The organism is Longimicrobium sp., assembly GCF_036399255.1.
In the GTDB taxonomy this organism is placed as follows: domain Bacteria; phylum Gemmatimonadota; class Gemmatimonadetes; order Longimicrobiales; family Longimicrobiaceae; genus Longimicrobium.
Genome location: NZ_DASWNM010000128.1, coordinates 1 through 52,964 on the forward strand (window position 1 = coordinate 1; position 52,964 = coordinate 52,964).

General features: G+C 71.4%; 18 protein-coding genes. All 18 read left to right on the plus strand.

Annotation, left to right across the window (positions count from 1 at the left end; genetic code table 11):
* Positions 1 to 10: 10 nt before the first annotated feature.
* The 18 genes from VGC13_RS23410 (at position 11) to VGC13_RS23495 (ending at position 52,420) form a co-directional block, all read left to right on the plus strand.
* Entirely contained in the window at positions 11 to 13,291 is a 13,281-nt protein-coding gene (locus VGC13_RS23410) for an amino acid adenylation domain-containing protein (RefSeq protein ID WP_331127725.1), read from the plus strand.
* Between the two features lie 55 nt (positions 13,292 to 13,346).
* Positions 13,347 to 23,054: an amino acid adenylation domain-containing protein gene (locus tag VGC13_RS23415; RefSeq protein WP_331127726.1), complete on the plus strand. Its 9,708-nt coding sequence runs from the start codon at positions 13,347 to 13,349 to the stop codon at positions 23,052 to 23,054.
* Positions 23,055 to 23,919: 865 nt separating this feature from the next.
* Positions 23,920 to 26,931 carry a SusC/RagA family TonB-linked outer membrane protein gene (locus tag VGC13_RS23420; RefSeq protein ID WP_331127727.1) on the plus strand — a complete coding sequence of 1,004 codons (3,012 nt, stop codon included), beginning with the start codon at positions 23,920 to 23,922 and terminating at the stop codon, positions 26,929 to 26,931.
* Positions 26,932 to 27,009: 78 nt separating this feature from the next.
* The gene (locus VGC13_RS23425; RefSeq protein WP_331127728.1) at positions 27,010 to 28,605 is read left to right on the plus strand and encodes a RagB/SusD family nutrient uptake outer membrane protein; all 1,596 of its coding nucleotides are present in this window, start codon (positions 27,010 to 27,012) and stop codon (positions 28,603 to 28,605) included.
* A 1,462-nt stretch (positions 28,606 to 30,067) separates the two neighbouring features.
* The gene (locus tag VGC13_RS23430; RefSeq protein ID WP_331127742.1) at positions 30,068 to 31,636 is read left to right on the plus strand and encodes an alpha-amylase family protein; all 1,569 of its coding nucleotides are present in this window, start codon (positions 30,068 to 30,070) and stop codon (positions 31,634 to 31,636) included.
* 619 nt (positions 31,637 to 32,255) lie between these two features.
* Positions 32,256 to 34,880, plus strand: coding sequence for a hypothetical protein (locus VGC13_RS23435; protein WP_331127729.1), 2,625 nt, complete (start codon positions 32,256 to 32,258; stop codon positions 34,878 to 34,880).
* Positions 34,881 to 35,307: 427 nt separating this feature from the next.
* The gene (locus VGC13_RS23440) at positions 35,308 to 37,350 is read left to right on the plus strand and encodes a glycoside hydrolase family 97 protein (RefSeq protein ID WP_331127730.1); all 2,043 of its coding nucleotides are present in this window, start codon (positions 35,308 to 35,310) and stop codon (positions 37,348 to 37,350) included.
* Between the two features lie 340 nt (positions 37,351 to 37,690).
* The gene (locus VGC13_RS23445) at positions 37,691 to 38,374 is read left to right on the plus strand and encodes a hypothetical protein (protein WP_331127731.1); all 684 of its coding nucleotides are present in this window, start codon (positions 37,691 to 37,693) and stop codon (positions 38,372 to 38,374) included.
* 417 nt (positions 38,375 to 38,791) lie between these two features.
* A complete protein-coding gene (locus VGC13_RS23450; RefSeq protein ID WP_331127732.1) occupies positions 38,792 to 39,922 on the plus strand; it encodes a BF3164 family lipoprotein in 1,131 nt (376 codons plus the stop codon).
* A gap of 482 nt (positions 39,923 to 40,404) precedes the next feature.
* Positions 40,405 to 40,635: a hypothetical protein gene (locus tag VGC13_RS23455; protein ID WP_331127733.1), complete on the plus strand. Its 231-nt coding sequence runs from the start codon at positions 40,405 to 40,407 to the stop codon at positions 40,633 to 40,635.
* A 201-nt stretch (positions 40,636 to 40,836) separates the two neighbouring features.
* Entirely contained in the window at positions 40,837 to 43,299 is a 2,463-nt protein-coding gene (locus VGC13_RS23460; RefSeq protein WP_331127734.1) for an alpha-1,4-glucan--maltose-1-phosphate maltosyltransferase, read from the plus strand.
* Between the two features lie 301 nt (positions 43,300 to 43,600).
* The gene (locus VGC13_RS23465) at positions 43,601 to 43,828 is read left to right on the plus strand and encodes a hypothetical protein (protein ID WP_331127735.1); all 228 of its coding nucleotides are present in this window, start codon (positions 43,601 to 43,603) and stop codon (positions 43,826 to 43,828) included.
* 346 nt (positions 43,829 to 44,174) lie between these two features.
* Positions 44,175 to 44,402, plus strand: a complete 228-nt coding sequence (locus VGC13_RS23470) for a hypothetical protein (protein WP_331127736.1) — start codon at positions 44,175 to 44,177, stop codon at positions 44,400 to 44,402.
* Between the two features lie 552 nt (positions 44,403 to 44,954).
* On the plus strand, positions 44,955 to 46,193 hold the full coding sequence (locus VGC13_RS23475) for an alpha/beta hydrolase-fold protein (protein WP_331127737.1): 1,239 nt from the start codon (positions 44,955 to 44,957) through the stop codon (positions 46,191 to 46,193).
* Between the two features lie 31 nt (positions 46,194 to 46,224).
* Positions 46,225 to 47,862, plus strand: a complete 1,638-nt coding sequence (locus VGC13_RS23480) for an alpha-amylase family glycosyl hydrolase (RefSeq protein WP_331127738.1) — start codon at positions 46,225 to 46,227, stop codon at positions 47,860 to 47,862.
* Positions 47,863 to 48,211: 349 nt separating this feature from the next.
* On the plus strand, positions 48,212 to 49,618 hold the full coding sequence (locus VGC13_RS23485) for an MFS transporter (RefSeq protein ID WP_331127739.1): 1,407 nt from the start codon (positions 48,212 to 48,214) through the stop codon (positions 49,616 to 49,618).
* Between the two features lie 290 nt (positions 49,619 to 49,908).
* Entirely contained in the window at positions 49,909 to 51,573 is a 1,665-nt protein-coding gene (locus VGC13_RS23490; RefSeq protein ID WP_331127740.1) for a tetratricopeptide repeat protein, read from the plus strand.
* Positions 51,574 to 52,102: 529 nt separating this feature from the next.
* Positions 52,103 to 52,420, plus strand: coding sequence for a GIY-YIG nuclease family protein (locus VGC13_RS23495; protein WP_331127741.1), 318 nt, complete (start codon positions 52,103 to 52,105; stop codon positions 52,418 to 52,420).
* Positions 52,421 to 52,964: the final 544 nt, after the last annotated feature.

Genomic DNA, 52,964 nt, shown 5'->3' on the forward strand with positions numbered 1-52,964 from the left:
CCGCGCGGGCGTGGCGGACTGCGTGGTCGTGGCGCGCGAGGACGCGGGCGAAAAGCGGCTGGTGGCCTACGTCGTCGGCGGCGCGGACGCGGACGCGCTGCGCACGGCGCTGCGCCGCAGCCTGCCGGACTACATGGTCCCGTCGGCGTTCGTGGCGATGGAGGCGCTGCCGCTGACCCCCAACGGCAAGCTGGACCGCAGGGCGCTCCCCGCGCCGGCGTTCGGGGCGGCGGAGGACGCGTACGTGGCGCCCCGCACGCCCACCGAAGAGGTGCTGGCGGGGATCGTGGCCGAGCTGCTGCGCGTGGACCGCGTGGGCGTGCGCGACAGCTTTTTCGAGCTGGGCGGCCACTCGCTGCTGGCCACGCGCGTGGTCTCGCGCATCCGTGAGACCTTGGGCGCCGAGGTGCCGCTGCGGGCGATGTTCGAGGGCCCCTCCATCGCCGAGCTGGCGGAGCGGGTGGACGGGGTTCGCCGCGCGGGCCATCCCCAGCTGCCGCCGGTGGTCCCCGTCGAGCGTGACGGGCCGCTGCCGCTGTCGTTCGCGCAGGAGCGGCTCTGGTTCCTGGACCAGCTGGAGGCGGAGAGCGCGTTCTACAACATCCCCGCCGCGCTGCGCATCTCCGGGCCGTTGGACGCCCTAGCGCTGGAGCGCGCCGTCGGCGAGGTCATCCGCCGCCACGAGTCGCTGCGCACCGCCTTCCGCGCGGTGGACGGCGCGCCGGTGCAGTCGGTCGTCCCCTTCGCCGGCTTTGCGCTGGCCGTGGACGACCTGTCCGCGCTGGACGATGCCGTGCGCGAGGCCGAGGTGCGCCGCCGCGCGCGCGAAGACGGCGAGCGGCGCTTCGACCTGGCCGCCGGCGCGCCCTTCCGCGCGTCGCTGCTGCGGCTGGGGGACGGCGAGCACGTGCTGCTGCTGTGCATGCACCACATCGTCAGCGACGGGTGGAGCCTGGACGTGCTCTTCGGCGAGCTGGCGGCGCTCTACGGCGCGTTCGTGGACGGTGGCGAGTCGCCGCTGCCGGCGCTGGCGGTGCAGTACGCGGACTTCGCGGCGTGGCAGCGCACGCACCTGCGCGGCGAGGCGCTGGACCGGCAGATCGCCTACTGGAAGCAGCAGCTGGCCGGCGCGCCCGCCCTGCTGGAGCTGCCGGCGGACCATCCCCGTCCCGCCGTGCAGGCGTACCGCGGCGCGCGGGAGCCGGTGGCGCTTTCCGCCCGGCTGACGGAGCGGCTGGAGGCGCTGGGCCGGCGCGAGGGCGCCACGCTGTACATGGTTCTCCTCGGCGCCTTCCAGGTGCTGCTGGGCAGGTACGCGGGGAGCGAGGACGTGGTCGTCGGCAGCCCCATCGCGGGCCGCACGCGGGCCGAGGTGGAGGCGCTGATCGGCTTTTTCGTCAACACGCTGGTGCTGCGGACGGACCTGGGCGGCGATCCGGACTTCCGCGGCGTGCTGCGGCGGGTGCGGGCCGCCACGCTGGCCGCGTACGAGCACCAGGAGGTGCCGTTCGAGCGGCTGGTGGCGGAGCTGCAGCCGGAGCGCAGCATGAGCCACGCGCCGCTCTTCCAGGTGCTCTTCACCCTGCGCAACGGCGGGGGGGACGATGCGGAGTCCCTGCTTCCCGGCCTGCGCACGCGCGGGGTGGACCCGGAGCTGGAGACCACCAAGTTCGACCTGTCGCTGGTGCTGAGCCGCGAAGGGGACGGCCTGCACGGCGTGCTGGAGTACGGCACCAGCCTCTTCGAGCGCGCCACCATCGCGCGGATGCTGGGGCACCTGGAGCGCGTGCTGGAGCAGGTGGCGGACGATGCGGACGTGCGCATCTCCGCCCTGGACCTGCTGGGCGAGGCCGAGCGAGCGCAGGTGGTGGACGAGTGGAACCGCACGGAGGCCGCGTATCCCGCGGAGCGCTGCATCCACCCCCTGTTCGAGGCGCAGGTGGAGCGCACGCCCGACGCCGTGGCGCTGGTGTTCGAGGACGACTCCCTCACCTACCGCGCGCTGAACGAGCGCGCCAACCGGCTTGCGCACCACCTGCGCGGGCTGGGCGTGGGGCCGGAGACCCGCGTGGGCATCTGCCTGGAGCGCGGGGTGGAGATGGTGGTCTCCATCCTGGCCGTGCTCAAGGCCGGCGGCACGTACGTGGGGCTCGATCCCGCCTATCCCGCGGATCGCCTGGCGTTCATGCTGGCGGATTCGGACGTCGCCGTGCTGCTGACGCAGGACCGCCTTCGCGGCGTGCTGCCGGAGCGCGACGGCGTGCAGGTGATCCGCCTGGATGCCGCGCGGGACGCGATCTCCATCGAGCCCGCGGAGAATCCCGCCAGCAAGGCCGCGCCGCGCAATCTTGCCTATCTGATCTACACCTCCGGCAGCACGGGCGTCCCCAAGGGCGTCGCCATCGAGCACCGCAACGCCGCCGCGCTCCTGGGCTGGGCGTGGAGCGTGTACTCGGCGGATGAACTGGATGGCGTGCTCGCGTCCACCTCCATCGCATTCGACCTCTCGATCTACGAGCTGTTCGTCCCACTCAGCCGTGGCGGAAGAGTGGTCATTGTGGACAACGCGCTGGCGCTCCCCGCGTCCGCCGCGCGGGATGAAGTGCGGCTGATCAACACCGTTCCCTCCGCCATCGCCGCGCTGCTGAAGAGCGGCGGGATTCCGGCGGGTGTGCGGACGGTCAATCTCGCAGGCGAGCCGCTGAAGCAGGAAGTGGTGGATGCCCTGTACGCGCTGGGCACCCTCGAACACGTGTACGATCTGTACGGCCCGTCGGAAGACACCACGTACAGCACGTGGACGCTGCGCAGGCCGGGTGGCCGGGCGAACATCGGCCGCGCGATCCACAACTCGCAGGCGTACGTGCTGGACGGGGCGCTGCGGCCGGTGCCGATCGGCGTGCCGGGCGAGCTGTACCTGGGCGGCGCGGGCGTGGCGCGCGGCTACCTGGGCCGCCCGTCGCTCACCGCCGGCCGCTTCGTTCCCGATCCGTTCGGGGCGGAGGCGGGCGCGCGGATGTACCGCACGGGCGACAAGGTGCGCTGGCTGCCGGACGGAACGCTGGAGTACCTGGGGCGCCTGGACGAGCAGGTAAAGGTCCGCGGCTTCCGCATCGAGCTGGGCGAGGTCGAGGCGGCGCTGCGGCAGGCGGGCGCGGTGGACTGCGTGGTGGTGGCGCGCGAGGACGGGGGCGAGAAGCGGCTGGTGGCGTACGTGGCCGGCGCGGCGGACGCGGAGGCGCTGCGGGCGTCGCTGCGCCGCGGGCTGCCGGACTACATGGTGCCGGGCGCGTTCGTGTTCATGGACACGCTCCCGCTGACGCCCAACGGCAAGCTGGACCGCAAGGCGCTCCCCGCGCCGGACCTGGCCGCGGCGGCGGACGCGTACGTCGCGCCCCGCACGCCCACCGAAGAGGTGCTGGCGGGGATCTGGGCCGAGACGCTGCGCCTGGATCGCGTCGGCGCGCGCGACGGGTTCTTCGACGTGGGCGGGCACTCGCTGCTGGCCACCCGCGTGGTTTCGCGCGTGCGGCGCGACCTGGGGGTGGAGCTTCCCCTGCGCGCCCTGTTCGAGCACCCGGTGCTGGCGCAGCTGGCGGCGGAGATCGACCGGCTGCGGGGCGCGGGCGGCGCGGCGGACGCCGGGCCCATCGTTCCCGTGCCGCGCGGGGGCGACCTGCCGGTGTCGTTCGCGCAGGAGCGGCTGTGGTTCGTGGACGCGCTGGACCCGGGGAGCCCGGTCTACGCCATCCCCTTTGCCTCGCGCCTGACGGGCGCGCTGGACCCGGACGCGCTGCGCCGCACGCTGGCGGAGCTGGTGCGCCGGCACGAGCCGCTGCGCACCGCCGTCCCCGCGGTGGGCGGCGTGCCGGTGCAGCGCGTCGGCCCCGCGCCGGCGGAGTTCGACCTGCCGGTGACGGACCTGCGCGGGCTGGCGGACGACGCGCGCGCGGCCGAGGCGGCGCGGCTGGTGTCCGCCGGCGCGGCGCACCGCTTCGACCTGGCGCGGGGGCCGCTGTTCCGCGCCGGGCTGGTGCGGCTGGCGGACGACGAGCACCTGCTGCTGCTGAACCTGCACCACGTGGTGGGCGACGGCTGGTCCATCGGCGTGCTGGCGGACGAGCTGTCGGCGCTGTACGGGGCCTTTTCGCGCGGCGAGCCGTCGCCGCTGCCGGCGCCGGCGCTGCAGTACGCGGACTACGCGGCGTGGCAGCGCGAGCGGCTGTCGGGCGCGGCGCTGGAGCGGCAGGTGGAGTTCTGGCGGCGCACGCTGGACGGCGCGCCCGCCCTGCTGGAGCTGCCCACCGACCGCCCCCGCCCCCCGCTGGAAACCCACCGCGGCGGCGTGGAGCGGCGGGTGGTGCCGGCCGCCGTGGCGGCGGGCGCGCAGGCGCTGGCCCGGCGCGAGGGCGGCACGCTGTTCATGGTGCTGCTGGCCGCGCTGGACGTGGTGCTGGGGCGCCTGGCCGGCCAGGAGGACGTGGTCGTCGGCACCCCCATCGCCGGGCGCACGCGGGCCGAGACGGACCGCATGATCGGCCTGTTCCTGAACTCGCTGGCCCTGCGCACCGACCTGTCGGGAAATCCCACCTTCCGCGAGCTGCTGGGCCGCGTGCGCGAGGCCACGCTGGCCGCCTACGCGCACCAGGACCTCCCCTTCGAGCGGCTGCTGGAAGAGATTCGCCCCGAGCGCAGCCTGGCGCACGCGCCCGTGTTCCAGGTGATGCTGAACCTGCTGAACTTCGGGGGCGGCGAGCTGTCCATCCCCGGGCTGCGGGTGGACGTGGCCGACCAGGCCACGGAGATCACCAGCAAGTTCGACCTCACGCTGTACGTTCACGAGACGGACGAGGGGATCGACGTTCGCCTGGTGTACGCGGCGGACCTGTTCGACGCGCCGCGGATGCGCGAGCTGCTGGCGCAGCTGGAAGGGGTGCTGCGGCAGGCGGCGGAGGCGCCGGAAACCCGCATCGGCGCGCTGGCGCTGGCGACGGACGAGGCGCGCGCGGTGCTGCCGGACCCCTCCGCGCCGCTGGACGCCGCCTGGCGCGGCGCGGTGCACGAGGTGTTCGCCGCGCAGGCGCGCCGCACGCCGGACGCGCTGGCCGTGGAGGACCCGCGCGAGCGCTGGACGTACGCCGAGCTGGACGCCGCCACGGACCGCGTCGCCCGCGCGCTGGCGGACGCCGGGGTGGGGGTGGGCGGGGTGGTGGCCATCACCGGCCACCGGAGCGCGGCGCTGGTCCGCGCGCTGGTGGGGACGATGAAGAGCGGCGCGGCGTTCCTGGTGCTGGACCCCGCGTATCCCGCCGCGCGCCTGGGCGACTACGTCCGCATCGCGCGCCCCGCCGCGCACCTGCACCTTGCCGCCGCGGCCGATCTCCCCGGCGAGGTGGCGGCGCTGCTGGCGGAGACGGTCCGGACGACCCTCGTCCTCCATCCCCGCGACGGCCGGGCGGCGGAAGAGGTGGACGGCATCGCGTCGTCCGCATCCCCCGTGTCGGTGGAGGTGGGGCCGGACACGCTGGCGTACCTGTCGTTCACCTCGGGGACCACGGGGACGCCCAAGGCGGTGATGGGGCGCCACTCGTCGCTCACGCACTTCACCCCGTGGCTGGCGCAGCGCTTCGGGCTGGGGGCGGCGGACCGCTACAGCCTGCTGAGCGGGCTGGCGCACGACCCGCTGCACCGCGACGTCTTTACGCCGCTGCAGACCGGCGCGGCGGTGGTGGCGCCGCTGCCGGACGAGGTGGGCACCCCCGGCTACCTTGCCCGGTGGATGCGCGAGGCGGCGATCACCGTGGCCCACCTGACGCCGGCCATGGGCCAGCTGCTGGCCGACGCGGCCGAGGGCGAGCGCATCCCCACGCTGCACCGCGCCTTTTTCGTGGGCGACGTGCTGCGCCGCGCCGACGTGGCGCGGCTCACGGCGCTGGCGCCCGCGCTGAACGTGGTGAACTACTACGGGTCGACCGAGACGCAGCGCGCCGTGTCGTACCACGAGGTGGACGCGGCCGCCGAGCCCAAGGAAGTGATCCCGCTGGGCCGCGGCCTTCCCGGCGTGCAGCTGCTGGTGCGCAGCGCGTCGGGAGCGGTCGCGGGGATCGGCGAGGTGGGCGAGATCTGGATGCGCTCGCCGCACCTGGCCGCCGGCTACCTGAACGACCCCGCGCTGGCGGCGGAGCGCTTCCTCGTCAACCCGTGGACCGGCGACCCGCGCGACCGCCTGTACCGCACCGGCGACCTGGGCCGCTACCGCCCCGACGGCGAGGTGGAGCCGCTGGGCCGGGCGGACCAGCAGGTGAAGGTGCGCGGGTTCCGCGTGGAGCTGGGCGAGGTGGAAAGCGCCCTGGCCGCGCACCCCGCCGTCCGCGAGGCGGCGGTGCTGGCGCGCGACGCGGCCGGCGGCGACCGGCGGCTGGTGGCGTGGTGGGTCTCCGCGTCCGAGACGGCGGAGGTGGACGGGCCGGCGCTGCGCGCGCACCTCAGGGCGCTGCTCCCGGAGTTCATGATCCCCGCCGCGTACGTGCGGCTGGAACGGCTTCCGCTGACGCAGAACGGCAAGCTGGACCGCCGCGCCCTTCCCGAGCCGGAGCCGGCCGCGGCGGACGGCGCCGTGCCGACCGCGCCGCGCACCCCCGCCGAGGAGCTGGTCGCGGGGCTGTGGGCCGAGGTGCTGCGCACGGAGCGCGTGGGCATCCACGACGACTTCTTTGCCCTGGGCGGGCACTCGCTGCTGGCCACGCGTCTGCTGGCGCGCGTGCAGGACGCGTTTGGCGTGGCGCTGCCGCTGCGCGCGCTGTTCGAGGGGCCCACGGTGGCCCAGCTGGCACAGCGGGTGGACGCGCTGCGCCGCGACGGCGCCCCCGCGCTGCCGCCGGTGGTGCGCGTGCCGCGCGACGGCGAGCTGCCGCTCTCGTTTTCGCAGGAGCGGCTCTGGTTCCTGGACCGGCTGGAGGGCGGCGGCGCCTTTTACAACCTGCCGCTTTCCCTGCGGATGACGGGCACGCTGGACGTGGCCGCGCTGGAGCGGGCGCTGGGCGAGATCGTCCGCCGCCACGAGTCGCTCCGCACCACCTTCCGCGAGCCGGGCCGGGAGTCCGGCGGGGGCCCCGTGCAGGTGATCGCCCCCTTCGCCGGCTTTGCGCTGGCGGCGGACGACCTGGGCGGGCTGGTGGATGACGAGCGCGAGGCGGAGGTCGCCCGGCGGGCGGCGGGCTTCGCCGCGCGGCCGTTCGACCTGGCGGCCGGGCCCCTGTTCCGCGCGCGGCTGCTGCGGCTGGCGGACGACCAGCACGTGCTGCTGACCTGCATGCACCACGCGGTCAGCGACGGGTGGAGCCTGGGCGTGATCCTGCGCGAGCTTTCCGCGCTGTACGCGGCGTACCTGCGGGGCGGGGAATCGCCCCTGCCGGAGCTGCCGGTGCAGTACGCCGACTTCGCGGCGTGGCAGCGCGCGCAGCTGCGGGGCGAGGCGCTGGACCGGCAGCTGGCGTGGTGGAAGGCGCAGCTGGCGGGCGCGCCCACGCTGCTGGAGCTGCCCACGGACCATCCCCGTCCCGCCGTGCAGACGCACCGCGGCGCGCGCGAGACGGTCCACCTTTCCCCGACGCTGCTGGCGCGGCTGCAGGCGCTGGGCGGCGGGGCGGGCGCCACGCTGTACATGGTGCTGCTGGGGAGGTCCGCGGGGAGCGAAGACGTGGTGGTGGGCAGCCCCATCGCGGGGCGCACGCGGCGCGAGGTGGAGGAGCTGGTGGGCTTTTTCGCCAACACGCTGGCGCTGCGGACGGACCTGGGCGGCGACCCCACCTTCCGCGAGGTGCTGCGGCGGGTGCGCGAGATGACGCTGGGCGCGTACGAGCACCAGGAGGTGCCGTTCGAAAAGCTGGTCGCCGAGCTGGCGCCCGAGCGCAGCATGAGCCACGCGCCGCTCTTCCAGGTGTCGTTCGCCCTGCTGAACGCCGACCGCAGCGGCGGCGAGCTTCCCGGCCTGCGGGTGGAGGGGCTGGGCGCGGACATGGGATCGGCCAAGTTCGACCTGGCCCTCTCTCTCGCGGCGGACGAGCGCGGCATCTACGGCGCCATGGAGTACGCCACGGACCTGTTCGAGGCGCGCACCATCCAGCGCATGCTGGGCCACCTGGAGCGCGTGCTGGACCAGGTGGCGGACGATGCGGACGTGCGCATCTCCGCCCTGGACCTGCTGGGCGATGCCGAGCGCGCGCAGGTGGTGGAGGAGTGGAACCGGGTCGATGCGGAGTACCCCGCGGACCGCTGCATCCACCAGGTCTTCGAGGCGCAGGCCGCCAGGACGCCGGACGCGGTCGCCGTCACGTTCGAGGACCAGTCGCTCACGTACGCGGAGCTGAACGCGCGGGCGAACCGCCTTGCCCACCACCTGGTGGCGCGCGGCGTGGGGCCCGAGGTGCGCGTGGGCCTGTTCCTGGAGCGTGGGCTGGAGATGGTGGTCGCCATCCTCGGCACGCTCAAGGCGGGTGGCGCGTACGTGCCGCTGGATCCCGCCTATCCCACGGAGCGCGTGGCCTTTGCGCTCTCCGACGCCGGCGTGCCCGTGCTGCTGACGCAGGACAGCCTGCGCGACACGCTCGCCGTGCACGACGGGGTCGAGGTCATCAGCCTGGATCGCGCTTCCGCCGGGATCGCCGCGGAGAGCGCCGAAAATCCGTCCAGCAGCGCCACGCCGGAGAGCCTGGCGTACGTCATCTACACCTCAGGCTCCACGGGAACGCCCAAGGGCGCGCTGATCGAGCACCGCAACGTGGCGCGGCTGTTCACGGCGACGGACGCGTGGTTCGGGTTCGACGCGACGGACGTGTGGACGCTCTTCCACTCCTCCGCGTTCGACTTTTCGGTGTGGGAGATCTGGGGCGCGCTGCTGTACGGCGGGCGCCTGGTGGTGGTGCCGTATCTCACCAGCCGCGACCCGGACGCCTTCCACGCGCTGGTCCAGCGCGAAGGCGTGACGGTGCTGAACCAGACGCCCAGCGCCTTCCGCCAGTTCATCCGCGCGGACGCGGAGCGGGGTGGGGAGCTGGCGCTGCGCAACGTCATCTTTGGCGGCGAGGCGCTGGAGCCGGCGTCCTTGCGCGAATGGGTGGATCGGCGCGGGGCCGACCAGCCGCGGCTGGTGAACATGTACGGCATCACCGAGACGACGGTCCACGTGACGTATCGTCCCCTGCGCCGGGAGGACGTGTTCGAGGGGGCGGGGAGCCCGATCGGCGTGCGGATTCCGGACCTGCAGCTGTACGTGTGCGATGCGGGGCTGCGGCCGCTGCCGGTGGGCGTGCCGGGCGAGCTGTACGTGGGTGGCGCGGGCGTGGCGCGCGGCTACCTGAACCGGCCGGAGCTGACGGCGCAGCGCTTCGTGGAGAACCCGTTCGGGGCGGGGCGGCTGTATCGGACCGGGGACCGGGTGCGGTGGCTGGCGGACGGGAGGCTGGACTACCTGGGCCGGCTGGACGAGCAGGTGAAGATCCGCGGCTTCCGCATCGAGCTGGGCGAGATCGAAAGCGCGCTGCTGGACCACGACGCCGTGCGCGAAGCCGCCGTCATCGTACGCGAGGACGTCCCGGGGGAAAAGCGGATCGTCGCCTACGTCGTGGGGAGTGCGGAGGCGGAGCCGCTGCGGGTGCACCTGCGGACGCGGCTGCCGGAGTACATGGTGCCCAGCGCCTTCGTGGCGGTGGACGCGCTGCCGCTGACGCCCAACGGCAAGCTGGACCGCAAGGCGCTGCCGGCGCCGGAGTACGCGGCGGCGGAGGACGCGTACGTCGCGCCGCGCACGCCGGTGGAGGAGGTGCTGGCCGCGGTGTGGGCCGCGGTGCTGCGCGTGGAGCGCGTGGGCATCCACGACGGCTTCTTCGAGCTGGGCGGCCACTCGCTGCTGGCCACGCGCGTGGTCTCGCGCCTTCGCGAGGTGCTGGGCGTGGAGCTGCCGCTGCGCGCGGTGTTCGAAGGCCCCACGGTGGCCGAGCTGGCGGAGCGCGTCGCCGAGCTTCGGCGCGACGGGCGGCCCGCGGCGCCGGCCGTGGTGCCGGTGGACCGCTCGCGGCCGCTGCCGCTTTCGTTTGGCCAGGAGCGGCTGTGGTTCGTGGACCGGCTGGAGGGGGGGAGCGGATTCTACCACATCCACGCCGCCCACCGCCTGGCCGGGCCGCTGCACGACCAGGCGCTGCGGGAGGCCCTGGGCGAGATCGTCCGGCGGCACGAGGCGCTGCGCACACACTTCGCCGAGACGGAGGACGGCGCGGTGCAGGTGGTCGCGCCCTTCGGCGGCTTCCCGGTCCCGCTGGAGGACCTGTCCGCGCTGCCGCCGGCGGAGCGCGAGGCTGCGGCACGGCGCGCCATCCGCGCCGAGGCGGAGCGGCCGTTCGACCTGGCGGCGGGGCCGCTGTTCCGGGCGCGGCTGCTGCGGCTGGCGGCGGACGAGCACGTGCTCGTCCTGTGCATGCACCACATCGTCAGCGACGGGTGGAGCACGGAGGTGCTGTTCCGCGAGATGGCGGTGCTGTACGCCGCCTTCGCGGACGGCGCGCCGTCGCCGCTCCCGGAGCTGCCGGTGCAGTACGCCGACTACGCCGCCTGGCAGCGCCGCCACCTGCGGGGCGAGGTGCTGGACCGGCACGTGGGCTGGTGGAAGGCGCAGCTGGCCGGCGCCCCCGCGCTGCTGGAGCTGCCCACCGACCGCCCGCGCCCCGCGGTGCAGCGCTACGGCGGCGCGCGCGAGGCCGTGCACCTGGGCGCCGAACGGGTGGAGCGGCTGAACGCGCTGGCCCGCGCGGAGGGGGCCACGCTGTTCATGGTGCTGCTGGGCGCCTTCCAGGTGCTGCTGGCGCGCTACAGCGGCAGCGACGACGTGGTGGTGGGCAGCCCCGTGGCCGGCCGCCGGCGCGGCGAGGTGGAGGGGCTCATCGGCTTCTTCGTCAACACGCTGGTGCTGCGGACGGACGCCTCGGGCGATCCCGGCTTCCGCGAGCTGCTGCGCCGGGTGCGGCAGTCCACCCTGGGCGCGTACGAGCACGACGAGGTGCCGTTCGAAAAGCTGGTGGCCGAGCTCTCGCCCGAGCGCTCCATGAGCTACTCGCCGCTGGCGCAGGTGATGTTCACCCTGCAGACGCTGGAGGGCGCGCGCGAGGGCCTGCGCGGGCTGGAGGCCAGCCCCATGCACGCCGAGGCGGCCACCACCCGCTTCGACCTGACCCTGTCCCTGGCCGCGCACGGCGGCGAGGTGTCGGGGAACCTGGAGTACAGCACGGCCCTGTTCGACCGCGCCACCATCCAGCGCATGCTGGGGCACCTGGACCGCGTGCTGGAGCAGGTCTCGGACGATCCGGACGTGCGCATCTCCCACCTGGACCTGCTGTCGGAGGCCGAGCGGGCGCGGGTGGTGGACGCGTGGAACCGCACGGACGCGGAGTATCCCGCGGATCGCTGCATCCACGAGATCTTCGCGGAGCAGGCCGCGCGCACGCCGGACGCGGTCGCCGTCACCTTCGAGGGCCGCTCGCTCACCTATCGCGCGCTCAACGAGCGGGCGAACCGGCTGGCGCACCACCTGGTGCGGCGCGGCGTGGGGCCCGAGGTGCGCGTCGGGCTCTTCCTGGAGCGCGGGCTGGAGATGGTGGCCGCCATCCTGGGCGTGCTCAAGGCCGGCGGCGCGTACGTCCCGCTGGACCCCGCCTATCCCGCCGAGCGCGTGGCGTTTGCCTTGGCCGATGCGGGCGTGCCGGTGCTGCTGACGCAGGACAGCCTGGGCGGCACCCTTCCGGCGCAGGAGGGGATCGAGGTCATCAGCCTGGACCGCGCGTCTTCCGCCATCGCGGCGGAGAGCGCGGAGAACCCGCACAGCGGCGCCACGCCGGAGAGCCTGGCGTACGTCATCTACACCTCCGGCTCCACGGGAACGCCCAAGGGCGCGCTGATCGAGCACCGCAACGTGGCGCGCCTGTTCAGCGCCACAGACCACTGGTTCGGGTTCGATGCGACGGACGTGTGGACGCTCTTCCACTCGTCCGCGTTCGACTTCTCGGTGTGGGAGATCTGGGGCGCGCTGCTGTACGGCGGGCGCCTGGTGGTGGTGCCCACGGACGTCAGCCGCGACCCGGAGGCGTTCCACGCGCTGGTGCAGCGCGAGGGCGTCACCGTGCTCAACCAGACGCCATCCGCCTTCAAGCAGTTCATCCGCACGGACGCGGAGCGGGGCGGGGAACTGGCGCTGCGCAACGTGGTCTTCGGCGGCGAGGCGCTGGAGCCGGCGTCGCTGCGCGAATGGGTGGAGCGGCGCGGGGTCGACCAGCCGCGGCTGGTGAACATGTACGGCATCACCGAGACGACGGTGCACGTCACCTATCGTCCCCTGGGCCGGGAGGACGTGTTCGAGGGCGCGGGAAGCCCGATCGGCGTTCGCATCCCGGACCTGCGGCTGTACGTGTGCGACACGCACCTGCGCCCGCTGCCCGTGGGCGTGCCGGGCGAGCTGTACGTGGGCGGCGCGGGGGTGGCGCGCGGCTACCTGAACCGGCCGGAGCTGACGGCGCAGCGGTTCGTGGAAAGCCCGTTCGGCGCGGGGACGCTGTACCGCACCGGCGACCGGGTGCGGTGGCTGGCGGACGGGACGCTGGACTACCTGGGCCGGCTGGACGAGCAGGTGAAGATCCGCGGCTTCCGCATCGAGCTGGGCGAGATCGAAAGCGCGCTGCTGGACCACGACGCCGTGCGCGAAGCCGCCGTCATCGTGCGCGAGGACGCGCCGGGCGACAAGCGCATCGTGGCGTACGTGGTGGGGAGTGCGGACGCGGAGCCGCTGCGGGCGCACCTGCGCACGCGGCTGCCGGAGTACATGGTGCCCAGCGCCTTTGTCGCCGTCGATCAGCTGCCGCTGACGCCCAACGGCAAGCTGGACCGCAAGGCGCTGCCGGCGCCGGAGTACGCGGCGGCGGAGGACGTGTACGTGGCGCCGCGCACGCCGGTGGAAGAGGTGCTCGCCGAGATCTGGGGCGAGGTGCTGGGGCTGGAGCGGGTGGGCGTGGCGGAACGCTTTTTCGAGCTGGGCGGCCACTCGCTGCTGGTCATGCGGACGGTGGCGCGCATCCGCGAGATCTTTGGCGTGCAGCTGCCGGTGCGCACCTTCTTCGAGCAGGGAACGGTGGGCGAGCTGGCGCACCTGCTGGCCACCGATCCGCAGTACGCGGAGCACACGGAGCGCGTGGTGGCGCTGCTGATGGAGATGGACGACGAAGAAGAGATGGCGCCCGGGGTGGCCGGATGATCCCGCGCCCGGACGGAACGCGACGGCACCACGAGCTTCAGCACCAGGACTGATGATGGATACGACGAAGGGCCCCGCCAGATCCAGGCTGGACCGGCTGCTGCGCAAGGTGCAGGCGGCCAGCGGCGGAGACGCGGACCGCATTCGCCCCCGCGCGGACCGCGGCCCCGCGCCCCTTTCCTCCGGCCAGGAGCGGCTGTGGCTGCTGAACCGGCTGGACGAGCAGGCCAGCGCCTACAACGTGAGCGCGGCGTACCGCTTCCGGGCCCTGGACGCGGCCGCGCTGGAGCGCGCGCTGGGGGAGATCGTCCGCCGGCACGATTCGCTGCGCACCACCTTTCACGAGCTGGCCGAAATCCCGGTGCAGGTGGTGGCGCCCTTCGCCGGCTTCGCCCTGCCGGTGGAGGACCTGTCGCACCTGGCGCAGGGGGAGCGCGAAGAGGCCGTGCTGCGGCGGGCGCGGGCGCTGGAGTCCACCCCGTACGACCTGGCGGCGGGGCCGCTCTTTCGCCCCGTGCTGCTGCGGCTGGGGGATGAGGACGTGCTGCTGCTGGACATGCACCACATCACCAGCGACGGCTGGAGCATGGGCGTGCTGTTCCGCGAGCTGTCGGCGCTGTACGGGGCGTACCGGCAGGGCGATCCGTCGCCCCTGCCCGAGCTGGAGGTGCAGTACGCCGACTACGCCCTCTGGCAGCGCGAGCAGCTGGCCGGCGCGGCGCTGGAGCGCCACCTGGCGTACTGGAAGGCGCGGCTGGCCGGCGCCCCCGCGGTGCTGGAGCTGCCCACGGACCGCCCGCGCCCGCCGGTGCAGTCGCACCGCGGCGCGCGCGAGCGGACGTGGGTGTCCGCCGAACTCGCCGAGCAGCTGCACGCGCTGGGCAGGGCCGAGGGCGCCACGCCGTTCATGGTGGCGCTGGCGGCGTTCGGGGTGCTGCTGTCGAAGTACAGCGGCAGCGACGACATCGTCGTCGGAACGCCGGTAGCGGGACGTTCGCGCCGCGAGGTGGAGGGGCTGATCGGCTTTTTCGTCAACACGCTGGTGCTGCGGACGGACCTGAGCGGCGATCCTAGCTTCCGTGCGCTGCTGGCGCGGGTCAGGGAAGCCACGCTGGGCGCCTTCGAGCACCAGGAGGTGCCGTTCGAGCGCTTGGTGGCCGAGCTGCAGCCCGAGCGCAGCATGGGCCACTCGCCGCTCTTCCAGGTGATGTTCACCCTGCAGGACGGCGCGCAGGCCGCGAGCGACGCGTCGGGCCTGCCGCTGATCGGGGTGGCGGCCGAGCGCACCTCGGCGCAGTTCGACCTTTCGCTGGGCGTGCTCGACACGTCGCAGGGGCTGCGCCTTTCCGCCGAGTACGCCACGGACCTCTTCGACGCGTCCACCATCCAGCGCATGCTGGGCCACCTGGAGCGCCTGCTCCAGCAGGTCGCGGACGATGCGGACGCGCCTCTCTCGCACCTCACCCTGCTGGGCGATTCCGAGCGTGCGCAGGTGGTCGATGCGTGGAACCGCATCGAAACCGAGTATCCCGCCGGCCGCTGCATCCACCAGATCTTCGAGGCGCAGGCCGCGAAGACGCCGGACGCACTCGCGGTCACGTTCGAGGACCAGTCGCTCACGTACGCGGAGCTGAACGCGCGGGCGAACCGGCTCGCGCACCACCTGGTGGCGCGCGGTGTGGGGCCGGAGGTCCGCGTGGGCCTCTTCCTGGAGCGCGGTCTGGAGATGGTGATCGCCATCCTGGGCGTGCTCAAGGCTGGCGGCGCGTACGTCCCGCTGGACCCCGCCTATCCCGCCGAGCGCGTCGCCTTCGCGCTCTCCGATGCCGGCGTCCCCGTGCTGCTGACGCAGGGCAGCCTTCGCGAGACGCTTCCGGCGCAGGACGGCATCGAGATCATCAGCCTGGATCGCGTTTCCGCCGACATCGCGTCCGAGAGCGCCGAGAATCCAGCGAGCGGCGCTACACCGGAGAGCCTGGCGTACGTCATCTATACCTCCGGCTCCACGGGAACGCCGAAGGGCGCGCTGATCGAGCACCGCAACGTGGCGCGGCTGTTCACCGCCACGGACGCGTGGTTCGGGTTCGATGAGACGGACGTGTGGACGCTCTTCCACTCATACGCGTTCGACTTCTCGGTGTGGGAGATCTGGGGCGCGCTGCTGTACGGTGGCCGCCTGGTCGTCGTGCCGGTGGATGTGAGCCGCGACCCGGACGCCTTCCACGCGCTGGTCCAGCGCGAAGGCGTGACGGTGCTGAACCAAACGCCCAGCGCCTTCCGCCAGTTCATCCGCGCGGACGCGGAGCGGGGCGGGGAGCTGGCGCTGCGCAACGTGATCTTCGGTGGCGAGGCGCTGGAGCCGGCGTCCTTGCGCGAGTGGGTGGATCGGCGCGGAGTGGATCAGCCGCGCCTCGTCAACATGTACGGCATCACGGAGACGACGGTCCACGTGACCTATCGTCCCCTGAGCCGCGAGGACGTTTTCGAAGGCGCGGGGAGCCCCATCGGCGTGCGGATTCCGGATCTGCAGCTGTACGTGTGCGATGCGGGAATGCGTCCGCTGCCGGTGGGCGTGCCGGGCGAGCTGTACGTCGGCGGTGCGGGTGTGGCGCGCGGCTATCTGAACCGTGCCGAGCTGACGGCGCAGCGGTTCGTGGAGAACCCGTTCGGCGCGGGGACGCTGTATCGCACGGGGGACCGGGTGCGGTGGCTGGGGGATGGGACGCTGGACTACCTGGGGCGGCTGGACGAGCAGGTGAAGATCCGCGGCTTCCGCATCGAGCTGGGCGAGATCGAAAGCGCGCTGCTGGACCACGACGCCGTGCGCGAAGCCGCCGTCATCGTGCGCGAGGACGTAGCGGGGGAGAAGCGCATCGTCGCCTACGTCGTGGGGGATGCGGACGCGGAGCCGTTGCGCGCGCACCTGCGCACGCGGCTGCCGGAGTACATGGTGCCCAGCGCGTTCGTGGCGGTGGACGCGCTGCCGCTGACGCCCAACGGCAAGCTGGACCGCAAGGCGCTGCCGGCGCCGGAGTACGCGGCGGCGGAGGACGCGTACGTCGCCCCGAGCACGGCGACGGAGCAGGCGCTGAGCGCGATCTGGCGCGACGTGCTGAAGGTGGAGCGGGTGGGCGCGACGGACAACTTCTTCAACCTGGGCGGCCACTCGCTGCTGGCCACGCGGATGATGGCGCGCATTCGCCGCGACCTGCGCGTGGAGCTGCCGCTGCGGGCCGTGTTCGAGGCGCCGGTGCTGGCCGGCCTGGCGGCGCGCGTGGATGCGGCCGGTGCGGCGGCCACGCCCGCCGCGGCGCTCCCGTCCATCCGCCGGATGACCGCCGTGGACCGCGGCGCCCACCGCGTGCGCCCGTCGCATCCGCCGCTTTCGCCGGCGCAGGAGCGGCTGTGGTTCCTGGACCGGCTGGAGGGCGGCAGCGCGTTCTACAACATCCCGCTGGCGCTGCGGCTGGCGGGCGCGCTGGACGTGGCGGCGCTGGAGCGCGCGCTGGGCGAGATCGTGCGGCGGCACGGGGCGCTGCGCACCACCTTCGCGGAGGTCGACGGCGCGGCGGTGCAGGTGGTCGCGCCCTTCACCGGCTTCAGCGTGCCGGTGGAGGACCTGGCGGCGCTGGAGGATGGGGCGCGCGAGGCGGAGGTCCGCGTGCGTGCCCGCGAGTCGGCGGCGCGGCCGTTCGACCTGCGGGCGGGCCCGCTCTTTCGCGCGTCGCTGCTGCGGCTGGGCGACGGCGAGCACGTGCTGCTGCTGTGCATGCACCACATCGTCAGCGACGGGTGGAGCCTGGGCGTGCTGCTGCGCGAGCTGGCCGCGCTGTACGGCGCCTTTCGCGACGGCCTTGGCTCGCCGCTTCCCGGGCTGCCGGTGCAGTACGCCGACTACGCACGGTGGCGGCGCGACCAGATGCGCGGCGAGGCGATGAGCGCGCAGCTGGCGTACTGGAAGGGCCGCCTTTCCGGCGTGCCCACGCTGCTGGAGCTGCCCACCGACCGGCCGCGCCCGCCGGTGCAGTCGTACCGCGGCGCGCGCGAGCGGGTGGAGCTGTCCGCGGCGCTGATGGAGCGGCTGGAAGAGCTGGGGCGCCGCGAGGGCGCCACGCTGTACATGGTGCTGCTGGGTGCGTTCCAGGTGCTGCTGGGCAAGTACGCGGGGAGCGAGGACGTCGTCGTCGGCAGCCCCATCGCGGGCCGCACGTGGGGCGAGGTAGAGTCGCTGATCGGCTTCTTCGCCGACACGCTGGTGCTGCGCACCGACCTGGGCGGCGATCCCGGCTTTCGCGAGGTGCTGCGGCGCGTGCGCGAAGCCACGCTGGGCGCCTTCGAGCACCAGGACGTGCCGTTCGAGCGGCTGGTGGCCGAGCTGCAGCCCGAGCGCAGCATGAGCCACGCGCCCCTGTTCCAGGTGGTGTTCACGCTGCAGAACGCGCTGGGCGACGTCGAGGGGCTCCCCGGCCTGGCGACGGACGTGGTTCCGGCCGAGGCCGAGACCACCCAGTTCGACCTGGGGCTTGCGGTCGGGGCGCTGGACGAGGGGGCCGCCGCCTCGCTGACGTACGCCACCGACCTGTTCGACGCCGCCACCATCCGCCGCATGCTGGGCCACCTGCAGCGCGTGCTCGAGCAGGTGGCGGATGATGCGGACGTGCGCATCTCGGCTCTCGCCCTGCTGAGCGATTCCGAGCGCGCGCAGGTGGTGGACGAGTGGAACCGGATGGATGCCGCGTATCCCGCCGACCGCTGCATCCACGCGATCTTCGAGGCGCAGGCCACGAAGGCGCCGGACGCCGTCGCCGTCACCTTCGAGGACCAGTCGCTCACCTACGCGGAGCTGAACGCGCGGGCAAACCGCCTTGCGCATCACCTGGTGGCGCGCGGCGTCGGCCCGGAGGTGCGCGTCGGCCTGTTCCTGGAGCGCGGGCTGGAGATGGTGATCGCCATCCTCGGCGTGCTGAAGGCCGGCGGTGCGTACGTCCCGCTGGACCCCGCCTATCCGGCGGAGCGCGTGGCGTTCGCGCTCTCCGATGCCGGCGTCCCCGTGCTGCTCACGCAGAGCAGCCTGCGCGAGACGCTCCCGGCGCAGGACGGCATCGAGATCATCAGCCTCGATCGCGCTTCCGCCGACATCGCCGCCGAGAGCGCCGAGAATCCATCCAGCGGCGTCACGCCGGAGAGCCTGGCGTACGTCATCTACACCTCCGGCTCCACGGGAACGCCCAAGGGCGCGCTGATCGAGCACCGTAACGTGGCGCGCCTGTTCAGCGCCACGGACCACTGGTTCGGGTTCGATGCGACGGACGTGTGGACGCTCTTCCACTCGTCCGCGTTCGACTTCTCCGTGTGGGAGATATGGGGCGCGCTCCTGTACGGCGGGCGCCTCGTCGTCGTGCCGCTCGATGTGAGCCGCGACGCGGACGCCTTCCACGCGCTCGTCCAGCGTGAGCGCGTGACGGTGCTGAACCAGACGCCGAGCGCCTTCCGCCAGTTCATCCGCGCGGACGCGGAGCGGGGCGGGGAACTCGCTCTGCGCAACGTGATCTTCGGCGGGGAAGCGCTGGAGCCGGCGTCGCTACGCGAATGGGTGGAGCGGCGCGGAGTGGATCAGCCGCGTCTCATCAACATGTACGGCATCACCGAGACGACGGTCCACGTGACCTATCGTCCCCTGAGCCGCGAGGACGTGTTCGACGGCGCGGGGAGCCCGATCGGCGTGCGGATTCCGGACCTGCAGCTGTACGTGTGCGATTCAGGGCTGCGTCCACTGCCGGTCGGTGTGCCGGGCGAGCTGTACGTCGGCGGTGCGGGCGTGGCGCGCGGCTATCTCAATCGGCCGGAGCTGACGGCGCAGCGGTTCGTGGAGAATCCGTTCGGCGCGGGGCGGCTGTACCGCACGGGGGATCGCGTGCGGTGGCTGGCGGATGGGACGCTGGACTACCTGGGCCGGCTGGACGAGCAGGTGAAGATCCGCGGCTTCCGCATCGAACTGGGCGAGATCGAAAGCGCGCTGCTGGACCACGCCGACGTGCGCGAAGCCGCCGTCATCGTGCGCGAGGACGTTCCGGGCGAGAAGCGGATCGTCGCCTACATTGTGGGGAATGCGGAGGCGGAGCCGCTGCGGGCGCACCTGCGGACGCGGCTGCCGGAATACATGGTGCCGAGCGCGTTCGTGGCGGTGGACGCGCTGCCGTTGACGCCCAACGGCAAGCTGGACCGCAAGGCGCTCCCCGCGCCCGACTACGCGCCGGACGCGGATGCGTACGTGGCGCCGCGGACGCCCGTGGAGGAGATGCTGGCGGCGGTGTGGGCAGAGGTGCTGCGCGTGGAGCGCGTGGGCATCCACGACAGCTTCTTCGCGCTGGGCGGGCACTCGCTGCTGGCCACGCGCGTGGTCTCGCGCGTCCGCGAGGTGCTGGGGATCGAGCTGCCGCTGCGCGCGCTGTTCGAAGAGCCCACGGTGGCGGCGCTGGCCGGGCGGGTGACGTCCATCCGCGGCGCCGCGCGCGCCCCGCTCGTGCCCATCGTCCGGGTGCAGCGCGGCGGCGGACTGCCGCTTTCGTCCGCGCAGGAGCGCCTGTGGTTCCTGGACCGGCTGGAAGGCGGAAGCCCGTTCTACAACATCCCGCTCGCCCTGCGGCTCGTTGGCGAGCTGGACGTGGCGGCGCTGGAGCGTGCGTTTGGCGAGATCGTGCGGCGGCACGAGGTGCTGCGCACGACGTTCACCGAATCCGGCGAGTCGGCGGTGCAGGTGATCGCGCCGTTCTCCGGCTTCGCCGTGCCGGTGGAGGACCTGTCGGCGCTGGACGATGCGGCGCGCGAGGCGGAGGTCCGCGTCCGCGCCCGCGACTTCGCGGCGCGGCCGTTCGACCTTGAGGCGGGCCCGCTGTTCCGCGCCGCCGTTCTGCGGCTGGCGGGCGACGAGCACGTGCTGCTGGTGTGCATGCACCACATCGTCAGCGACGGATGGAGCCTGGGCGTGCTGCTGCGCGAGCTGGGCACCCTGTACGGCGCCTTTTGCGGCGGCGGCGCGTCTCCGCTGCCGGAGCTGGCGGTGCAGTACGCCGACTACGCCGCGTGGCAGCGCGACCAGATGCGCGGCGAGGCGCTGGATGCGCAGCTGGCGTACTGGAAGTCGCGGCTGGCCGGCGCGCCCACGCTGCTGGAGCTGCCCACCGACCGGCCGCGCGCGGCGGTGCAGTCGTACCGCGGCGCGCGCGAGCGGGTAGATCTTTCCGCGGACCTGCTGCAGCGCCTGGAGCGGCTGGGGCGCGCCGAGGGCGCCACGCTCTACATGGTGCTGCTGGGGGCGTTCCAGGTGCTGCTGGGCAGGTACGGCGGCAGCGAGGACGTGGTGGTCGGCAGCCCCATCGCGGGCCGCACGCACAGCGAGGTCGAGGAGCTGATCGGCTTCTTCATCAACACGCTCGTCCTGCGCACCGACCTGGGCGGCGATCCGGATTTTCGCGAGGTGCTGCGCCGCGTGCGCGACGTCACGCTGGGTGCGTACGAGCACCAGGACGTCCCCTTCGAACGGCTGGTCGCCGAGCTGCGGCCCGAGCGCAGCATGAGCCACGCGCCGCTCTTCCAGGTGGCGTTCACGCTGCAGAACGCCCTGGGCGACGTGCAGGGCCTGCCCGGGCTGCGGATGACGCCGGTGGGCGGCGAGGCCGAGACGACGCAGTTCGACCTGGCGCTCTCCATCGGTGCCCTGCCCAACGGGTTCTCCGCCTCGCTGACCTACGCCACCGACCTGTTCGACGCGTCCACCATCCGCCGCATGCTGGGCCACCTGGAGCGCGTGCTAGACCAGGTTGCCGCCGGCGCCGGCGTGCGCGTCTCCGAGATCGCGCTGCTGGACGAGGCGGAGCGCCGGCAGGTGGTGGATGATTGGAATCGCACCGACGCCGCGTATCCCGCCGACCACTGCATCCACCAGGTCTTCGAGTCGCAGGCCGCCAGGACGCCGGACGCGGTCGCCGTCACCTTCGAAGACCAGTCGCTCACCTACGCGGAGCTGAACGCGCGGGCGAACCGCCTCGCCCACCACCTGGTGGCGCGCGGCGTCGGCCCGGAGGTGCGCGTGGGCCTCTTCCTGGAGCGCGGTCTGGAGATGGTGATTGCCATCCTGAGCGTGCTCAAGGCCGGCGGCGCGTACGTCCCGCTGGACCCCGCCTATCCCGCCGAGCGCGTCGCCTTCGCGCTCTCCGATGCCGGCGTCCCCGTGCTGCTGACGCAGGACAGCCTGCGCGAGACGCTCCCGGCGCAAGACGGTATCCAGATCATCAGTCTGGATGATGCGGCGCAGGCGATCGCGACGGAGAGCGCCGAAAACCCGTCGAGCGGCGCCACGCCGGAGAGCCTGGCGTACGTCATCTACACCTCCGGCTCCACCGGCACGCCGAAGGGTGCGCTGATCGAGCACCGCAACGTGGCGCGGCTCTTCACCGCCACCGATCACTGGTTCGGGTTCGATGCGACGGACGTGTGGACGCTCTTCCACTCGTACGCGTTCGACTTCTCGGTGTGGGAGATCTGGGGCGCGCTGCTGTACGGCGGTCGCCTGGTGGTGGTGCCGGTGGATGTGAGCCGCGATGCGGACGCCTTCCATGCGCTCGTCCAGCGTGAAGGCGTGACCGTGCTGAACCAGACGCCCAGCGCCTTCCGCCAGTTCATCCGGGCGGACGCGGAGCGGGGCGGGGAACTCGCTCTGCGCAACGTGATCTTCGGCGGGGAGGCGCTGGAGCCGGCTTCGCTTCGTGAGTGGGTGGAGCGGCGCGGAGTGGATCAGCCGCGTCTCATCAACATGTACGGCATCACCGAGACGACGGTCCACGTCACCTATCGTCCCCTGAGCCGGGAGGACGTGTTCGAAGGAGGCGGAAGCCCCATCGGCGTCCGCATTCCCGACCTGCAGCTGTACGTGTGCGATGCGGGGCTGCGACCGCTGCCGGTGGGCGTGCCGGGCGAGCTGTACGTGGGCGGCGCGGGCGTGGCGCGTGGATACCTGAACCGGCCGGAGCTGACGGCGCAGCGGTTCGTGGAGAACCCGTTCGGCGCGGGGCGGCTGTACCGCACGGGGGATCGCGTGCGGTGGCTGGCGGACGGGACGCTGGATTACCTGGGGCGGCTGGATGAGCAGGTGAAGATCCGCGGATTCCGCATCGAGCTGGGCGAGATCGAGGCGGCGCTGCTGTCGCACGGCGGCCTGCGCGAAGTCGCCGTGATCGTGCGCGAGGACGTGCCGGGCGAAAAGCGCATCGTCGCCTATCTCGTCGGTGAGGCGGACGCGGAATCGCTGCGGGTGCACCTGCGGACGCGGCTGCCGGAGTACATGGTGCCCAGCGCGTTCGTGCAGGTGGATGCGCTGCCGCTGACGCCCAACGGCAAGCTGGACCGCAAGGCGCTCCCCGCGCCCGACTACGCGTCGGACGCGTACGTGGAGCCGCGCACGCCCACGGAGCAGGCGCTGAGCGCAATCTGGCGCGACGTGCTGCAGGTGGAGCGGGTGGGTGCGATGGACAACTTCTTCGAGCTGGGCGGCCACTCGCTGCTGGCCACGCGGATGATGGCGCGCATTCGCCGGGACATGGGCGTTGAGCTTCCGTTGCGGGCCGTGTTCGAGGCGCCGGTGCTGGCCGATCTGGCGGCGCGCGTGGATGCGGCGGACAAGGCGCCCGAGCCCGCCGCCGCGCCGCCGCCCATCCGCCGGATGAGCACCACCGACCGCAGCGCCTTTCGCGTGCGTCCGAGCTGACTTCCGATCCCGGGAAAAGCGAGGGGGTACAGAGGAACAGACAAAAGCCAGAGGAGCAGAGGAAGACCGGTGTCCTCTGTTCCTCTGGCCGTTCTCTGTCCCTCTGTACCCCAACGTTGTTTCCAGCGCCAGTCGCACGCCACGGTAGCAGAGGGAATTCCGTGGGCCGGGAGGCAATTGGAAGACTTCTTTCCAAATCAGCGGGCAAATCATCGTGAACCTGGCGTCTCGCTGCCCTGCCTCATCGGGCGGTAGCAGGACGAAGAGGCCTGCGGCAGTCAGGCTTTCCATCGGAATTCGCCGTTGCGGCTTCGTAACACGATGGAAGCGGAGCGCACGTACAGTGTTGACAGACCGAGTTCGGAAGATTACGATACCATTCACGCAACCAAACTCCGTACAAGGTCCCGCTCGTCCGTCCCACGATCCAGGCCGATCCCGTAGTCCGTGCACGCCGAAGCGCCCTCGTGGCGCCGCATTTGTCGGGTTTGTTAACAATATAGGCCGCCACACCGCCGGCCCCTGCACGCGCCGCAGCCCCACGCCCGCGCAGGATTTGTTGGAAGTCTTGACAAACGAAAGCCCACGGCCCGCGGAGCCGACGAACCACCAGCCCCCGCGCCGTTCTTTCTCCCGTTCGCCAGCCGGCCGACCGTTCACCCCCAGGCGCAGTTCGATGCACCGACCGACCGCGACCCACCCGGCGCCGCACACGGCTTCCGCACCCGCAGGGGTGCCGGACGCCCGCCGCGCGTTCCGGGCGTCGCGGCCGCCGGCCGTCCCCGCGCCCCACCGTTCCCCCCGGCCGCGCGCCGCGGCCGCGAACACACCCCTTTTCGACGTGACCCCAATGGAGGGCAGACCCATGGCACTTGGTCGTCAGTTGTTTCTCGCGCTCGTCGGCCTGCTGTTCGGGGCGGCCGGGCTGAGCGCCCAGACCCCCGGCACCGTCACCGGCCGGGTGGTGGAGGGTGCATCGCAGGAGCCCCTTCCGGGCGTGACCGTGACCGTGGCCGAGCGCACCGGCGTCAGCGGCCCCGACGGCCGCTATACGGTGGCCAGCGTCCCCGCGGGCACGCACACCCTGCGCGCCACCCGCATCGGCTTTGGCACCGTGACCCGCCAGGTCACCGTGGCCGCCGGCCAGGCGGCCACCGTGGACCTGGCCCTGTCGTCGCAGGCGCTGCTGCTCGAGGAAGTGGTCGCCATCGGCTACGGCACGCAGGAGGCCCGCGACCGCACCGGCTCGGTCGAGGCCGTGACCAGCGAGGAGTTCAACACCGGCCGCATCGTCAGCCCCGAGCAGCTCATCCAGAGCAAGGTGGCCGGCGTGCAGGTGATCGACAACGGCGAGCCGGGCGGCGGCATCAACATCCGCATCCGCGGCGGCACCTCGGTGGGCGCCAGCAGCGAGCCCCTGTTCGTGGTGGACGGCACGCCCCTCACCGTGGGCGGCGGCGCCCACGCCGGGTGCACCGCCAGCGGCTGCGCGCGCAGCCCGCTGACCTTCCTGAACCCGGACGACATCGAGAGCGTCACGGTGCTCAAGGACGCCTCGGCCACCGCCATCTACGGGTCGCGCGGCGCCAACGGCGTGGTCATCGTCACCACCCGCCGCGGCGGCGGGGGCGCGCCCTCGTTCTCGTACAGCGGCTCGCTTTCGTCGTCGCAGGTCACGCGCCGGCCGGACCTGCTGGGCGCCGCGGACTTCCGCGCCGCCGTGCAGCAGTACGCGCCCTCGCGCCTGTCGCTGCTGGGCAACGCCAACACCAACTGGGTGACGGCGGTGGAGCGCGACGCCATCGGGCAGGAGCACAACGTGGCCGTGTCGGGCTCGGGCGGCAGCATGAACTACCGCCTGTCGCTGGGCTACCTGGACCAGGAGGGCGTGGTGCTGGGCAGCGAGACCGAGCGGGTGTCGGGCGCGCTGAACTACAACCACCTGCTGTTCAGCGACGCGCTGAACGTGCAGGTAAGCCTGATCGGCTCGCGCACGGACGACGCCTTCACCCCGGGCGGGGTCATCGGCGCGGCCAACGCGTTCGCCCCCACGCAGCCCATCCGCACCGAGAGCGGCGCCTACTACGAGTGGGCCAACACGCTGGCCCCCAACAACCCGCTGGCCGAGCTGGGGCTGGTGCAGGACCACGGCACCACCTACCGCGGCGTGGGCAACGTCGAGACGCGCTACCAGCTTCCCTTCGTGCGGGGGCTCAGCGCCACCGGCCGCGTGGGCTTCGACATCACCGAGGCCGAGCGCACCGAGTTTCGCCCCACCACGGTGCACGCCGAGGTGGAGAGCGGCGCCAACCGGGGCTTCTTCTGGCAGCGCAACCCCACGCAGACCAACACGGTGCTGGACCTGTTCGGCAACTACACCAGCGACCTGGGGTGGATGGACTCCAACCTGGACGCCACGGCCGGCTACTCGTACGAGACGTCGGACGCCGAGTACCCGGAGTTCCAGGCCGACAGCCTGGCCAGCGACCTGCTGGGCGCCAACGGCATCCCCGGGGGATCGGGGAAGGTCCGCTCGTTCCTGAACATCGAAGAAAGCAAGCTGGCCTCGTTCTTCGGCCGCGTGAACCTGTCCATCCGCGACCGCTACCTGCTCACGCTCAGCGTGCGGCGTGACGGCTCGTCGCGCTTCGGCGGGACCAACCAGTGGGGCACCTTCCCCTCGGCCGCGTTCGCCTGGCGCCTGATCGACGAGGAGTTCATCCCCGAGGCGGGGTGGCTCGACGACCTGAAGCTGCGCGCGTCGTGGGGCGTGAACGGCAACCAGTCGTTCGGCAACTACCTGTACGTCAGCAGCTACCGGTACGGCGACGAGCAGGCGCGCGCGCTGTTCGGCGACCAGTGGGTGGGCACCATCCGCCCCAGCGCGGTGGACCCCAACATCAAGTGGGAAGAGACCACCTCGTACAACCTGGGGCTGGACTACGCGGTGCTGGGCGGCCGGCTGTCGGGCTCGGTGGACTACTACGTCAAGGACACCGACGACCTGCTCTTCTCGGTGCCGGTGGCCGCGGGGACCAACCTGTCCAACTACGTGCTCACCAACATCGGCAGCATGCGCAACCGCGGCGTGGAGCTGGCGCTGAGCGCCCGCCTCCTCGAGGGCGGCTCGCGCGGCTTCAGCTGGACGGCCGACTTCAACGCGGCGCACAACGTGAACCGGCTGCTCAGCATCAACCCGGTGGGCGGCGGCGCGGAGCAGATCCCGGTGGGCGGCATCTCGGGCGGCGTGGGCAACACCATCCAGGTGCTGCAGCCCGGCCTGCCGGTGAACTCGTTCCTGGTCTACCGCCACCGCCGCGACTCCAACGGCGACCCCGTGGCCGACGGCGACGGCGTGGAGCTGACCGACATGTACGAGGACCTGAACGGCGACGGCGAGATCACCCAGAGCGACCGTGAGGCGTTCGAGAGCCCCTCGCCCGACTGGATCCTGGGGCACACCAGCAACGTGACCTTCGCCCGCTTCGACCTGGGCTTCACGCTGCGGGCGTACCTGGGCAGCCACGTGTACAACAACGTGGCCAGCAACCTGGGCAACTACGCGGCGCTCACCAACTCGGGCGGCCCCAACAACCTGCACAGCTCGGTCCTGGAGTACGGGTTCGACGACCCGCAGTACTTCTCGGACGTGTACGTGGAGGACGCCTCGTTCCTGCGCATGGACAACATCACACTGGGCTACCGCGTCCCCGCCCGCAGCGCGTTCCGCGACCTGCGCGTGTACGGCACGGTGCAGAACGCCTTTACCCTCACGGGCTACAGCGGCGTGGACCCCACGGCGGGGTTGAACGGCATCGACAACAACCTGTACCCGCGCTCCCGCACCTTCTCGGCGGGCGTGAGCCTCGGGTTCTAAAGACGGCGAAGCCGGCGCGCCCCGCCCGGGCGGGGCGCGCCGCCAACCCCCTGTACTTTTTAGACAACGGACCAGGCGATGACCAACTTCAAGCGCAGAACGATGGCCGTGGCGGCCGCCCTGCTGATGGGCGGGGGCTGGGCCTGCACGGACATCACGGCGCCGCCCAAGAGCACGGTGACGGGCGCCAACATCTTCAACGACCCCTCGTCGTACCGGGCCTTTCTGGCCCGCCTGTACGCCGGCCTGGCGGTCACCGGCCAGCAGGGCGGCGCGGGGCGTCCCGACATCACCAGCCCCGACGAGGGCTTCTCGCAGTACGTGCGCCTGTACTGGCAGATGCAGGAGCTGCCCACCGACGAGGCGGTGATCGCCTGGAACGACGCGGGCGTGCAGGAGCTCAACACCCAGATCTGGTCGTCCAGCAACCAGTTCCTGGTGATGATGTACTACCGGATCTACTTCCAGGCCGGGCTGGTGAACGAGTTCCTGCGCGAGACCACGGACGAGAAGCTGGCGTCGCGCAACACGGGCGACGCGCTCAAGGCCGAGATCCGGCAGTACCGGGCCGAAGCGCGCTTCCTGCGCGCGCTGAGCTACTGGCACGGCATCGACCTGTTCGGCGACATTCCGCTGGTGACGGAGGACTTCGCGCTGAACTCGCCCCCGCCCGAGCAGGCGCCGCGGGGCGAGGTGTACGCCTACATCGTGTCCGAGCTGAACGCCATCCGCCCGGAGCTGCCGGCGGCGGGCGCGGGGCAGTACGGCCGCGCGGACCGCGGCGCGGTCGACATGCTGCTGGCCAAGCTGTACCTGAACTCGGTGGTCTACACGGGCACGGCGCGCTGGGCCGAGGCGCGCGCGGCGGCCGAGGCGGTGATCAACTCGGGCGCGTACACGCTGGACGACAACTACAAGCACATCTTTTTGGCCGACAACCACACGTCGCCCGAGATCGTGTTCCCGGTGCCGCAGGACGGCCTGAACTCGCGCTCGTTCGGCGGGACCACCTTCCTGGCGCACGCGTCGGTGGGCGGCAACATGAACAACGACGCCTACGGCCTGAACGGCGGCTGGTGGGGGCTGCGCATGCGTCCCGAGGTGGTGACGCTGTTCCCCGGCGGCGCGGGCTCGGCCGACAAGCGGGCGTCGTCCATCCTGTTCACCAACGGGCAGACGCTGGCGATCACCGACATGCTGAACTTCCAGCAGGGGATCGCGGCGCCCAAGTACCAGAACGTGACGTCAACGGGCGCGCCGGGGTCGGACCGTGAGTTCGTCGACACGGACTATCCCATGTTCCGCCTGGCCGACGCCTATCTGATCTACGCCGAGGCGGTGCTGCGCGGCGGCGGGGGCACGCCGGCGCAGGCGCTGGCGTACGTGAACGCGCTGCGCCAGCGGGCGTACGGCGACGCCAGCGGCAACATCACGCAGGCGCAGCTCACGCTGGACTTCATCCTGGCGGAGCGGGTGCGCGAGCTGTACTGGGAGGGCCACCGCCGGCAGGACCTGATCCGCTTCGACCGCTTTTCGGACAACGGGGTGTGGACCTTCAAGGGCGGCGTGCAGGCGGGCCGCACCACGGAGTCGTTCCGCGACCTGTATCCGCTGCCGGCCTCGGAGCTGCTGGCCAACCCCAACCTGACCCAGAACCCGGGCTACGGGAACTGACCAGGACGCGGGATCATCGCATCCCGCGGACGGAACACGACGCGTGCAGCTTCTCCGCCCCGGCGGCGGGGCTGCACGCGGTTCTGTAGGTACGATCATCGCGCGGCTTTCATCATCCGGATCAATCGCGTTCTTTCGTCCCGCGTCTCCGGCTTTCGGAACGGGGGGCAGGCCGTGGCAAAGACGCGCGGCAGGTGGAGGCGTCGGCCGGCCTTCGCGCGTCATCCGGCGAGTGAGGTGTTGGCCTGTGCGTGCCCTGTAGGGTGAAGCCACGGTCTGTCATTCCGAGGCCCGGCCGCGCTGCAGCCGGACGAATGCCGCACAGGTTGCAGGGCCGAGGAATCTACTGTCGGCCCACTGGAGGCCGGACGCGGTAGCTCGCGCGATACGTGCGGCGGCGAAATCGCCTGACAGGGCCAGTCATGGCTGTCACGGCGGGCCGCGGGGAGGCGGACAATAGATTCCTCGTCGCGCACCGATTCTTTGTGATTGGGCAAGGTGCCGTGCGTGCGCTCCCCTCGGAATGACACTCCGGACTGTGCGAGATTGACTTCCTGAGAGGGTGTTGCTAAACCCCAGACCTCACAAAGAAGCGATGACTTCCTGAGGGAGCGCACACGTGCAACCCGATTCCACACAACCGCCTGCGTGCGACCGAAGGACCTACTCTCCGACGAGGCGGGGCCGGCTCCATGCCGCGGGACCAGCCCCGTCGTTCTGCTGGCGAGGTCCTTCGGTCGGCGCCAAGGTGCAGTGTGCAAGCGAGTTACGGGGTGGCGCCTCCCTCAGGAAGTCAATCACGCCGGGAGGTTTGGCAACACCCTCTGAGGGAGCGCACCACGTGCAACCGGCCGCAACGCCACCCTTTGCGCGCGACCGAAGGACCTGCTCTCCGCCGAGAAGAGCAGGCCCCTCCCGCAGAGATCCCGCCCCACGGTTCTGCCGGCGAGATCCGTCGGTCGGCGCCACGGGTGCATCGTGCGAGCAGGTGCGGAGCGGCGCTTTTCTGGATGGGAAAGGCACTGACCCACACCGATCTGTCATTCCGAGGGAGCGCACGCACGGCACCTTGCCTGATCACGGAACCTGGCGCGCGACCGAGGAATCTACTGTCCGCTTCCTCGTAGCCTGTTGCGAGGCCCCGCACTGGCCCTGTCTGGCGGTTGCGCCGCCGCGGCAATCGTGCTGGCTACCGCGGCGGGCTTCGAGCAGGCCGAGAGCGGATTCCTCGACCCTGCAACCGGTGGACGCGAACATCAGGTGGCAGCGTGGCCGGGCCTCGGAAGGACAGTCCTGCTGCATCCAGCAGGGTGCGCACAGATGAAGCGGATGGATGGCGGGAAGTGTCTCTCCCAAAAAATTTCTCATACACACCGCGTGGGCCATCGGTGACAGCATTCCTGCGGGTTCTTCGCGGGCGGATGGCTACGGCACCGTCGGATCGAGAGGATGGGGTGACGTGATGGGGGGACGATGCCGCGCGGCGGCCGGGCTGCTGGCGCTGCTGCTGTCGAGCGCGTGCGGCGGCAGCGGGGCGACGGCGGGGCCGCCGGTCACGGGGCTGCCGCCGGCGGGGCGGCCGACGCTCCCCGCCGACTACCGGCCCAGCGGCCACGCCGCGGCCGGCGACGTGTTCGTGCACCTGTTCGAGTGGCCGTGGACCGACATCGCCGCCGAGTGCGAGTCCGTGCTGGGGCCGGCCGGCTACCGCGCCGTGCAGGTGTCGCCGCCGCAGGAGCACGCCGTCATCGCCGGCGCGCCCTGGTGGCAGCGCTACCAGCCGGTCAGCTACTCCATCGACCGCAGCCGTTCCGGCACCCGCGCCGAATTCGTGGCGATGGTGCAGCGCTGCCGCGCCGCGGGCGTGGACATCTACGTGGACGCCGTCATCAACCACATGACGGCGGGCGCGGGCACCGGCAGCAACGGCACCGTCTACACGCACTACGCGTATCCCGGCCTGTATACCGTGGCCGATTTCCACGCCCCGTGCGCGGTGAACGACTACTCCAGCGCTGCCAACGTGCAGGACTGCGAGCTGGTCGGGCTGGCGGACCTGCACACGGGGCTGCCGGCGGTGCGGGAGAAGATCGCGGCGTACCTGGCGGAGCTCGCGCGGCTGGGCGTGGCCGGCTTCCGCATCGACGCCGCCAAGCACGTGCAGCCCACGGAGCTGGACTCCATCGTGGGCCGGGTGAACCGCACGCTGGCGGCGGAGGGGCGCCCGCTGCCGTACTGGTTCGCCGAGGTCATCGACAACGGCGGCGAGGGCGTGCGGCGCGACGACTACTATGGGTTGGGATACGCATCGGGCGGCGCGGTGGACATCACCGAGTTCCGTGCGCGCGGGGCGGGCGAGCGGTTCGCGGGCGCGCGGCGGCTGGCCACGCTGCGGGATTTCTCGCCCGCGGCGTGGAGCCTGATGCCCGCGGACAAGGCCGTGGTCTTTCTGCAGAACCACGACACGCAGCGCTCCACCGCACCCGGCGTGGACTATCACGACGGCGACGCGTACCGCCTGGCGCACGTGTGGATGCTGGCGCAGCCGTACGGCTATCCCTCCGTCCTTTCTGGCTACGCCTTCGATCACGCAACCATCCCCGGCCACGACGCGGGCCCGCCCTCCGACGCGTCGGGTGCCACGACCCCCGTCCGCTGCGCCGCGAGGATGGAGTCCGCCTCGATCGGGCAGTGGACGTGCGAGCACCGCGACCCCGCGATTGCGCGGATGGTGGGATTCCGCCGTGCGGTGGCGGGGAGCGACCTGAACCGCTGGTGGGACAACGGCGCCGACGCCATCGCCTTTTCCCGCGGCACCGTGGGATTCGTCGCGATGAGCCGGGAGAGCACGCAGGTGGCCGCGGCCGTCGCCACGGGGCTTCCCGCCGGCAGCTACTGCGACGTGCTCACCGGCGGCCGCACCGGCGCGGCGTGCGCGGGAACGCGGATCGAGGTGGATGCGGGCGGCACTGTGCAGCTGAACCTGGCGCCGAATACCGCCATCGCCATCCACGCGGGCACGCGGCTGTGATGATGTGTGTTGACGTTCCCCCGAACCGGCACGCAAGCTTGACTTCCTGAGGGAGCGCACCACGTGTAACCAGAAGTCACACAACAGATTGCGCGCGACCGAAGGATCTTCTCTCGGACACGGCGGGGCCAGATCCGACTCGCGATCGCGCCCGTTCGTACTGCCGGGCCAGATCCTTCGGTCGGCGGGTGGCAGAGGGTCAGACGCGGCGCCTTGCTCAGAGGGTGTTGCTAAACCCCCAACCTTACAAAGAAGCGATGACTTCCTGAGGGAGCGCATCACGTCCAACCAGAAGTCACACTACAGGTTGCGCGCGACCGAAGGACCTCGTCCCGGTGGCGCAGGGGCCAGATCAGGGCACGGGACCAGCCCCGTCGTTCTGCTGGCGAGGTCCTTCGGTCGGCGCCAGGGTGCAGTGTACAGGCGAGTTACGGGGCGGCGCCTCCCTCAGGAAGTCAATCACGCTGGGAGGTTTGGCAACACCCTCTCAGGAAGTCAAGCGCCTGGGCTGATCCTTGAACGCGGTCTGAGGATGGATGCGGCGCGACCGGCCCCATCCGTCTGCGGTGCGTTGGCGCCGCAGGATCCGCTCTGTTGCACCATCTTTTACGTGACGCGAATGCATCACCTGCTGCGCCTGCTGTCGATCTTCCTGCTCCTCGCCGTTCCGGCCGCCACGCGGGCCCAGGACGCGGGGAGCGCGCGCCCGCAATTTCGCCAGGTTTTTCTGGACGGCGAGGGCGTGGTGCGCTGGACGGACACGCGCGACGAAGTGGTACTGTTCGGGGCCAACTACGCGCTGCCGTCGTCGTCCGACTACCGCGCGGCGGGCTACCTGACGACGGACCGCAAGCGGCTGATCGACCAGGACGTGGCCCACATGGCGCGGATGGGGTGGAACGGCCTGCGCGTGGCCTTCTGGGGCGACTGGCAGAACGCCGACCGCGCAGGCAACCTCATCGAGAACGACCACCTGGACCTGCTGGACTACCTGGTGGCGCGGGCCCGCGAGCGCGGCATCTACATCCTGTTCAACCCCATCCACACCTATCACGCCGGCTGGCCGGACGCGATGGGGGACACGTTTCCGGGGTTTGCCGCGCACACGCCCAAGGACCAGCTGGGGACGGACCCGGCCGCCATCGCCGCGCAGGTCAACTACATCGGGCAGATCCTGCGGCACGTGAACCCGTACACGGGCGTGGCGCTCAAGGACGAGCCGTCGATCCTCTTCATCGAGATGATCAACGAGCCCATCCACCACCCGGAGGACCTGGAGGGCTCGGTCCGCTACATCGACGCGCTGGTGGGCGCCGTGCGCGACGCGGGGAGCCGGGCGATCACCTTTCACAACGTCAGCCAGGACTTCCGCATCGCGGAGGCCATCCGCCGCTCCAGCGTGCAGGGCGCCACCTTCGGCTGGTATCCCACCGGCCTCAACTCCGGCCGCGAGCTGCGCGGCAACTACCTGCGCACGGTGGACGAGTATCCGCAGTTCGCCAATCCCGAGCTGCGGGGGATGCCGCGGCTGGTCTACGAGTTCGATTCGGCGGACCAGCAGACCGGCTACATGTATCCCGCCATGGTGCGGGCCTTTCGCGCGGGCGGCGTGCAGCTGGCGGCGATGTTCGCGTACGACATGCTGCTGACGTCGTCGCGCAACCTGGGATGGCAGACGCACCGGCTGAACCTGGTGTACACGCCGCGCAAGGCCATGAGCGCCGTGATCGCCGCCGAGGCCATGCGACGCCTTCCCCGTGGCGGCGCCGACGTTCCCTATCCGCGGGACACGGTGTTCGGCCCCTTCCGCGTGAGCTACGCCGAAAACCTGAGCGAAATGGCCACGGAGGACGCGTTCCTCCATGCCGGCACCACGGGCACCGCCCCGCCGCGGCCGGAGCGGCTGCGGCGGGTGGCGGGGTACGGCTCGTCGCCGGTGGTGGCGTACGGGGGCGAGGGCGTCTACTTCCTGGACCGCGTCCGCGAGGGCATCTGGCGGCTGGAGCTGTATCCCGACGCCGTGGACGTGGACGATCCGTTCCGGATGCAGCGCGTGGACAAGATCGTCACGCGCGCCATCTACCGCGACTGGCCGATGCGCATCACCCTGCCGGAATTGGGCGCGGCGTTCTCCGTGCAGCCGATCGCCGCCGGGAACGCGGCGCCGTCGCGGGCAGAGGGTGGAGAGTTCAGTGTCCGCCCCGGCGTGTACATCCTCAGCGCCGACGGGCCAATCGATCGCGCGTCGCTCCCGGCGCGCATCGGCCACGTCGGCATCGACGAGTTCCACGCGCCCGCGCCCGATCCGCTCCCCGTGCGCGTCCTCGTCCAGGCGCCGCCGCAGCTGCTGGCGGGGCGGCCGGCGGAGCTGACGGCGCGGGTGGTGAGCGACGTGCGGCCGGACTCCGTCGTGCTGTGGATCCGCCGCACCGGTGTGGGCTGGTTCCGTCCCTTCGCCATGCAGGCGGTGGGCGCGTACGACTACCGCGCCACGCTCCCCGCCGACTCGCTGGCGGAGGGCCCGCACGAGTACGTCGTCAGCGTGCGCCAGGGCGATTCGACGATCACGTATCCCGAGGGCGTGGCCCGCGGCCCGTGGGACTGGGACTTTTCGACGGATGCGTTCTGGCGCACGACGGTGGTGGCGCCCACCGTGCCGCTGCGCCTGCTGTGGCCCGCGGAAGACGCGTCGCGGCTGGCGTTCACCCGCATCGGCGACGCCATCCGCACGGGGATCTTCAGCATCGTCCCCTCCGCGCAGACGGGCGACGCGGCGCTGCACCTGGAGCTGCCGGTGAACGTGGGCGGGTTGAGCCCGGACGACTACACCGCCTCGCTCGTCGTGCGCGACCGCGTGGCGCCACGCGCGGAGACGCTGGCCCGCGCCACCGGCGTGCGCATCCGCCTGCGCGGCGTGGGCCCGCGCCAGACGCTGCACCTGACGCTGATGGAGCAGGACGGCACCAGCTGGAGCGCGGCGATCTCGCCCGATACCACCTGGTCCGAGCGCGTCATCCCCATCACCGGGTTCCGCGCCGCGCGTGGCGTAAAGCTGCCGCTGGGCTATCCGGGAACGTGGAACTACTGGGTGGAGCCGGCCGCGGGGCGCGGCGGCCCCGGCGACGCCCCGCGCCTGCCGGAGCTGGAGCGGCTGCAGCTTTCCCTGCGCCGCGAGCCCGGGATGGACGTGCAGCCGGGGACTTACGGCGTAGAGGTGGAGTCGGTGACGCTGATGTTCGATTGATGCGCTGGGGGCCCTCTCCCCCGCCCGGCCTTTCGCTCGTTCCTCGCGACGGCGGGCGACCCCTCCCCCAAACTGCGGGGGAGGGGTGACGCGCTCGACAGGATGTTCGGAGCGCGATCGAATTCTCCCCTCTCCCCGAGGAACGAGGGGGGGGCGGGGGAGGGGGCCGCGTCGGACGCAGTTCGTCACTGTTCACCGAGCCGCGGATCTGTCCGCAACCCAACCTCCCCCAGCAGTTTTGGGGGAGGTGCGAGCCTAAGCGAGCGGAGGGGGCGCCGCGGACGCAGCCCGGCCCGTGCCGCAGCGCGATCGAATTCTCCCCTCTCCGTGAGGAACGAACGGGGAGGGGCCGGGGGAGGGGCACCGCGTCGGACGCAGTGCGATGCCGGCTGAGACGGCTTGAACCACATCAGGAGAGAGAGTGCAGATGCTGCAGAGAAGGTTGCGGAGCCTGGTTCGCCCCCTGGCGCTCGGAATGGCGCTGTTCGCGGCGCCGGCGGGCGCGCAGGAGGAGCTGCGCGTGTCGTCGCCGGACGCGCGCAACACGGTGACGGTGGGGGTGCGCGAGGGGCGGCTGTGGTATGCCGTGCAGCGCGGCGGCCGGCCCGTGCTGCTCCCCTCGCGCCTGGGCTTTGCCTTTGCCGGCGCCGACACGCTGCGCGACAGCCTGCGCATCACCGGCAGCGCGCGCGACTCCGCGGACGAAAGCTGGACCCAGCCGTGGGGCGAGGTGGCCCGCGTGCGCGACCACCACAACGAGCTGCGCGTGCACGTGGCCGAGGGGCGCGCGCCCGGCCGCCGCTTCGACGTGGTGTTCCGCGCCTTCGACGACGGCGTGGCGTTTCGCTACGAGCTGGGCGAACGCTTCGGCGGCTTCGTGATGATGGAGGAGCTGACCGAGTTCGCCCTGGCCGACAACGGCCGCGCCTGGTGGATCCCCGGCAACCAGCCCGAGCCGGACCGCCAGGAGATCCTCTACTCGTCCTCCCCCGTGAGCCGCGTGGACACGGCCCACACGCCGTTCACCGTGCAGATGACCGACGGCACGCAGGTCGTCATCCACGAGGCCAACCTGGTGGACTACGCCGGGATGTACCTGGCGCGCACCAGCAACCGCACCCTGCAGTCCACGCTGGCCCGCTGGGCCGACGGCGTGGCGGTGCGCGGGAGCGGCCCGTTCGTCACCCCCTGGCGCACCATCCAGCTGGCGGACCGGCCCGAAGACCTGCACCCGTCGCTGCTCACGCTCAAGCTGAACCCGCCCAGCCGCATCGCCGACACGCGCTGGATCACGCCGATGAAGTACAACGGCGTCTGGTGGGGGATGCACATCAACACCGAGACGTGGGGGCAGGGGCCGATCCACGGCGCCCGCACCGACAACGTCAGGCGCTACCTGGACTTCGCCGCCGCCAACGGACTGGGCGGCACGCTGGTGGAGGGGTGGAACCTGGGGTGGGACGAGGACTGGTTCAATACCATGCAGGCCACCTTCTCGTTCACCCAAGCGTACCCGGACTTCGACCTTCCCGGGCTGGCCGCGTACGCGCGCGAGCGGGGGATGACGCTCATCGGCCACCACGAGACCGCGACGAAGATCGACAACTACGAGCGCCAGCTGGACTCGGCCATGGCGCTGTACGAGCGGGTGGGGGTCAGGGCGGTCAAGACCGGGTACGTGGGCGACCGGACGGAGCACGGGCACGCGCACCAGTCGCAGTTCATGGTGCGCCACCACCGGCGGGTCATCGAGACGGCGGCGCGGCACGGCATCATGGTCAACGTGCACGAGCCCATCAAGGACACCGGCGAGCGCCGCACCTGGCCCAACATGCTGTCGCGCGAAGGGTCGCGGGGAATGGAGTACAACGCGTGGGGCGGCGAAGGAGGCAATCCGCCGGAGCACGAGACCATCCTGTTCTTTACGCGGATGCTGTCGGGTCCCATGGACTTTACCCCGGGGATCTTCGACATCCTGATCCAGCGCCCCACCGGCACCCCGCGCCGCCCGGACGAGTCGCGGCCGCGCACCACGCTGGCCAAGCAGCTGGCGCTGTACGTCGTCCTCTACTCGCCGCTGCAGATGGCGGCGGACCTCCCCGAGAACTACGAGGGGCAGCCCGCCTTCCAGTTCATCCGCGACGTGGCGGTGGACTGGGACACCACCATCGTGCTCGACGGGCAGATCGGCGACCACGTGATCGTGGCGCGCAAGCAGAAGGCGCGGGACGCGTGGTTCCTGGGCGCCATCACCGACGAGGAGGCGCGCACCTTCGACGTGCCGCTGTCGTTTCTTCCCGCCGGGCGCGCGTACGTGGCCGAGATCTACGCCGACGGCCCGGGCGCGGACTGGCGCGACAACCCGCTCCCCGTCGCCATCCGCCGGCAGAACGTCGACGCGGGGACCACCCTGCGCATCGAGATGGCGCCCGGCGGCGGACAGGCCGTCCGCATCCGCCCCGCGCCGTAGCTCTTTCCGGGCGGAGCGTACCCGTACCCCATGCGTCCGGGCATTCGGCCGACGGATGGAACGGCACTGGGTACAGAGGAACAGAGGTTCAAAAGAGAGGAGCAGAGACCGTCGTTCGGCCTCTGTTCCTCTCTTTTTTCCTCTGTTCCTCTGTACCCCCATCCTTTTGAGAATCTGGCCCAGGCCTAACTCTCGGGATATCAACCAAATGGATGTTTTGCGTCATTTTATCCGTGCGTGTTTGCGCGTTACTGCCACGATCATGGCCTGACTTTTGAGGACGGTTTACGAGCCGGGTGATTTCCTGAATCCGATGTTTTCCCCCTGCCGGTGGGAAACGATGCTCGCACTCGTTCGGCTGAACGTTTCACGGCGGTATGCGTCGCTGGTGAGCTGCCACGAGACGCTCCCCGCGCGCCCGCTCTGCATGTCGGGAGCGGCGGTGCGGTGCGACGGAATGGAGGCGGTGGACAGGGCCCTGGAATGGCGCCGCGAGTGCCTGGGACGGCAGGCGGCGTTCCCGCTGGCGCTGGTGGTGCCGCGCGACGCCTGCATCGCGCGGCGCATCGCGCTGGAGGCCGTTCCCCTGGCGGGGCTCCTGTTCGAGGACGAGCTGGCCGGCGACCGGCTGCCGGACGAGGTGGTGGAAACCCTGTGGCGCGGCAGCATCCTGCTGCGCCTTGAAGAAGACGTGCTGCGGGATACGGGCGCGCAGCTGAGCCCGGGCGACCGGATGGTGCTGCGCCAGGTGATCGCCGCCGGCGCCGAGGGACGCCGCGCCACCAGCGCCGCCTTTCACGCGCTGATGAGCGAGTCCACCCTGCGGCGCTGGCTGCGCGACCGCGGCCTGCCCCCCGTGGGCACCCTGCTGCGCAGGATGCGGCTCGAGGCCGTGCGCCGCCTGGAAGACGCCGGGATGGACTGCGCCACCGCCAGCCGCCTGTGCGGGTGGAGCGACCCGCGCGCCTCGCGCCTGGCGCGAATTCGCGCCGGATCCCGGCGGCGCGTGCTCGCCGCGACCTAGCACGGAGGGGAGTCGAAGGAATCCGGCTTTCCACCCGGAATCCGGGGAAGATACGGGCCTTGCGCGAAGACGCGGGGGCGCGGAGAGCAGCCGTTCTCCGCGCCTCCGCGCCTCTTTTTGTTCCCGTTTTTTCCGTCCCGCGACGTGACGGATTTTGTGCCTTGCGTGGCAGGTTTTGTGTCTTGTACGGACGAAGGCGCGACTTTACCCTTTTCATCCCGAGCGACGGCAGGCAGCGTCCGGGATACGCCACCGGGTGGAAGATCGATCACGGGTGGCCGGGCGGGCGCGGGCTGGATGATGCGCTTGTAAAGCGACAGGCCGGGAACGTGAACCACACCTAAAGCCGCGTTCGGCACTGCTGTCCGGGTGCCGTGCGTGGAGGAACCACACCTTCTGGCTCAGGAGCGGATCCACATGGCGTCAGCAGCCGGGTCGGGGCGTCTGCGGCACACGGGCAGGGTTCTGCCGCTGCTGGCCCTGCTTGCGGGAGGCGCGTGCGGCGGGGGGGACGGCGGCGGAAAGGCCTCGCTGGGCTCCGTGCCCATCGACGTGGCCTCGGTGGCCAACGCGTTCACGCGCAACACCCCCTCCGTGCGCGGCGAGCCGGGCGACACCATGCGCATGCTGCGCGCCCTGGGCGACACCAACTCGTTCGGCGGCATCGACCGCATCGTGGCGGTGGACGACCGGCTGCTGGTGCTGGACTACCTGATGGATCCGCACATCGCGGTGGTGGACGTCCCCAGCGGGCGGGTGGTGGAGCAGTTCGGGCGCAACGGCGCCGGACCGAAGGAGTTCAAGCGCCCGCACTGGGCCTTCCGCGCCGAGAACCCCGGCGAGGTGTGGGTGTTCGACCCCGGCAACCTGCGGCTCAGCCTGATCGACCTGGACGCCGACGCGGACCACCGCATCAAGCGCAGCATGCCCGTGCCTCCCGAGGCGCCGGTGGAGTCGCCCACGTGGATCGGCGGGTCGCTGGTGGGCAACGGCGTGTTTCCCGACTACACCCTGCTGGTGATGGACACGCGCGGCACCCCGGTGCGCCGCATCGCCGCCGCGCCGCCGTTCTCGTACCGGCAGGTGGAGCACTGGGTGGGGCTGGGCATCCTGAACCGCAGCTTCTTTGCGCACCAGCCCTCCGGCGGCCGAATCGCCATCGCCTACCAGTGGGCCGACCGGCTGGACTTCTTCAGCGCGGACGGGGGATTCCTGGGCACGGCGCGCGGGCCGCGCACCACCCGCCCCAGCTACCGCATCCAGGACGGCAAGTTCTTCTGGAACGAGGAAACCGAGATGGCCTACTGGGCCGTGGCCGCCAGCGACCAGCACGTCCTGGCGCTGCACGCCGGCCCCGCGCCCGACAAGCCGTTCGAGCACTTTCCGTCCAAGCTGCACGTGTTCACCTGGGGCGGCGAGTTCGTGCGGGAGCTGGCCTTCGACCGGCCGGTCTACGGGGTGGCCGTCGCGCCCGACGGCAGGACGCTCTACGCCCCCTACAACGAAGAGGACGGGTCCCAGCGGATCGGCATCTGGCGGCTGCCCTGAGGCTGAGAGGGTGTTGCTGAACCTCAAAATCCATAACGAAGCGGTGACTTCCTGAGGGAGCGCATCACGTCCAGCCAGAAGTCACACTACGGATTGCGCGCGGCCGAAGGACTTCGTCCCGGTGGCGCAGGGGCCAGATCAGGGCACGGGACCAGCCCCGCCGTTCTGCTGGCGAGGTCCTTCGGTTGGCGCCAGGGTGCAGCGTACAGGCGAGCTGCGGGGCGGCGCCTCCCTCAGGAAGCCAATCCACGCTGGAGGTTTGGCAACACCCGCTGAGGGCGGCGGGACGCGGGAGACACGCCGCGGGCAGGCAGGGCGCGGCGGAGAGAGAGTGAAGAGGACGCGGGGTGTGCGGAGGCGGGGCGGGGGTCCGTCCTTCCATCCGGCCGGCGGAACGGGGCCGGACCGCACCCCCGGTGAGGATAGTCGTGCCGGCGAGGCAACGGGTCCGTGCAATCAACCACGAGTCAGGAGGAACGGCCATGAACAAGCTCACCAAGGGAATCGTCAGCTCCACCACGCTCGCCGGCCTGGCCGCGCTCGCGCCGCTGTCGCTGGACCTGGGCGCCGTGGGCAGCGGCGGATCGCCGGTCCGCATCAACCAGGCGTGCTCGCAGGTCTCCACCAGCTGCAAGGTGCAGTCGGGCTACATCTGCTCCACCGCGCACGGCTACATCACCAACGCCATCTGTGCCACCGGGTGCGGCTCCTGAAGAAGACGTGATTCAACACGCCCGGAGACCGTCCGGGCGCTGACGCACCGCTAGACACACAAAGGCTGCCAGACGCCCGCTGCCTCGCCGGCCCGGACCCTGGCCGCCCATCCACCGGATGGCGCCCCGCCCGCCGCGGACTTCACGCCCGCGGCGGGCGGGGACGGCGCCTGATCGACTTCCCCATCCGCCGCGACACGCATGTCTCCCATCGACGCAAGCCGGCGCATCACCATCGAGGACGTGGAGCCGCGGCTGGAGTGCGGCCGCTACGCCATCAAGCGCGAGGTGGGCGACCCGCTCGAGGTTTCCGCCCGCGTCTTTCGCGAAGGCCACGAGTCGGTGGCCGCGGCGCTGCGCTACCGCACCGAGCGCGAGGACGCGTGGCGCGAGGTGCGCATGCAGGCGCTGGCCAACGACCGCTGGTTCGTCTCCGTGCCCCTGACGGAGAACCTGCGGTACGCGTACGCCGTCGTCGCCTGGACGGACTGGTTCGGCAGCTGGGTGCAGGACACGTACAAGCGCTACGCGGCCGGGCACGACGTGGCCAGCGAGATCGCCGAGGGGCTGGCGCTGGTGCGCGCCGCCGTGGAGCGCGCGCAGGGCGACGACCGCGCGCTGCTGGAGGGGTTCGTCGCCCGCATCGGGGCGGCGGACGGGCGCGACGAGCAGGTGGCGGCGGCGCTGGACGCCGAGCTGTACGAGGTGATGGCCCGCTGGCCCGACCGCCACGACCTGACCTCGTCCGCCGTGCTCGAGGTGCAGGTGGACCGGGAGCGGGCCCGCTTCGCCGCCTGGTACGAGCTGTTTCCCCGCTCCATGGCCGACGACGTGTCGCGCCACGGCACCTTCGACGACGTGATCGCCAAGCTGCCGTACGTGGCGGGGATGGGCTTCGACGTGGTGTACTTTCCCCCCATCCACCCCATCGGCCGCACGGCGCGCAAGGGGCGCAACAACGCGCTGGTGGCGCAGCCGGACGCCCCCGGCTCGCCGTACGCCATCGGCGGCGTGGAGGGGGGGCACACGGCGGTGCACCCGGAGCTGGGCACGCTGGACGACTTTCGCCGGCTGGTGGCCGCGGCGCGCGGGCACGGGCTGGAGGTGGCGATGGACTTCGCCATCCAGGTGTCGCCCGACCACCCGTACGTGCGCGAGCACCCCGGCTGGTTTCACGTGCGCCCCGACGGCACCATCAAGTGCGCCGAAAACCCGCCCAAGCGCTACGAGGACATCTATCCCCTGAACTTCTACGGCGAGGACTGGGAGGCGCACTGGCGCGAGTGGCGCGACGTGGTGCTGTTCTGGGTGGACCAGGGGGTAAAGACCTTTCGCGTGGACAACCCCCACACCAAGCCGGTGCAGTTCTGGGAGTGGATGATCCGCGAGGTGCAGCGCGAGCACCCGGACGTGATCTTTTTGTCCGAGGTCTTCGCCCGCCCGTGGATGATGGCGGCGATGTCCAGGATCGGCTTCACGCAGAGCTACACCTACTTCACCTGGCGCAACACGAAGTCCGAGCTCACCGAGTACCTGACGGAGCTCACGCAGGGCGAGATGAAGGAGTACTTTCGCGGCAACCTGTTCGCCAACACGCCCGACATTCTTTCCGAGTTCCTGCAGCGCGGGGGCCCGCCCGCGTTCCGCATCCGCGCGGTGCTGGCGGCTACGCTCTCGTCGCTGTACGGCATCTACAGCGGCTTCGAGCTGTGCGAAAACCAGGCGTGTCCCGGCAAGAAGGAAGAGTACCAGGATTCCGAGAAGTACCAGCTGCGCGCCTGGGACTGGGACCGGCCGGGAAACATCCGCCCGCTCATCACCCGGCTCAACCAGATCCGGCGCGAGAACGCGGCGCTGCGGGAGTACGACAACCTGCGCTTCTACGACTGCGACAACGACCAGGTGCTGTTCTACGGCAAGGCCACGCCCGACCGGCGCAACATCGTCTTCGTGGCCGTGAGCCTGGATCCGTTCGAGGCGCAGGAGGCCACGGTGCGCTTTCCCCTCAGCGGGATGAGCGTGGCCCCGGACGAGGTGTGGGCGGCCGAGGAGCTGCTGGGCGGCGAGCGGCAGGTGTGGCAGGGCGCCGAGCAGCGGGTGCGGCTGGACCCCGAGAACCCCGCGCGCATCTTCCTGGTGCACGCGTGGCGCGGCTTCGTGGACGGCGCCGACTACCAGTACTTTCCCGACTCGCGCGTCTCGGACGACGTGCGGCAGGAGCTGGCCCGCCACTTCGAGCGGCTGGACCCGGCCCGGGCGCGGCAGTTCATGGAGGCGTCGGAGGACTCGCGGCTCATCACCGCCTTCGACGGGGTGGTCAAGCCGTACGGGCTGCGCTCGGGGAACTTCGCGGACGCGCTGGCGGCGTTCTGGGTGCTCAGCTGGAGCATCGCGCACGGGCGGCAGTACCCGCCGCCGGACCACGTGCGCGCGGCCCGCACCCAGGTGGTGGACGCCGCCGTGGCCACCCCGCCCGAGAAGCAGAAGATGACGGAGGGCCTCATCTACCAGTTCATGTTCCTGCACGCCGACTATCAGGAGGCGCTGGCCGAGGGCGATCCCGAGCGGCTGCAGGCGCTGGCCATGATGGCCCGGCAGGCGGCGGGGAACCTGGACCTGGAGCTGAACCTTCAGCTCACTCCGAACGGCTTTGCGCCGCCGTGACAGGGAATAGGGAATAGGGAATAGGGAACAGGGAATAGGGAATAGGGAATAGGGAATAGGGAATAGGGAATAGGGAATAGGGAATAGCCGGCACGGGCCGGATGCCGCTGCTGCTGGCCCGGTGCAAGGCCATTCCGTTTCAGAGGGTGTTGCTGAACCCCCGGACTCACGAAGAAGCGATGACTTCCTGAGGGAGCGCACCACGTGCGGGGGGCAGGTTCAGCAACACCCTCTCAGCTTCGATGATGCGGGAATCCCGCATCCGGAGGGGCAACTCGGAACCCGGAAAGGAGTCATCGCCATGCAGAAGCGTACGAAGACCATCCTCGGCTCCACGACGCTCGCCGGCCTTGCGGCGCTCGCGCCCCTCACGATGGACCTGGGCGCGCCCGCGCGCGGCGAATCGCCCATCCGCCTGAACCAGGCCTGCGGGCAGGGCGGCAAGTGCGTTCCCGCGCCGGGATACATCTGCATCACGGAGTGGGGCTACATGCCCAACTACATGCTGGTGGATGGAGCCGGGTCCTGAGAGGGTGTTGCCAAACCCTCGAGCTCACAGCGAAGCGTGACTTCCTGAGGGAGCGCACCACGGGTAACCAGAAGCTATACAACTGCCTGCGCGCGACCAAAGGACCTACTCTCGGGCACGATGAGGCCAGATCCAGAGTTGCGATCCAGCCCATTCGTACTGCCGGCTAGATCCTTCGGTTGGCGCCAGGGGGCAGTGTGCAAGCGAGTTGCGGGGCGGCGCCTCCCTCAGGAAGTCAATCACGCCGGGAGGTTTGGCAACACCCTCTGAGGCGCCGGGGAGACAGGCGGTTGCACACCAGGACGGGCGGAGGGATGCGATCACCACCTTCGAAGGAGTCATCGCCATGCAGAAGCGCACGAAGACCATCCTCGGCTCCACCACGCTTGCGGGCCTTGCGGCGCTCGCGCCCCTCACGATGGACCTGGGCGCGCCCGCCCGCGGTGAATCGCCCGTCCGCCTGAACCAGGCGTGCGGGCAGGGCGGCACCTGCGTGCGCGCGCCGGGATACGTCTGCTTCGTCAACGGCGTCGCCTTCTTCGACGTGAAGTGCTCCTGGGGCTGCGGATCGTGAGTGGGAGGGGCACTCCCGCCGACGGGAGCTGACTTCCTGAGCGGGTGGTGCCGGGAGCCGGGCGGCGCTCCCGCACCTGCCGGATGAGGCAAGGTCTGTCATTCCGAGGCCCGGCCACACTGCCGCCGGACGATGACGCCGCGGGTTGCAGGGCCGAGGAATCTACCGTCGGCGCGCGCGAGGCCGGACGCGGCAGCCGCACCCTTGCCGCGGCGGCGAAACCGCTGGACAGGGCCGGTCCGCGGCATCGCGGCAGGCCACGAGGAAACGGAAAGCCGCGCATCCGGCTGCGGCGAACAACCTTCCCCAGCGGTTTTGGGGGAGGTGGCGAGCCTGGGTGAGCCGGAGGGGGCGCCCGCGAGCGCAGCGAGATGCCATTCGGAACGCCACCCTGGCGCCGCCGAGAACATCCACCCGGAACGGGCCTCCCACGGCTCCGGGAGGCCGATTTTGCTCCCGCGCGCACGGAAGAGTTGCGCGCGGGGGCTTTTTGTCCGACTTTGTGACATTACTTTTCTCCGCGTACTACGCACGGCCTCCATCCCCCCGCTCGTGACGTCTTTCTCTGCCCACGTCCGCCGTACCCGCCGCACGCTGATGAGCGGCGCGGGGGCGCTTTCGCTGGTGGCCGCCGCGCCCGGGCACGCGCAGCTCACCCTGCGGCTGACCGGGCTTCCCGCGGGCACGCCGGCGGGCGCGGACATCTACGTGGCGGGGAGCTTCAACAGCTGGAACCCGGCCGACGCGGCGTACCGGCTGGCCCAGCAGGGCGGGGAATACGTCCTCACCCTGCCCGGGTCCGTCCGCGGGCCCGTGGAGTTCAAGTTCACCCTGGGCTCGTGGGAGACGGTGGAGATGGACGGGGCGGGGAACGGCGCCGGCAACCGCGCGGTGGTGATCCCCCCGGAGGGCGCCGCGGTTTACCAGGGCACGGTGGCGGCGTGGCGCGACCCCCGGACGGCGCCGGTGGTGCCTTCCACCGCCTCGCCCTCCGTCTCGGTGCTGGACACGGCGTTCGCCATCCCGCAGCTGGGGCGCACGCGGCGGGTGTGGATCTACCTGCCGCCGGACTACGCCACGTCCACCAAGACGTACCCCGTCCTGTACATGCACGACGGGCAGAACGTGTTCGACGCCGCCACCAGCTACGCCGGCGAGTGGGGGGTGGACGAGACGCTGGACAGCCTGCACGCCGCGGGCGACTGGGGCGCCATCGTGGTGGCGGTGGACAACGGCCAGCAGCGCCGCCTGCACGAGTACTCGCCCTGGACGCACCCGCGCCACGGCGGCGGCGAAGGGGACGCGTACGTCGACTTCCTGGCGCAGACGCTCAAGCCCTGGATCGACGCGCGCTACCGCACCCGGCCGGACCGCATGAGCACCGGCGTGGCGGGAAGCAGCATGGGCGGGCTGATCTCGCTGTACGCCGCGCTCAAGTACCCGGACGTGTTCGGCCGGGCGGGGGTGTTCTCGCCCGCCTTCTGGTTCGCGGCGGATTCCATGTACCGCTACGCCCGCGCCGCGCGGCCGCGAGAGGGGGAGCGCTTCTACTTCGTCACCGGCGCGCGCGAGGGGAGCGAGCCCGAGGTGTACGTGCGCGACCACCGGCGGATGGTGGATACGCTCGCGGCCGCGGGGTTCCGCCCGGACGCGCAGGTGCGGGCCCATGTCCGCGAGGACGGGACGCACTCCGAGTGGTTCTGGCGGCGCGAGTTTCCCGCCGCGTACCGCTGGCTCTTCGGGGGCGATGACGCGGACCCGTGCACCGCGTCCGCCGCTCCCGTGCGCTGACCGCCGTCCATCCGCACCCCCGCAGCCGCCGATGACCCCACGCGGAGCCCGTTCCCTGCGCCGGACCGCGCTGGCCCTGGCCGGCGGCGCGCTGCTGGCCGTGCCCGCCGCCGCGCAGTCCGCCGCGGCGGAGTGGACGCGCGGGGGCACCTGCTACGAGGTGTTCGTCCGCTCGTTCCAGGACAGCGACGGCGACGGGGTGGGCGACCTGAACGGCCTCATCCAGCGGCTGGACTACATCAACGACGGCGATCCCAACAGCCAGCGGGACCTGGGCGCGTCGTGCATCTGGCTGATGCCCGTCGCCGAGTCGCCCAGCTACCACGGCTACGACGTCGTCGACTACTACGCCGTGGACCGCGAGTACGGCACCGCCGACGACTTCCGCCGGCTGACGGCCGAGGCGCACCGGCGCGGCATTCACGTGCTGGTGGACATGGTGCTCAACCACAGCTCCAGCGACCACCCGTGGTTCCAGGAGGCGCTGCGCGATCCCGCTTCGCCCCGCCGCGGCTGGTACCTGTTCAGCGCCCTGCACCCGGGCGTGCGCAACCCGTGGGGAAGCGACAACTGGCACCGCTCGCCCCTGCGCGACGAGTACTACTTCGGGCTGTTCTGGCACGGGATGCCGGACCTGAACGTCGAGAACCCGGAGGTCGTGGCCGAGACGAAGCGGATCGCGGACTTCTGGATCCGGGAGATGGGCGTGGACGGGTTTCGCCTGGACGCCGTGCGGCACCTGGTGGAAGGGGGGCGCGGCGCACAGGTGGAGCACCTGCCCGGCACGCACGTCTTTCTGCGCGACTACGCGGCGCACGTGGCCCGCGTAAAGCCGGACGCGTACACGGTGGGCGAGGTGTGGGACAGTATCGGCGCCATCATGCCGTACTATCCCGACCAGCTGACCAGCCACTTCATGTTCCAGCTGTCGGACGACCTGCTGAACGCGGCCAACACGGGCTCCGCGGCCGGCCTGTTCCACAACTACCTGCGGCTGCAGGACGCGCTGCCGCCGCACCGCTACTCGCCCTTCCTGCGCAACCACGACCAGTCGCGCACCATGACGGTGCTCGCTGGCGACGAGGGCAAGGCGCGGATGGCGGCGGCGCTGCTGCTGACGCTCCCCGGGCTGCCGTTCCTCTACTACGGCGAGGAGATCGGCATCGCGGGCGACAAGCCGGACGAGAACCTGCGCACGCCCATGCACTGGACCTCCGGCGCGGGCGGCGGGTTCACGACGGGCACGCCGTGGCGCGCGCCGCAGGCGGACTGGGCCACGCGCACCGTCGCCGCGCAGGACGCCGACCCCGCCTCGCTGCTGAACGTGCACCGCCGGCTCATCCACCTGCGCAGGCAGAACTCCGCGCTGGCCGCGGGCGAGCTCATTCCGCTCACCGCCAGCAGCGACGCCGTCGCCGCGTTCGTGCGGCGCGACGGCGGGCGCGCGGTGCTGGTGGTGGCCAACCTGGGCGCCGCGCCCCTTTCCGGCGTGGCGCTGAGCTCCGGCTCTGGCGCGCTGCCGGCGGGCAACGGACCGGGCAGCAACCTGCTGGGCGGCCCCGACGCCGCGCCGCTGGCGGTGGGCGCGGACGGCCGCATCCACGGCTACGTCCCGTTCCCCACGCTGGCGCCGATGCAGTTCCAGGTGGTGGAGTTCGCCGCGCGGTGACCGTGAGGCCGTGACCGCAAGGCGTAGCTTCATCCGACACACAAAGGCGTGACTTCCTGAGGGAGCGCACCACGTGTAATCGGAGGCCACGCAACCGCCTGCGCGCGACCGAAGGACCTCCTCTCGGCCCGCGGCCGGGCCGGCTGAAAAGGCATGGGGCCGGCCCTGCGGTTCTGCCGGCGAGGTCCTTCAGTCGGCGCCCTGGATCGGGGCAGGGCCGCGTTCAGCGCGGCGCCTCCCTCAGGAAGTCACTGCGGTGATCGATGTCGGTTCCGGTGACCGACCGAAGTACACGCCCAACCCGTCCCGACCGACCGATGTCCTCCATCCCTCCCGCACCGAGGAACCCGTGACCCAGCGCAGACCGCGGATGAACTTCCGCGAGATGTTCAACATGAACTTCGGCTTTCTGGGCATCCAGTTCGGCTGGGGGCTGCAGCTCGCCAACATGTCCGCGATCTACCAGCGGCTGGGGGCCAGCCCTGACGAGGTGCCGATCCTGTGGCTGGCGGCGCCCGTGACCGGCCTGCTGGTGCAGCCCATCGTGGGCGCGCTCAGCGACCGCACCTGGGGCCGGCTGGGGCGCCGCCGCCCGTACTTCCTGGTGGGCGCCATCCTGGCCAGCATCGCCCTGTTCTTCATGCCCACCTCCAGCGCGCTGTGGATGGCGGCCAGCCTGCTGTGGATCCTGGACGCCTCCATCAACATCAGCATGGAGCCGTTCCGCGCCTTCGTGGCCGACAAGCTGGATGCCGGCCAGCGCACGGCCGGCTTCGTGATGCAGTCGTTCTTCATCGGCATCGGCGCCAGCCTGGCCAACGCGCTGCCGTTCCTGTTCCGCGAGATGGGGGTCACGGGCAACACCGCGAGCGGCATTCCCCTCACGGTAAAGTACAGCTTTCAGGCGGGCGCCGTGGTGTTTTTGCTGGCCGTGCTGTGGACGGTGTTCACCACCAGCGAGCACCCGCCCGAGGACATGGCCGCGTTCGAGCGCGAGCGAAGGGAGCGCAGCGGGGTGGGCGCGCTGTTCGGCGAGATCGGCGGCGCCATGCGCGCCATGCCCCGGACCATGAAGCAGCTGGCCGTCGTGCAGTTCTTTACCTGGCTGGGGCTGTTCTGCATGTGGATGTTCTTTGGCCTGACCGTGGCGACGCACGTGTTCGGCGCCACCGACACGCAGTCGGAGCTGTTCGCGCAGGGAACCGAGTGGGGCGGGCTGATGTTCTCCGTCTACTCCATCGTCTGCTTCGCCGTGGCGTTCCTGCTTCCCAAGGTGGCGGCCGCCACCAGCCGCAAGATGACGCACGCCGCCGCGCTGGTGTGCGGCGCGGCGGGGCTGCTCAGCGTGTACTTCATCCACGACAGGTACCTGCTGGTGCTGACGATGGTGGGGGTGGGCATCGCGTGGGCCAGCATCCTGTCCATGCCCTTCGCCATCCTGGCGGGCGCGCTGCCCGCGCACCGGATGGGTGTGTACATGGGGATCTTCAACTTCTTCATCGTGATCCCCGAGATCCTTGCGTCGCTCACCTTTGGCCGGCTCATCCGCGGCATCTGGGGCGCGGACAATCCCGACGCGTCGCTGTACATGGTGATGATCGGCGGCGTGTCGCTGCTGGTGGCGGCGCTGGCCGTGACGCGCGTGGATGACGTCGGCGAGCCCGACGCCGCCGAGGTGATCGACGCCGACGCGCACGAGCGGCTGACCGTCCAGGGCTCCGTGCAGCCCGTCCCCAGCAGCGGCCTGCAGGGCTGACGAGCGCCGGAGAGAGTCCGCTGCGTGAAGAGACGGCCCCGCATCCGCGGGGCCGTCTTGCGTAGGATCGTCCGCCGCCCCCCCCCCGTGTCACCCTGAAGGGAGAGGGGGTCAACTGCACCATGCGCGCACGGGGGCAGACGGCCATCATGGGCCCGTCCAGCGGATGCCGCCCGCCGGCGCACCTGGACCACGACCACGGCAACGGTTCTCACCAGACCAGAACATCCGCATCCCGTCCGCCCTCCGGCGGAATCGCGGGAGAGGATTTCGACGATAGAGGAGGGACGATGAAGCCACGAATCCATCCCATGCTCCTGGCCTGTGCCCTGCTCGCGGCCCCGGCCGCCGCGCAGCACGAGCACGGATCGGCGCCCGCCGGCGCGAGCGGCACCGTGCCGCTGTACACCAACCTGGGCACCCACCACTACGCCGTCAGCAGCCGCGTGCCGGGTGTGCAGGCGTACTTCGACCAGGGGCTGCGGCTGTACTACGCCTTCAACCACGCCGAGTCTGCCCGCGCCTTTGGCGAGGCGGCGCGGCTGGACCCGGAGTGCGCCATCTGCCACTGGGGCGTGGCCATGACGTACGGCCCCAACATCAACGCTCCCATCGACTCCGCCGGCTCGGCCGCGGCGCACGCCCACGCCCGCGAGGCCGTGGCGCGGCAGGCGCACGCAAGCGAATCGGAGCGCGGCCTGATCCGCGCCCTTGCCCTGCGGCACGCCGCGGTGCCGCCGGCCAACCGCGCGCCGCTGGACAGCGCCTACGCCCGGGCGATGGGCGAGCTGGCGGCCCGCTGGCCGGGCGATGACGAGATCGCCACGCTGCACGCGGAAGCGATGATGGACCTGCGCCCGTGGCAGTACTGGACCCGCGACGGCCGCCCTGAGCCGGGGACCGAGACGATGCTGGCGGGGCTGGAGCGGGTGATCGGGCGCAACCCCAACCACCCGGGCGCCTGCCACTTCTACATCCACGCCGTCGAGGCGGTGCACCCGGAGCGCGCCGTCGCCTGCGCCGAGCGGCTGGCGGCGCTGATGCCCGGCGCGGGGCACCTGGTGCACATGCCGGGGCACATCTACGTCCGCGTGGGCCGCTACGCCGACGCCATCCGCGCCAACGAGCACGCCACCCACGCGGACGAGACCTTTGTCCGCGACCAGCGGCCGGAGGCGGGCATCTACACGGTGGGATACGTCCCGCACAACTACGACTTCCTTGCCTTTGCCGCGTCAATGGCGGGACGGCGCGAGCAGTCGGTGCAGGCCGCGCGCACGATGCCCGGGCTGATGCCGGACGAGATGCTGCGGGTGCCCGGGATGTCGTTCATGCAGCACCACCTGACGCGCCACCTGCAGGTGCTGGCGCGCTTCGGGATGTGGGACGAGATCCTGGCCGTCCCCGCGCCGCCGGAAGACCTGGTGCACGCGCGCGCGATGTGGGCCTACGCCCGGGGCCGCGCGCTGGCGGCGCGCGGCGACGTGGCGGGCGCCCAGGCGCAGTTGTCCGCCGTGCGCGCGGCCGCGGCGAACCCGGCGGTCGAGGGGATGCGGTTGGAGTTCAACCAGGCGCGCGACGTCCTTTCCATCGCCGCGCACGTGCTGGCGGGACACGTCGACGCGGCGCGCGGCGGCCACGACGCGGCTGTGGCGCACCTCTGGGCCGCCGCGGCGGCGGAAGACGCGCTCGTCTACGGCGAGCCGCCCGAGTGGACGGTCCCCGTGCGGCAGGATCTGGGCGCCGTGCTGCTGGCCGCGGGCCGCCCCGCCGAGGCCGAGGCCGCCTTTCGCCAGGACCTGGCCCGCTTTCCGGAGAATGGGTGGTCGCTGCACGGGCTGGCCGCCGCCCTGCGCGCGCAGGGCAGGACGGCGGAAGCGGAACAGGCGCAGGCGCGCTTCCGCACCGCCTGGTCCGGCGCGGACGTCCAGCCGCCCGCGCTCGCCGCGCGGTAGGGCGGCGGTCGTCCGGATCCCGGACGGCGGAACCGCGGTTCGGAGACGACGAAACGGCCCCGCCGATGCGGGGCCGTTTCGTTTGCGGGGAGGGATTGACTAGTGTTTACTCTGTTCTCATTATGCGGCCCCTGACTTCCTGAGAGGGTGTTGCTAAACCCCCACCTCACAAAGAAGCGCTGACTTCCTGAGGGAGCGCACCACGTGTAAACCGATTCCACACAATCGCTTGCGCGCGACCGAAGGACCTGCTCTCCGGCGAGGCGGGGCCGGCTCCATGCCGCGGGACCAGCCCTGTCGTTCTGCTGGCGAGGTCCTTCGGTCGGCGCGAAGGTGCAGTGTACAAGCGAGTGACGGGGCGGCGCCTCCCTCAGGAAGTCACTCACGTCGGGAGGTTTGGCAACACCCTCTGAGGGAGGCGCCGCGCTGGCTTTCCGTTGCCGCGGGCCCGGCGCGCCGACCGAAGGACCTCGCTTGCCGCTCGCGCCGGCACCTTGGCGTGGCACCCGCCTCAGCCTCACATCGATCGATGCACAGCTACTGGGTCTACATCGTCGCGAGCCTGCGTAAAACACTGTACATCGGGGTTACGAGCGATCTTCGCCGCCGAATCCAGCAGCACAAGTCGGGATCGATACCCGGCTTCACCAGCAAGTATCGGGTGAACCGGCTGGTGCACTTCGAGGCCTTCGCCGACGTCAACGCGGCGAGGGCGCGTGAGAAGCAGTTGAAGGGCTGGCTGCGCAGGCGGAAGATCGAGCTGATCGAAGGGGAGAATCCCGAGTGGGAAGATCTCGCGGACCGGATCGGCCTTCCGTTGTCCGCCACTGCCGGCGAAGGCCGCTGATCCACCGCTTCGGATGTGCCGGCGTGACCAGTGCCGAGGTCCTTCGGTCGCGCGCCGGCTGCAGCGTAAAGGCTGAATCGGCCGTGAGCGCTCCCTCAGAGGGTGTTGCTAACCCCAACCTCACAAAGAAGCGATGACTTCCTGAGGGAGCGCACCACGGTTAACCCGATTCCACACAACCGCCCGCGCGCGACCGAAGGACCTACTCTCCGGCGAGGCGGGGCCCGGCTTCATGCCGCGGGACCAGCCCTGTCGTTCTGCTGGCGAGGTCCTTCGGTCGGCGCGAAGGTGCAGTGTGCAAGCGAGTTATGGGGTGGCGCCTCCCTCAGGAAGTCAATCATGTCGGGAGGTTTGGCAACACCTTCTCAGGAAGTAACCGCGGGTTTCTGCGCACAACTCCGATGATTGAGGAAGTCACCACGGGTCCATGTGCGAAACCCCAGTGACTTCCTGAGGGAGGCGCCGCGCGGACTTTTCCGATGCACAACCCTCTGGCGCCGACCGAAGGACCTCGTTTGCCCTCGGGCCGACAGATCGGTTTCGG

Excerpts from the sequence above, each read along its gene's own strand:
- VGC13_RS23415 (WP_331127726.1), top strand. The coding sequence starts at position 13,347 with ATGGATACGACGAAGGGCCCCGCCAGATCCAGGCTGGACCGGCTGCTG.
- VGC13_RS23420 (WP_331127727.1), top strand. The coding sequence starts at position 23,920 with ATGGCACTTGGTCGTCAGTTGTTTCTCGCGCTCGTCGGCCTGCTGTTC.
- VGC13_RS23425 (WP_331127728.1), top strand. The coding sequence starts at position 27,010 with ATGACCAACTTCAAGCGCAGAACGATGGCCGTGGCGGCCGCCCTGCTG.
- VGC13_RS23430 (WP_331127742.1), top strand. The coding sequence starts at position 30,068 with ATGGGGGGACGATGCCGCGCGGCGGCCGGGCTGCTGGCGCTGCTGCTG.
- VGC13_RS23435 (WP_331127729.1), top strand. The coding sequence starts at position 32,256 with ATGCATCACCTGCTGCGCCTGCTGTCGATCTTCCTGCTCCTCGCCGTT.
- VGC13_RS23440 (WP_331127730.1), top strand. The coding sequence starts at position 35,308 with ATGCTGCAGAGAAGGTTGCGGAGCCTGGTTCGCCCCCTGGCGCTCGGA.
- VGC13_RS23445 (WP_331127731.1), top strand. The coding sequence starts at position 37,691 with ATGCTCGCACTCGTTCGGCTGAACGTTTCACGGCGGTATGCGTCGCTG.
- VGC13_RS23450 (WP_331127732.1), top strand. The coding sequence starts at position 38,792 with ATGGCGTCAGCAGCCGGGTCGGGGCGTCTGCGGCACACGGGCAGGGTT.
- VGC13_RS23455 (WP_331127733.1), top strand. The coding sequence starts at position 40,405 with ATGAACAAGCTCACCAAGGGAATCGTCAGCTCCACCACGCTCGCCGGC.
- VGC13_RS23460 (WP_331127734.1), top strand. The coding sequence starts at position 40,837 with ATGTCTCCCATCGACGCAAGCCGGCGCATCACCATCGAGGACGTGGAG.
- VGC13_RS23465 (WP_331127735.1), top strand. The coding sequence starts at position 43,601 with ATGCAGAAGCGTACGAAGACCATCCTCGGCTCCACGACGCTCGCCGGC.
- VGC13_RS23470 (WP_331127736.1), top strand. The coding sequence starts at position 44,175 with ATGCAGAAGCGCACGAAGACCATCCTCGGCTCCACCACGCTTGCGGGC.
- VGC13_RS23480 (WP_331127738.1), top strand. The coding sequence starts at position 46,225 with ATGACCCCACGCGGAGCCCGTTCCCTGCGCCGGACCGCGCTGGCCCTG.
- VGC13_RS23490 (WP_331127740.1), top strand. The coding sequence starts at position 49,909 with ATGAAGCCACGAATCCATCCCATGCTCCTGGCCTGTGCCCTGCTCGCG.
- VGC13_RS23495 (WP_331127741.1), top strand. The coding sequence starts at position 52,103 with ATGCACAGCTACTGGGTCTACATCGTCGCGAGCCTGCGTAAAACACTG.